Raw genomic sequence first — 41,662 nt, 5'->3', positions numbered from 1 at the left:
CCGAGTCCTTCCGGGAGATCGACCGGCACCGTGCCGCGGTCGCCATCTACCAGAAGGAGTCCAAGCACCTCCAGACCCAGCCGCGCTTCGGCCATCTCGCCGACTCGCAGCAGAAGTTCGAGAAGGCGTGGCTGCGAACGCTGGAGCGCGGAGTGGCCGCCGAGGTCTTCCGCGCCGACCTCGACGTCCGGCTCACCTACCGCTTCGTCCGCGACACCGTGTGGGTCGCCGCGTCCTGGTACCGGCCGGGTGGACGGCACGGCCCGGAGGAGATCGCCCGCCAGTACCTGTCGATGGTGCTGGAAGGCATCGCTCTGCGCGCATCACCCCGCGAATGACAATGGAGACAGAGAGAAGGAGCGGCCATGGCCGACGCATACATCGTCGAAGCGGTACGCACCCCGGTCGGCAGGCGGAACGGCGGACTCTGCGCCGTCCACCCGGCCGACCTCGGCGCGCACGTGCTGAAGGCGCTGATGGAGCGCTCGGGCGCCGACCCGGCGGCCGTCGAGGACGTCGTCTTCGGCTGCCTGGACACCGTCGGGCCGCAGGCCGGCGACATAGCCCGTACCTCCTGGCTGGCCGCGGGTCTGCCGGAGGAGGTGCCGGGAGTGACGGTGGACCGCCAGTGCGGTTCCTCCCAGCAGGCCGTGCACTTCGCCGCCCAGGCGGTGCTGTCCGGGACCAGCGACCTCGTGGTCGCGGGCGGCACCCAGAACATGTCGCAGGTGCCGATCGCCTTCGCAAGCCGTCAGGCGGCCGAGCCGCTCGGGCTCACCGAGGGCCCGTACGCCGGGTCCGAGGGCTGGCGGGCCCGCTACGGCGACCAGCCCGTCAACCAGTTCCACGGCGCCGAGCTCATCGCCGAGAAGTGGGACATCTCCCGCCGCGACATGGAGGAGTTCGCGCTGCGCTCGCACCAGCGGGCGATCCGCGCCATCGACGAGGGCCGCTTCGACCGCGAACTCGTCGCCTACGGGGACGTGACCGCCGACGAGGGTCCGCGGCGGGACACCAGCCTGGAGAAGATGGCGGGCCTGCGGCCGCTGGTCGAGGGCGGCCGGCTGACGGCCGCCGTCTCCTCGCAGGTGTCCGACGGCGCCTCCGCCGTGCTGCTCGCGAGCGAACGCGCCGTACGGGAGCACGGGCTGACCCCGCGGGCCCGCATCCACCACCTGTCCGTCCGGGGCGAGGACCCGATCCGGATGCTGTCCGCGCCGATCCCGGCGACGGCGTACGCGCTGAAGAAGTCCGGGATGACGCTCGACGACATCGACCTGGTCGAGATCAACGAGGCCTTCGCCCCCGTGGTGCTGGCGTGGCTGAAGGAGACCGGCGCCGATCCGGAGAAGGTCAACGTCAACGGCGGCGCGATCGCTCTTGGGCACCCGCTGGGCGCCACCGGCACCAAGCTCATGACCACCCTGCTGCACGAACTGGAGCGCACGGGCGGGCGTTACGGCCTGCAGACCATGTGCGAGGGCGGGGGCCAGGCCAACGTCACCATCATCGAACGCCTCTGACGCGCACGGAGCCGGAGCCCCACGACCTGTCGTGGGGCTCCGGCTCCATGGGGCGCCCTTGGCGAACGCGACTGCCGGCGGGACCGCACCTGCGTGCCAGGTCGTGTGGTCCGTGCCTCAGCGCGAGTCCAGCACCGGTTCCGCGCTCCAGCGGTAGACGTGGGCGAGCCCCGGCTCCACGATCCCGGCGCCCGGCACCTCGCCGTCGAACCACCGGTCCACGCACGTCCAGTGGTAGGGATGGCTCAGATACTCCCCCGTCAGTCCCTCGACGTCCGCGTACTCCTGCTCCCATACGTGCGTCCACCGGGAGGGCGTGAGGGACTGGTCCACACGGCTCAGTGCCCAGGACCGGATGGTGGAGATGTGCTCCGGCATGGCGAGGAGATCCGCCTCCAGCCGGGCGACGAGACCGTCCGGCGTCCCGGGCCGGACCGCGAGCAGCAGCGTCCGCTTCACCCGCGGCCCGGACAACGGCACGGCCCCGCTCCGCACGGGGACGAGCGCCACCGTGTCGAGCGGTTCCGGCACGCCCAGCCCCGCAGCGATGACGGCGGGCGACTGATCCGCCGTCACGTCCCAGGTGGCGCCCGTACCTCCGAAACTGCCGGGCAGATCGGGCGCCGCCGAGGACGCCGACACGCCGGGGACCCCGCCCGCCGCGTCGTACGGCGCGGTCTCGCCGGCCGGGAGCAGCGCCACCCAGCGGGTCATGCCGCCCCGCCTTCCCCGTCGAAGCCGACCGGCTCCAGCACCTGGCGGTCACGGCTCAGCGCCATCTCGTCCGTGCGCGCCCAGAACTCGGCGACCCGCGGATCGCGGCCCGACGCGGCGCGCGCGGCGAAGAACGAGCCGCTGTCCGGCAGCGCCCACAGGATCCGGACGGCCGCCGTGTCCGGGCCGGTCCAGCCGCGCCAGACGCGCTCCGCGACCATGCCGCGGTCGCGGGCGCCGGGCAGGTAGTCGGCGCGCCAGCGCCGCAGCCAGCCCGCGACCTGGTCGCCCGGGAGGACGACGGTGTCGATGATCTGGACGCCGCTCATGACAGCTTCTCCAGGACCTCGCAGCGGTAGCGGTCGATCCGGTCGCGCAGTGCGCCCAGGCCGCGCGGGCCCAGGAGCCCGTCCGCGCCCCGGATGCGGGGCGCGATGACGAGGCGGGTCGCGCCCGCGTCGGTGAAGCCGCGCACCCATGACGGATCGGACTCGCGGTCGCGGTCGCGGGAGCCGGGCCACACCGTGATCTCCACGGCGTCCTCGTCCCGTCCCGCCTCGCGCGCCGCCCGGCGCATCAGCCCGGCCTGGCGGGCGAAGTCCTCCGGGCCGATCGTGTACGGGAACCAGCCGTCGCCGATGCGGCCCGCACGGCGGACCGCCGGGTCGCTGTTCCCGCCGAGGACGACGGGCACCGACCCGCTCCCGGGTCGCGGCAGGGAGTGCAGGCCGTCGAAGGAGACGTGGCGCCCCTGGTACGAGGCGGGGCCGTCGGCCCACAGTGCGCGCATCGCGCCCACGCACTCCTCCAGCCGCCGTCCCCGGTCCCGGTAGGGCACGCCGACGGCGGCGTACTCCTCCTTCTGCCAGCCGATGCCGAGGCCCAGCACCAGCCGGCCGCCGGAGTGCCGGTCGATCGTCGCGGCGCGCTTGGCCAGGACCACCGGGCTGTGCAGCGGGGCGACGATCATCGCGGTGCCGAAGCGCAGCGTGTTCGACGCCCCGGCGAGGAAAGCGATGGTCTCCAGCGGGTCGGGCATCGGAACGGACCCGGAACTCCCCGGGATCCGGCCGTCGGAGGAGTACGGATAGCGTGGTTCGTACCGGTCGGCGACGGCTACGTGCTCGACCGTCCACAGCGATTCGACGCCGGACTCCTCCAGCGTGCCCGCGAGGTCGCGGAGGAAGCCGCCCGAAGTGATCAGGCCGTCGCTGAACGGCGCCATCATTCCCAGTCGGAGCATGTCAGGCCCTCCCTCCCCGCAGCAGCCGGGCGCGGAGCTTCGCCAGCGTCGCGGTGTCCAGGCCGAGGCCCTCGCGGAGGTAGCCGTCGAGGCCGCCGTAGTCGTCGTCCATCTGGTCGAGAGCCGCGCCGAGGTAGTCCTCGCGGACCTCCTGGAGGGGGACGAGCAGGTCCGGGTTGTCCATCAGACCGGCCCGCCGCAGCCCTTCGCGGGTCCTGCGGTCCGCCTCGCGGCGGAAGTCGTTGGAGAGCAGGAAGTCGCGGGTCGCGGTGCCGGAGGGGACACCGACGGCGCGCAGCAGGAGAAAACTCATCCAGCCCGTACGGTCCTTGCCCGATGTGCAGTGGTAGAGCAGCGGGGCGGACTGCTTGCGGTGCGCGATGTCCCGCAGGACGGCGGCGAACCGGCTCCGGTTTCCGGGGCTGGTGACGAAGCTGCGGTAGATCGAGCGCATCAGCTCCTCCGCGTTTCCGTCGCCGAGCATCTCCTGCTGCCTGACGGGGTCCTTGGAGCCGATGGCCTCGATGGTCCGTGCGTACAGCCCGAGGTCGTTCACGGACCGGGAGATGAGGGTGACACCGTCCGGGAGGCGGTCCGCGCCGTCGTGTTCGACCTCCAGCGGGACCCGGAAGTCCACCACCGTGCGCAGGCCGAGTGCGGCGAGCGCCGAGACGTCCGAGTCGGTGAGCTCGCTGAGCGAGTCGCCCCGGTACACCTGGCCGTAGCGCACCTGACGGCCCTGCTCGGTGCGGTAGCCGCCCAGGTCGCGGACGTTCACCGCGCCCTGGAGCGCGATGTGGCGGGCGGCGCCGGTGCCGGGACGGAGGTCGGCGGCGGGGGCGGCGTCGGGCCGGGCCGTGGCGGCGGTCTGCGCCGTGGCGTCGGTCACGGCGAGGGAGGGGAGAGTGCCGAGGGCGACGGCGGAGATCACCGCGCCGGCCGTACGGCGGATGTGGGTGGCACGCATGAGATCAACTCCAAGTGGTGGGAGGTGACTTTCCCTGGCTGGAGCGGAGCGCGGCCCTTCAGCCCGCGACGGGCAGGGCGCGGAGGGTGGCGTGGGCCTCGGCCATGACGCGGTCGACGAGTTCGGCGCAGGACGGCAGATCGTCGATCAGCCCCGCGACCTGGCCGGAGGCCATCACCCCGAGGTCGGCGCGTCCCTCGACCATCGAGGCCTTGAGCAGCATGGGGGTGTTGGCCGCCAGCAGTACCTGACTCCAGGTCAGTTCCTTGCCGTGCTTCATCGCCAGACCGTCGCGGATCATCCGCGCCCAGCTCATGCCGGAGTCGCGCCGGAAGGCCGCGGCGTGGCGGACCGCCCGCAGCAGCGAGGCGGCCCTGCCCGAGCGCTCCAGCGCGTCGACCAGTTCGGTGCGCAGCATCCGGTGCGGGAGGCCGTCCACCTTCGTGGTGAGGGTGATGTCCTTGACGGTCGCGGCCAGGTACTCGGCCTTTACCTGGTCGGGGACGGTGCTGTCGGAGGTGAGCAGGAAGCGGGTGCCCATGGCGATGCCGGCGGCGCCGTAGGCCAGCGCGGCGACCAGGCCGCGGCCGTCGTGGAAGCCGCCGGCCGCGACGACCGGGATGTCGACGGCGTCCACGACCTGGGGGAGCAGGACGGTGGTGGCGACGTTCCCGGTGTGTCCGCCGCCCTCGCCGCCCTGCACCACCACCGCGTCGGCGCCCCACGCGGCGACCTTCTCCGCGTGCCGCTTGGCGCCGATGGACGGGATGACGACGACGCCCGCGTCCTTGAGCCGCGCGATCAGCTCCCGGGACGGGGCCAGCGCGAACGAGGCGACCTTCACGCCCTCGTCGATGATGATCCGTACGCGCTCGGCCGCGTCGCCCGCGTCCGCCCGCAGGTTGACCCCGAAGGGCGCGTCCGTACGGGACTTGACGTCGCGGACGGCGGAGCGGAGCCGGTCCACGGTCATGGTGGCCGAGGCGAGGATCCCGAGCGCGCCCGCCTCGGCGGCGGCCGAGACCAGGCGGGGGCCCGCCACCCAGCCCATACCGGTCTGGACGACGGGGTGCCGCACCCCCACGAGCTTCGTCAGCGGAGTCTCGATCCTGACGTCCGTCATGCCGTCGGCACCTCGCGCTCGCGCAGCCCCTCCGGGTCGATGACCTCACGGATGAGCCGCAGCTCCTCGGCGCTGGGCTCGCGGGTGTACGGGACCTCGTCGGGGACGGTGAGCGCGAAGCCGGTGGCCTCCGTCACCTGCTCGACCGTGACGCCGGGGTGCAGCGAACGCAGCCGCATCGTGCGGTCCGGGGTCTCGAAGTCGAAGACGCCCAGGTCGCTGATGACGTCCGGGATGCGGTGGAAGCGGGTCGCGGACGGGCCGGCCGCGGCGGCGCGGTCGTAGCCGACCCCGCAGACCATGTCGACCCGCTCGACGAACACCCGCGTCGAGTGCCGTGGCACCCAGTAACTCGTCGGGTTGTTCAGGGTGTTGACCGGCGCGCCGCGCACCCCCAGCAGCTGCCGCCGGGGCCGGGCCCAGTCGCCGATGCAGGAGATGTTCTGGTTGCCGTGCCGGTCGAGCTGGGCGGCGCCCATCATCACGTGCCGCCGCCCGGTGGCGACCAGGGCCAGGTGCCGGCGGTAGGGCAGCCAGCCCTCCACCACCCGGGCCTGGGCGCCGACCGCCGGCACGTCACCGATGAGCAGCGCCTCGCCGTCGGTCAGCAGCAGGTCGGGGGAGAAGGTCAGCTTCGCCAGCCGGGCTCCGATCGTCGGGACGGTGCCCATCGGGGTGGCCAGCACCTCTCCCGCGCCCCGCCAGGCCTCGGCGCAGGCCACCACGCAGTACTCGGCCCGCGTCGCCGTCGTCGTACCGGTGCCGCTCATGCTTCCTCCTTGTGGAACGCCGCCACCGCGGCCTGGTACGCGTCCTCGTCCCCGGACAGGAACCGCTCGGCGAAGGCCCGCCAGGCCTCGGGGTCGCGGGCGGCCCGGGCGTAGGCGCGCTGGAACGTCTCGTCGCGGTCGTGGTCCGGGGCGCAGGAGGTGAAGTGGGCGCCGTTCGGGGTCTCGACGACGCCGTTCACGAAAGCGCGCTTGACCAGCAGGGACTGCGGGCCGGAGTCCTTGAGCAGATCCGCGGTGTCCACGATCCGCTCGCAGGAGACGTACGCCTGGTCGGCGGCCTCGCAGAACAGGTCGTCGAAGTACGGGTCGGGGCCCAGGTACTGGGCGTTGCCGTGCGCGTCGGCGCGGTTGAGGTGGACGAGTGCGGCGTCCAGGCGCAGGGCGGGGACGGCGACGAGCTCCTCGCCGTCCTCGTACGGGGAGGTGACCGTCCGCAGCGACGGGTTGACGCTCATCACGTCCGAGGCGAGACCGGCCCGGACCGGCATGAACGGCAGCCGGTGCGCGGCCGCGGTCAGGCCCCACATGAACATGGCCTCGTCCAGCTCCACCATCTCGAACGCGCCGCGCTGCCTGGCCGCCCCGAAGTGGGGTTCCAGGGGCATGGAGTCGAGGGTCGCGAACGCCGCCACCAGCTTGCGGATCTTCCCCGCGGCGGCGAGCAGCCCGACGTCCGGGCCGCCGTAACTCACCACGGTCAGGTCGGTGACGTCCGAGCGCAGCAGCGCGCGCACCAGCGCCATCGGCTTGCGCCGCGAACCCCAGCCGCCGATGCCGATCGTCATCCCGCTCCGGAGGCGGCCGACCACCTCCTCGGCGGTCATCGTCTTGTCCCTGCTCATGACTGCTCCTCCTGCCCGGTGGTGGCGGAGGTGCCGAAGGTGTCGCGGACGCGGTCGGCGACGCCGCTGAGGCCCGCCTCGAAGGTGAACCCCTGCTCGAAGCGGTAGCTGCGGCGGACGTCCACCGGGTCGATGCCGTTGATCGCGGCCTTGGCGAGTCGGACCAGGTAACCGTCCTTGGCGGCGATCTCCCGGGCCAGCTCCAGCGCGGCGTCCATCAGCCGCTCGCGCGGGACGACCCGCCACACGGAGCCGTACTGCCGCAGCTCCTGCGCGGTGACGGTGCGCGAGGTGTAGTACAGCGCCCGCATCAGGTGCTGGGGGACCAGCCGGGCGAGGTGGGTGGCCGCGCCGAGCGCGCCCCGGTCCAGCTCGGGCAGGCCGAAGGTCGCGTCATGGGCGGCGACGACGGCGTCGGCGTTGCCGGCCAGGCCGACGCCGCCGCCCAGGCAGAAGCCGTGCACGGCCGCGACCACCGGGACCTCGCAGTCGTAGACCGCACCGAACGCCTCGTAGCAGCCGCGGTTGGCGCCGATCAGGGCGTCGTGCCCGGTCGCGCGCTGCATCTCCTTGATGTCGACGCCGGCGTTGAAACCGCGGCCCGCCGCGGTGAGCACCACGCAGCGCACCTTCGGGTCGGCCCCGGCGGAGCGCACCGCGGCGGCCAGCTCGTACCACCCCTGCACGGGGAGGGCGTTGACCGGCGGGAAGTCCACGGTGACGACGGCGATGCCCTCTTCCGGGGCGGAGGTGGAGACACCCATGAGCAGATCAGCTACCTTTCGACCAAACATTTGTTAGGCGGAAGATAGCAGCGGTCCGCGCACTGCGGGAGGTGTCCATTGGCAGCGATCATCGATCTGTCCGGGAAAGTCGCCGTCGTCACCGGAGGAACCCGGGGCGTCGGAGCGGGGATCACCCGCGCCCTGCTGGAAGCCGGTGCGCAGGTCGTGACCTGTGCGCGACGGACCCCGGACAAGCCGGTCGAGGCGGCCGGGCGCACGGCCCGCTTCCTCCCCCTCGACGTGCGCGATCCCAAGGCGGTCGGCGGGTTCTTCGAACAGGTGCGGAGCGAGTACGGGCGGCTGGACACCCTGGTCAACAACGCCGGGGGGACGCCCTTCCGGATGCTCGGCGAGGGCGGAGCGGAACAGCACGCCCGGATTGTCGAGCTGAACCTCGTCGCGCCGCTGACCGCCTCGCTCGCCGCCTACGAGGTGATGCGCCGGCAGAGCGGGGGCGGGTCGATCGTCATGATCGGCAGCGTCAGCGGGACCCGGCCGTCACCGGGCACCGCGGCGTACGGAGCCGCCAAGGCGGGCCTGGAGAACGCAGCCCGGTCCATGGCCGTGGAATGGGCGCCGCAGGTGCGCGTCAACACGCTCGTCCTCGGCATGGTCCGCACCGAGCTGTCCCATCTGCACTACGGGGACGAGGACGGCATCGCCGCCGTCGGCCGCACCGTGCCGCTCGGCCGGCTCGCCGAGCCCGCCGACATCGGCGACGCCTGTGTCTTCCTCGCCTCCGACCGGGCCGCGTACATCAGCGGCGCCGCGCTGCACGTCCACGGCGGAGGGGAGCGCCCCGCCTTCCTCGACGCCGCCACCGTCAACAACTGAGTTGGATTCGCTCACCTCGCTCACCGAAGGGACTCACCACCATGACCGGACTGTGCACCGGACGCGTCGCCGTCGTCACCGGGGCGGGCCGCGGGCTCGGCCGCGCGCACGCCCTCGCCTTCGCCGCCGAGGGCGCGAAGGTCGTCGTCAACGACCTCGGCGTCGGCCTCGACGGCACGGGAGGCGCCGACGGGCCGGCACAGCAGGTCGTCGACGAGATCCGCGCGCTCGGCGGGGAAGCGGTCGCCCACGGCGGCGACGTCGCCACCGCCGACGGCGCGGCCTCGCTCGTCGCCACCGCCCTGGAGGCGTTCGGCCGCCTCGACACCCTCGTCAACAACGCCGGATTCCTGCGCGACCGCATGCTCGTCAATCTTGACGAGGACGGCTGGGACGCCGTCATGCGCGTCCACCTCAAGGGCCACTTCCTGCCGCTCAAGCACGCCGCGGCGCACTGGCGCGCCGAGGCCAAGTCCGGCCGTACGCCCGAGGCCCGCGTGGTCAACACCAGTTCCGGGGCCGGCCTGCTCGGCAGTGTCGGCCAGGGCAACTACTCCGCCGCCAAGGCCGGGATCGTCGGCCTGACGCTCGTCGCCTCGGCGGAGATGGCGCGCTACGGCGTCCAGGTCAACGCCATCGCCCCGGCCGCCCGCACCCGGATGACCGAGCAGACCTTCGCCGACACCATGGCGGCCCCCGAGGACGGCGCGTTCGACGCCATGGCCCCGGAGAACGTCTCCCCGCTCGTCGTCTGGCTGGGCTCCTCCGCCGCCGCGGGGGTGACGGGCCGTGTCTTCGAGGCCGAGGCCGGACGGATCACCGTCATGGAGGGCTGGCGGCCGGGCCCCTCCGCGGACAAGGGCGCCCGCTGGACCCCGGCGGAGGCGGGCGAGACCGCCCTGAAGCTGCTGGCCACGGCGGAGCCGCCCCAGCCGGTGTACGGGGCGCGGTAGGAGGCGGCGGGGCTGCGGGGCCTGCGAGGCCTGCCGGGTCTGCGGGGTTTGCCGGGCAGGCCGGCCTGCCGGGCCGCCGGGCCTGTCGGGCCTGCCGGGGCCGCCCGACCCGTCAGCCGCTGGGCCTGTCGGGCCGCCGGGCCTGTCGGGCCTGCCGGGGCCGCCCGACCCGCCAGCCGCTGGGCCTGTCGGCCTGTCGGGCCGCCCGATCCGCCGGGGCCTCCGATCCCCCGAGCCGCCCGATCACCCGAGCCGCCCGATCCGCCGGGCCGACCGACCCGCTGGGGCGCTGGGCCTGTTGGGCCGACCGATCCGCCGGTTCGCTGGGCCTGCCGTTCCGCCGGGCCGACCGACCCGCCGGTCCGCTGGGCCTGACGGTCCGCTGGGCCTGACGGTCCGCTGGGCCAGCCGGGTTCGCCGGTGCCGGCGCCGGGGCGGAGGCTTCTGCGGCCCGGCCTGCCGTCATGGCGGTGCCCTCGTCGACGGGCCCGGGAGTCGCGGCCGCGGCTCCCGGGCCCGTTCCGCGTCTTCGCGTCGCCCCTTTCCCGGTCAGCGGGAATTCACGCTCCCGGCCCGGAGGGCACCCCGCTTAGCCTCCCGGCACAGCCCAACGCCCCGCAGAGGACCCCCATGCTCACCGACCCCCAGAGGCAGCGCGCGGCACAGATCCTGCGCTCCGCCGAGCACAGCCGTACGCCGGTCGCCCCGCTGACCGAGGCCTTCCCGGAGATCGGCACCGAGGACGCGTACGAGATCCAGCTCATCAACATCCGGCGCCGCGTCGGAGCCGGGGCCCAGGTGCGCGGTCACAAGGTCGGCCTGTCGTCCCCCGTCATGCAGCAGATGATGGGCGTGGACGAGCCGGACTACGGCCACCTGCTCGACGACATGGAGCTGAGCCAGGACCGCCCCGTGCCCGTCTCCCGTTACTGCTACCCGCGCATCGAGGTCGAGGTCGGCTTCGTCCTCGGCGACGACCTGCCGGGCGCGAACTGCACCCCGGCGGACGTGCTCGCCGCCACCGAACGCGTCGTGCCGGCACTGGAGTTGATCGACAGCCGGATCCGCGACTGGCGGATCACCATCGCCGACACCATCGCGGACAACGCCTCCTCGGCGGGATACGTCATCGGCGAGGGCCGCGACCCCCGCGGGCTCGACCTCAAGGCGATCGACGCGCGGCTCACCCACGGCGGTGAGCTGCTGGCCGAGGGCCGCAGCGACGCCGTACTCGGCGACCCGGCCGTCTCCGTCGCCTGGCTCGCCCGCACCGTGGCCCGCTTCGGCGTGCCCCTGCGGAAGGGGCACGTGGTGCTGCCCGGCTCGTGCACCCGGGCCGTCGACGTGACGGCCGGCCAGACCTTCACCGCCGAGTTCACCGGGCTGGGCCCGGTGTCCCTCTCGTTCACCTGAGGTGATGATGACCACCAAGACCAAGGCGAGCGCCGCGATCGTCGGATCGGGCAACATCGGTACCGATCTGCTCCACAAGCTGCAGCGCTCCCCGCTCGTCGAGCCCCGCTGGATGATCGGTGTCGACCCCGCCAGCGAGGGCCTCGCCCGCGCCCGCGACGCCGGTCTGGAGGCCAGCCCCGACGGCGTCGACTGGCTGCTCGCCCGGGACGAACTTCCCGACATCGTCTTCGAGGCCACCTCCGCCTACGTCCACCGGGCCAACGCCCCGCGCTACGCCGAGCTCGGCATCAAGGCGGTCGACCTGACGCCGGCGGCCGTCGGCCCCGCCGTCGTACCGCCCGCCAACCTGCGCGAGCACCTCGACGAGCCCAACGTCAACATGATCACCTGCGGCGGGCAGGCCACCATCCCCATGGTGTACGCGGTCTCCCGGGTGGTCCCCGTGCCGTACGCGGAGATCGTCGCATCCGTCGCTTCGGTCTCCGCCGGACCCGGAACCCGCGCCAACATCGACGAGTTCACCCGCACCACCTCCCGCGGCATCGAGACCATCGGCGGCGCCGAGCGCGGCAAGGCGATCATCATCCTCAACCCCGCCGAGCCACCCGTCATCATGCGCGACACCGTCTTCTGCGCGATCCCCGAGGACGCCGACCGGGCCGCGATCACCCAGTCCGTCAAGGAGGTCGCCGAGCAGGTCGCCGCCTACGTCCCCGGCTACCGGCTGCGCAGCGAGCCGCAGTTCGACGACCCGCGCCCCGAGAACGGCGGCATGGCACGCGTCGCGATCTTCCTGGAGGTGGAGGGCGCGGGCGACTACCTGCCGCCCTACGCCGGAAACCTCGACATCATGACCGCCGCCGCCACCAAGGTCGGTGAGGAGTTCGCCAGGGCGCTCCTCGCCCCGGGCGCGTAAGGAGCTCCCCGCATGCCCTACTCGCAAACCCTTGACATCCGCATCACCGACTCCTCTCTGCGCGACGGCTCGCACGCCAAGCGGCACCAGTTCACGGGCGAGGACGTACGGTCCGTCGTCGCCGCCCTCGACGACGCCGGTGTTCCGGTGATCGAGGTGACGCACGGCGACGGCCTCGGCGGCTCGTCCTTCAACTACGGCTTCTCCAGGACCCCCGAGCAGGAGCTCATCAAGATCGCGGTGGACACCGCGCGGCAGGCGAGGATCGCCTTCCTGATGCTCCCCGGACTCGGCGTCAAGGACGACATCCGCGCCGCCCACGGCAACGGCGCGAGCATCTGCCGCATCGCCACCCACTGCACCGAGGCCGACATCGCCGTCCAGCACTTCGGACTCGCCCGTGAGATGGGCCTGGAGACCGTCGGCTTCCTGATGATGGCCCACTCGACCACGCCCGAGAACCTGGCGCGCCAGGGCCGCATCATGGCCGACGCGGGCTGCCAGTGCGTGTACGTCGTCGACTCGGCCGGCGCCATGGTCATGGACGACGTCACCGCCCGGGTCGATGCCCTGGTCGCGGAACTCGGCGACGACGCCCAGGTCGGCTTCCACGGACACGAGAACCTCGCCCTCGGCACCGGCAACTCCATCGCGGCCATCAAGGCCGGCGCCCTGCAGATCGACGGCTCCACCCGCCGCCTCGGCGCGGGCGCCGGCAACACCGCCGTCGAGGCGCTGGTCGCGGTCTGCGCCAAGATGGGCATCCGCACCGGCGTCGACGTACTGAAGATCATCGACGCGGCCGAGGACGTCGTCCGGCCGGTGATGGACGACGAGTGCCGGCTCGACCGGCTCGCCCTGCTGATGGGCCACGCCGGGGTCTACTCCAGCTTCCTCAAGCACGCCTACCGGCAGGCCGAGCGCTACGGCGTCTCGGGCGCCGAAATCCTGCTGCGCGCGGGCGAGCGCCGCCTCGTCGGCGGCCAGGAGGACCAGCTCATCGACATCGCAGTGGAACTCGCCGCCCAGAACTGAGGCCGCCTGTCGCAGGCAGCCGACACCGGAGGGACAAGATGACTGCTCTCAACGACGAGGTCCGGGTCATCGACGCGGGCAGGCCGCCCGCCCGCTTCGCCCGGGGCTGGCACTGCCTCGGCCTCGCCGACGGCTTCAAGGACGGCAAGCCGCACGAGATCGAGGCCTTCGGCACCAAACTCGTGGTCTTCCAGGGCCAGGACGACGGCGAGCTGCACGTCCTGAACGCCTACTGCCCGCACATGGGCGGCAACCTCGCCCACGGCAGCATCAAGGGCGACGCGGTGGCCTGTCCGTTCCACGACTGGCGCTGGGCGGGCAACGGCCGCTGCGCCGGCATCCCCTACGCGCGCCGGGTGCCGCCGCGCGCCCGCACCCGCGCGTGGACCACCCTGGAGCGCAACAAGCAGCTGTTCGTCTGGCACGACCCCGAGGGCAACCCCCCGCCGCCCGAGGTCACCATCCCCGAGATCGCCGGCATCCACGGCCCGGACGCGGGCGAGTGGAGCGACTGGACCTGGAACACCCTCCGGGTCGAGGGCTCCAACTGCCGCGAGATCGTGGACAACATCGTGGACATGGCGCACTTCTACTACGTCCACTACGCCTTCCCGGAGTACTTCAAGAACGTCTTCGAGGGGCACGTGGCCACCCAGTACATGGAGTCCAGCCCGCGCGGCGACATGGAACTGGGCACGCTGAGCGCCGGCCGCCTGCGGTCCGACGCCTCGTACTACGGCCCCTCGTACATGATCGACTACCTCTACAGCGACGTCGGCGGCGGCCTGGAGATGGAGATCGTCCTGATCAACTGCCACTACCCGATCGACGAGAACAGCTTCATGCTCCAGTACGGCGCGATCGTCAGGCGACTCCCCGGGATGACGGACGAGCAGGCCGCCGAGGCCGCACGGGCCACCGCTCAGGGCGCGACCGTCGGCTTCGAACAGGACGTGGAGATCTGGAAGAACAAGACCCGGATCGACAACCCGCTGCTGACCGAGGAGGACGGTCCCGTCTACCAGATGCGGCGTTGGTACGAGCAGTTCTACGTCGACGTCGCCGACGTCAAGGACGAGATGGTGCGCCGGTTCGAGTTCGAGGTGGACACCGAGCGGGCCAACAAGGCCTGGCGCGCCGAGGTCGCCGACAACCTCGCCCGCCGTGGGACGGAGAAGAAGACGGAGCCCGGAGCCTGACATGCAGCCGGTGGAGTGCGTGACCTGCGGCAACCAGGTCCTCTGCGAGAAGTTCAGCCCGGCCCACACCTCGGTGCAGTGGACCGCCGACGCGGCCGTCGTCTGCACGGAGTTCCGCGGCCGGGTGCCCGAGGGCGGGACCACCGCCCGGATCCGGACGTGCCGGGCGCTGCGCAGGAGCATCGACCGCGCGGTCGAGGACGGCACCCTGGAGGTCGCCGATGTCTGAGCCGGCGACCGGACCGACGAGCGGGTCGCGCACGCACCGGCTGCGTGTCACAGAGGTGATCGCCGAGACGGCCGACGCGCACTCCCTGGTGCTCCAGGCGCCGCCGGAGAGCGCGGACCGCTTCGCCTACCGCCCCGGGCAGTTCCTCACCCTGAAGCTGCCCGGCGCGGACGGTCGGGCGGCCGCCCGCTGCTACTCCCTGGCCAGCTCACCGCACACCGGTGAGCCCATGAAGGTCACCGTCAAGCGGGTGGCAGGCGGGTACGGCTCCAACTGGGTCTGCGACCACGTGGCGGTGGGGGACGAGCTGGAGGCGCTGCCGCCCGCCGGCACCTTCACGCCGGACTCCCTCGACACGGACCTGCTGCTCGTCGCCGGGGGAAGCGGCATCACCCCGGTGCTGTCGATCGCCAAGTCGGCCCTGGCGAGGGGGCAGGGCCGACTCACGCTCCTGTACGCCAACCGCGACGAGTCCTCCGTAGTCTTCCGCGACGAGCTGCGGAGACTGGCCGAGGACCACCCGGACCGGCTGCTGGTGGTCCACTGGCTGGAGTCGCTCCAGGGGCTCCCCGTCGCGGAACGGCTGGCCGCCGTGCTCGCGCCGTACGCCGACCGCGAGGCGTTCGTCTGCGGTCCGGGGCCGATGATGGACGCCGCCGAGCAGTGCCTGCGCGCGCTCGGCGCGCCGGGCGACCGGATCCACCGGGAGCGGTTCTTCTCCCTCAGCGGCGACGTCTTCGAAGCCCCGGCCGCCGGGGAGTGCGCGCCGGCCGAGGGCGACAGCACGGCGGACGTGGAACTCGACGGCGAGACCCGCACGGTCGCCTGGCCGTCGGGCACACCGCTGCTCGACGTCCTCCTCGCCGCGGGGATGGACGCCCCGTACTCCTGCCGGGAGGGCGCCTGCAGCGCCTGCACCTGCAGGGTCGTGGCCGGCGAGGTGAAGATGCTCCGCAACGACGTCCTGGACGACCAGGACATCGCCGAAGGGTACGTCCTGGCCTGCCAGGCCGTGCCCCTCACCGACCAGGTCGAGATCACCTACTCCTGACACCGCAGGGGGCTCGAGGTCCCCGTCCCCGGAAGGAACAGGCCATGACCCGTACTCATCTGGTCACCGGAGCGGCCTCCGGCATAGGCAGGGCCACCGTGGACCTCCTGCGCGCACAGGGGCACACCGTGATCGGGGCCGACGTCAAGGACAGCGACATCTCCGCCGACCTGTCCACGGCCGAAGGCCGGGCCGAACTCGTCACCCGCGCCCGCGAGCTGACCGGCGGCCGCCTCGACGCCGTCATCTCCTGCGCGGGAACGGCACAGTTCGACCCGCTCACCATCAAGGTCAACCACTTCGGCGCCGTCGCCACCCTGGAGGGGCTGCGCCCGCTGCTGGCCGCCGGCACCGACCCCCGGGCCCTGGTCGTCGGCTCCATCGACTCCGTACACCCGACCGACCCCGCGATCGTGGACGCCGCGCTCGCCGGGGACGAGGAGGCGGCGGTGGCGGCTTCCCGGGCAGCCGTCGACCGCGGGGAAGGGCACCTCGTCTACTCCTCCTCCAAGGCCGCGATCTCCCGCTGGATCCGCCGCTCCGCCGTCACCGACGACTGGGCAGGGGCGGGCATCCCGCTCAACGCCGTCGGCCCCGGCGTGGTCATCACCCCGATGACCCAGCCCCTGCTGGACGACCCCGAGATGCTGAAGCTCGTCGAGCGGAGCGTGCCGATGCCGCTGCACGGCCACGCCCGCCCCGAGCGGATCGCCCCGCTGATCGCCTGGCTGACCTCCCCCGAGAACACCCATGTGACCGGGCAAGTGGTCTTCGCCGACGGCGGCGCCGACGCGGTCCTGCGCGGCGACAGCACCTGGTGACCACACACATCGAGGAGCTGAGCACCTTCGCCGCCTTCTCCAGCAGGGGGAGTCGCGGCCACCCGGCCTCCCCCCACCAGGGTCGGCACGTCGCGCAGCCACCTCCGCTTCACCGGCCTGCCCCGCCCGCGGCCGCCGGCCATGCGGGCGAGCCGCGTCCCGCGACCCGCCCACGACCGCGCTACCGGTTCAGCGCAGCGCTGCGGCCCGCCCTGCGGCCGAAGAAACTGCCGTCGCCGAGCGAGGCGCCACTCGCGTATCCCCAGGCGGCGATGCCGGCCGTGGCCCGGCCCGCCGCATACAGTCCGGGGATCGGCTCCCCGTTCACGTGCAGCACCTCGGAGTCCGTGCCGGTGGTCAGCCCACCGAGGGCGAACCCCGAGGTCATGCCCTCCAGGTCCACGGCGCCCAGCGGGCCGCGCAGCGGCCGCAGCCAGCGCGCGGCCTTGCCCAGCAGCGGGTCCCGGCCGTCCTCGGCGTGCCGGTTGTACACCTCCAGCGTCGCCTCCAGCGCTCCCGGGGGCAGCCCCATCTCCGCGGCGAGCTCGGTCGCGGACTCGCACACCCACGTCGGCGGCAGCTGCAGGACGTCCGGCGCGGCGGAGACCCGGCGGGCTTCCTCGAACCCCTCCTCGTCGAGAACGAGGAACGTCCGGTTGCCCTGCTGGAAGAGGGCGGCCTGGCCGATCCGTCCGGGGTAGGTGTCCTCGTTGATGAACCGCTGGCCCCGGCCGTTGACCACGATCCCGCGGATCAGGTACTGCGGGTCCATGTGGATGGCGACCTCGCAGGCGTCCATGTGCGCGACCCCCGCCCCCAGCGCCTGGGCCAGCTTCACCGCGATGCCGTCGTGCTCTTCGACCGCCGAGCCCGGACGGCCCATCAGCAGCGGGGCGTGTGCCGCCAGCATCTCCTCGTTGTAGGTGAAGCCGCCGGTGGCGAGCACCACGCCGCGCCGGGCCCGTACGGTGACCCGCTCCCCGTGGCTGCGCGCGACCACGCCGCACACCCTGCCGTCCCGCTCGACCACCAGCCGCTCGATCCGCACGCCGTAGTGGGCCTTGACGCCGAGCCGTTCGGCGGTCTTCACCAGGGGCTTCATGAGCATGTATCCGCCGCCGCGCTCGCCGGTGCGCTTGTCGTCCATCTGCGGCAGGTGGCCGCGCGGCGCGGGCTCGGCGATCTCGTCGAACGGGTGGGCGTTCTCGCCGCCGGAGTACATCAGGCCTTCGTCACCGGCGGGTTCCCAGGCGGGCTCACCGTAGAAGACCGGCTTGAACGGTACGCCGCAGCCGACGAGCCAGTCGAAGTGCGCGACGCTGCCCTCGCAGTAGGCGGAGATCTTCGCCGCGTCGGCTCCCGGCCCCATCGCGGCCATCAGGAACGTGGCCATCGCCTCCGGCGAGTCGTCGAAGCCGCAGGCGCGCTGCAGGGCAGTGCCCCCGCCCAGGTAGACGAATCCGCCGGCCAGGGCGGCGGCCCCGCCCCAGCCGCCGGCCCGTTCCAGCACCAGCACCTCGGCTCCGGCGTGCGCGGCCTCCACGGCGGCCGCGGCTCCGGCCACTCCGTATCCGGCGACCACCACGTCCGCGGTGAGGTCCCAGGTGCCGATGTCCGCTGCTGCGTACGGTCTCATGTCGTCGTCCCCTCGCCTCGGGAATGAGGGAAGGAGCGTAGGGCGGCCGTGTCGCGCGACACACGCCGAAGCTCCCGGTGGCCGGGAAAAGCCACGCGGGCCTGTCCCGCTGCTGACCCGCACATCGGATCACTGTCAGCCGGACATGGCGACCAGCACCCGCCGGCGGCCTGTGAAGGGGCGGCGGCCGTGTGCCACGAGCACGTTGTCGATCAACAGCAGATCCCCGGCCGCCCAGTCCACGTCGACCGCCAGCTTCAGGCCGGTCTCCTGGATGTGCGCGATGTACTCGGCCGGCACGGCACGGCCGTCGGCGAAGGTCACCGACTGCGGCAGCTCCTCCTCCGGCAGGACCTCCCGGACCTGGGCGCCGTGCTCGCCCAGGCCCGCGAAGTGGAACTGGTCGGCCTGGTTGAACCACACCTCCGCGCCCGTGACCGGGTGCCGTACGGTCGCCGGCCTGAGGTGGGTGATGCGCAGCGTCCCGTCCCGGGTCCACGTCCACTCCGCGCCCGTACCGGCCAGGTGGGCGTCCACCGCCGACCGGTCGTCCGTCTCGAACGTGTCCTGCCAGCTCTTGCCGAACCCGTAGCCGTCGTGCAGGTTCTGCACATAGCGCACGCCCGCCGTGAACGCCTCCCGCACCTCGGCGTCGAGCGACCGCAGCCACAGCGCCCCGTCCACCACGGGCGTCGCCCCACCGGTGTGCGGGGCCTGCTCGCAGTAGAAGAGCAGGCGGGTCGGCCAGGAGGAGGCGTACGACAGCTCGTTGTGCATCGAGATGACGAACTCCGCCGGATACTCCGTCGACGTGTAGACGTTGTCCCCCACCTTGGTGCGCGGCGAGTTGCCGTGCACGTACGCCAGCCGCCGGGGCAGCAGCGCGTCGACGACGCTGCCGTGCGTGCCGGGTGTGACGCCGAACCCCCGGAAGACCAGCGCCTTCTCCGCCGTCAGCAGCTCGGCGAGGTCGAGTCGCCCCAGCAGGTCCAGCAGGCCCGCCGGGCTCGCCTCGGCACCCGCGCCCTGAGGGGTCACCTCGCGGGGCCGCCACGTCGTGTCCGTCACCATGGTCTCCTCCTCACCGTCGGTTGTCGCGGGGTACGGCCGCGCTCATGCTGTCCGGTGCCTGGTGGGCGAACTGCGTGCGGTAGAGATCGGCGTAGAGGCCGCCCGCTTCCAGCAGCTCCTCGTGCGTGCCGCGCTCGGTGATCCGGCCGGCCTCGACCACCAGGATCTGGTCGGCGTCCCGGATGGTCGACAGCCGGTGGGCGATCACCACCGAGGTCCGCCCGGCCAGCGCGGTCTTCAGCGCCCGCTGGATCAGCGCCTCCGACTCGGAGTCCAGGTGGGCCGTCGCCTCGTCCAGGACGACGACCGGCGGGGCCTTCAGCAGCAGCCGGGCCAGCGCGATGCGCTGCTTCTCGCCGCCGGAGAGGCGGTAGCCGCGGTCACCGACCACCGTGTCGAGCCCGTCCGGAAACTCCGCCACGGTGTCCCAGATCAGCGCGGCCCGGCAGGCGTCGATCAGGTCCTGCTCGCGGGCGTCGGGCCGGGCGAAGAGGAGGTTGGCGCGCAGCGTGTCGTGGAAGAGGTGGGCCTCCTGGGTGACGACGCCGACCGTGTCGCGCAGCGACTGCAGGGTCACCTCGCGGATGTCCTGGCCGCCGATGCGCACGGTGCCCGAGAGCGGGTCGTACAGGCGCGGCACCAGATGGGTGATCGTGGTCTTGCCGGCGCCCGAGGGGCCGACCAGAGCGGTGAGCCGGCCCGCCTGTGCGTGGAACGACACCCCGTCCAGCGTCAGCGCGCTGCTGGTGCGTTCCGGCCCGCGGGTCGCGACCGACTCCAGCGAGGCGAGCGACACCTCCTCGGCGGCGGGATAGCGGAAGGACACCTGGTCGAACTCGATGTCCTGGGCGAGGGCCCCGGCCGGTTCCGCAGACCCTTGTGGCGCCTGCCGCTCGGTGACCGCGAGGGCCCGGGCGTCCGGGCGTTCCGCGACGAGCGGTTTGAGATCCAGCACCTCGAAGACCCGGTCGAAGCTGACCAGGGCCACCATGACCGTGGACTGCAGACTGGAGAGCTGGTTCACCGGACCGTACAGCCGCATCAGCAGCGTCACCATCGCCACCAGCGTGCCGAACTGCAGGGTGCCGTCGATGGTGAGGCTGCCCCCGAGGCCGTAGACGAGGGCCGTCGTGAACGAGGTCAGCACCGAGACGATGATCGGCAGCAGTCGACCCCACGCCACCGCCTGCGCGGCCACGTCCCGTACCCGGCCGGCCCGCCGGGCGAACAGGGCGGACTCGTCCTCACTGCGGCCGTAGAGCTTGGTGAGCATCGCGCCCGCGACGTTGAAGCGCTCGTTCATCATCGAGCTCATCTCGGCGTCCAGCTGCATCGTCTCCCGGGTGAGCCGCTGCAGCCGGCGCCCGATCAGCCGGGCGGGGATCAGGAACACGGGGATCATGGCGAGCGCGGCCAGCGTGATCTGCCAGGACAGGTACAGCATCGCGCCGAGCACCAGGATCAGGGTGAGGATCGTGGAGACCGCCTGCGACAGCAGGGTGGTCATCGCTTGCCGGGCCCCGATGACGTCGGAGTTGAGCCTGCTGACCAGCGCGCCCGTCTGAGCCCGGGTGAAGAACGCCAGTGGCTGCCGCTGCACGTGGGCGAAGACCTGGGTGCGCAGCTCGTACACCAGCCCCTCGCCGACCCGGCCCGAGCAGCGGTTCTGCACGAAGACGGCCACGGCGTCGACCAGGGCGAGACCGGCCAGTGCCAGGCAGAGCCAGATCACGACCGCGCGGTCCCGGGGAAGGATCCCGTCGTCGATGATCTTCTTCAGGACCAGCGGCCCCGCCGCCACGTTGGCCGCGCTCACACTGGTCGCCAGTACCAGCAGGGCGATCTGCCAGCGGTACGGCCGCGCGTACGGCAGGATGCGGCGCACCGTCCCCGGTCTGATCCGCTGGCGTGCCTTCGGGTCCTCTCCCGGCCGCACCCGCACGGGTACGCTCATGCCCGGACCGCCACCCATCATGGCCACGGAGAATCCGCCTCGCTTCCTCGCTCGTTCGCGTCACACGGTGACCGACGGCCGGTGGGCGCTCCTCGCCGGACGGGAATGTCCCGGCTGCGGCCGTTCGTCGATGGTCGGTCGGGCAGGTACCTCAGTACTTTCCGAGAAACTCGATGACGGCCGCATTGACCTCGTCCGGGCGCTCCAGGAAACCGAGATGACCGCAGTCGGGTATCTCGACGACATCGCAGCCGGGAATGGCGTCGGCGACCTCCGCGACCAGATGCGGAGGGCAGATCAGATCGTCCGCGAACGCGATGGCCCGGCACGGCACCGAGACACCCCGCAGCGCGTCGCGCCGGTCCCCGTGCCGGAGCAGCGCGGCGCTGTGCCCGTCGACGCCGCTGCCGCCGGCCAGTTCGAAGAGCTCCAGCCAGGTCCGGACGGCGGCCTCGTCGTTCAGGGTCTTCGGCGAGAGCATCTCGGTCACGGACCTGACGGCTTCGTACCGCGGCGGCAGCCGGACGCCGCTGTCCCGCAGCGCCCGATCGGCCGCCGACTGCGCCTCCCGCATGGCGTCGGTCCGGGCACGGCCGGCCATCAGCACGGCGCACCTCACCAGGTGGGGCCAGCCGAGGGCCAGTTCCTGCACGATCGTGGCGCCGAGCGAGGTGCCCACCAGCCGGCACGGCGCGAGATCCAGCGCCTCCACCAGGCCGCGGGTGTCGGCGACCATGTCCGCGATCGTGTACTCGCCCTCGGGCACGTCGGACGGCGGCACACCCCGGTTGTCGAAGACGATCGTCTCGAAGCCGGCACGGTTCAGCGCGGGGGTCTGGTGCATGGTCCACACCCGGCCGGCCGCCGAGGACCCCATGACGAGGAGGACGGGCTCGCCGCTGCCGGAGCGCTCGTAGGAGAGCCGGACGCCGTTGGTGCGGACATAGGGCATGGCGGTCCTCTCCTCGGGACGGGGCAGGGACGCGGCAGGGTGCCCGGCCGGGCGTCGGCGCACCACGATGGCACCGCCGGACCGGAGCCATCAACGACGACACGTCCGGCGCCCGTTCAACCGGCGCAGGAGCCGCAGTTGAACAGCCGCAGCACCGACGAGGGCCGCCCGAGGGGTGGTTGAGCGGCGGCCGAGTTGATGCCGTGAGCGCCCCCGGGTCATCCTGCTGGCGACGAAACACGCTCATGGTGCGGCGGGCCCGCTTCCGGGGAATCGCCCCTGCCGTGTCTTTCTTCGTCCTTCTTCACGCCGATCCGTCGTTCTTCTTCACGCCGATCCGTCGTTCCACGCCGTGAGGGAACGCACGCCCGCAGAACCACCGGGTGCGCGGACATTCCCCCGTGAGCCGTCGTTCTCCGTATCCACTCCTCGGAAGGAGGGGCGCAGATGGCCGACCAGCAGCTGTTTCTGCGGTCGAAGGTCATTGTCGAGCCGCTGATAGACCGATTCTTCGCCTGGCCGTACACCCTGGCACCGGTGCAGTCGGCGATGAACCTGGCGTTCCTGCAGGTGCCGCTGCTGGAGTCCTATCTGCAGTCCCCGCAGGTGCACGTCGCCGCCAGCAACAATCCCGACCTGCGCGGCGGTTACTTCATCAACATCGCCGAGGAGCGCGCCGACGAGGTCCGCGACCTGCTGGCGGCGATCAAACGCGACAGGGCGGAGATCCTGCGGTTCGCCGAGGCGATCACCGCCGGCCAGGAACTGCTGCGGGCCAACGCCACCGGGTTCGACCTCACCCCGCTGTACCCGAAGCTGCCGCCGGAACTCGGCGGGCTGGTCGAGCTGGCCTACGACACCGACAACCAGGCTCAGATGCGGTTCCTGGAGCCGCTCGCCTACACCAGCGGCCTCTACCAGGAGTCGCGGCAGTCGGTGCAGCTGTCGTTCGAGACCGGCATCGAGCGGCCCTTCATCCTGAGCACCCCGCGCCTGCCCTCCCCGGACGTTCTCGAGCTGGAGGTGCCCTTCCGGCACCCGGGCCTGGAGGAGCTGTTCCGCACCCGGGTGCGCCCCACCACCCTCAGCCATCTCGCCGACGCCCTCGGACTCGACGGCGCGCAGGCCGGGCGGCTGTCCGGCATGCTCAGCGAGGAGCCGGGCCTCGCCGCGGACCGGCACATCGAGGAAGGCGGCCGCATCCGCTACTTCGGGCACGCATGCCTGGTCCTGCAGACACCGCAGGCGGCCCTCGTGACCGACCCGTTCATCTCCGCCGACAGCACCGCCGGCGACCGCTACACCCTCGACGACCTGCCCGACTTCATCGACCTCGTGCTGATCACCCACGGTCACCAGGACCACATCGTCCTGGAGACCCTGCTCCAGCTGCGCGGCAGGATCGGCACGATCGTCGTTCCGCGCTCCTCCCGGGGCAACCTCGCCGACCCGTCCATGGCGCTCATGCTGCGCAACCAGGGCTTCCCGGTCACCGAGGTCGACGACTTCGACGAGGTCGAGTTCCCCGGCGGCAAGGTGACCTCGACCCCCTTCCTCGGCGAGCACTGCGACCTCGACATCCGCGCCAAGTCCACCTACTGGGCGGAACTGGCCGGCAAGAAGGTGTTCATCGGCGCCGACTCCTCCGGCATCCAGCCCGCCCTGTACCGCCACATCCGGCAGCACCTGGGTACCGCCGACTACGCCTTCCTCGGCATGGAGTGCGACGGCGCCCCGCTGACCTGGCTCTACCAGGCGCTGCTGACGATCGCCATCCCGAAGAAGATGAGCAACTCCCGCAAGCTGTCGGGCTCCAACGCCGAACAGGCCGCGGCGATCATGACCGAGCTGGGTGCCAAGGAGGCGTACGTGTACGCCATGGGCGAAGAGCCCTGGCTCGGCCACGTCATGGCCACCACGTACAACGAGGACACCTACCAGATCAAGCAGATCGAGGAATTCCTGACCTGGTGCAAGGACCGCGGGATCCAGGCCGGACACCTCTACGGCCAGCAGGAATGGCGCTGGTAGAGCCGCTCCCGGCGTGAGCCGGGGCGACTCGCCCACCACCCGGACCCGCACCCCGGTACCCAGGAGGCACCTCCATGTCAGTGCACGACATAGCGCACGTCGAGTTGTACACGCGGGAAAAAGTGTCCACGGTCGACTACTTCGTCTCGGCCATGGGCTTCACCTGTATCGCGGACTGCGTGGAGGTCGACCGGAGCTCCGCGCTCTTGCAGCAGGGCGACGTCCAACTGGTCGTCACCTCCGGGCGAGGCATCTGGAAGTTCCTCGACCGGCACGGCGACGGCATCGCCGACATCGCCCTGACCTGCGACGACGTCCAGGCCGCCCGGGACGCCGCGGTCGCGGCCGGCGCCCGGGAGGCGGGCACCCCCTACGGCGCCCCGGCGGTGTCGGCCTTCGGCGACGTCGTGCACACCCTGCTGCCCGCCGCCGGCCGCACGCCCGGGGACCTGCCACCGGGCCGCCGCTGGGTGCGGGCCCCGCAGGCCGCCCAGGCACCCGACCCGGCGATCCGGCTCCTGGATCACGTCGCCGTCTGCCTCGACGGCGGCACCCTGGAGGAGCAGGCCGACTTCTACCGGGACGCCTTCGGGTTCGCCCGTTATTCCTCCGAGTACGTGGCGGTCGGCGGGCAGGCCATGGACTCGCTCGTCGTGCGCAGCGCGTCCGAGCGGGTCATCCTCACCCTGGTCGCTCCCGACCCCGGCAAGGACCCCGGGCAGCTGGACGCGTTCCTGGAGCGCAACGCGGGGCCCGGTGTGCAGCACCTCGCCTTCCGGGTCGACGACGTCATCGGCGCCGTCCGCGCGTTCCGCGACCAGGGCGTGGAGTTCCTGCGCACCCCGGAGACCTACTACGACATGCTGGCCGACCGGCTGCCGGAGCTGGCCGCCGGGATCGCCGGCCTGCGCGACGCCCAGGTCCTCGTGGACAGCGACGAATGGGGCCACCTCCTGCAGCTGTTCACCCGCTCCCCGCACGAACGCAACACCCTCTTCTACGAACTGATCCAGCGCCAGGGATCGCGTGGCTTCGGCAGCGCCAACATCCGAGCCCTGTACGAAGCGGTGGAGCGCGATCGGCTCACCGCCCCGTGACCGGCCCCGGCCCGGCGGACCTGCTCGGCCTCGCCGACTACGCGGCCCGCGCCGCCGACCGGCTCCGGCCCGCTGTCCGGGACTTCATCGACGGCGGTGCCGGCGAGGAACGCACCCTGGCCGCCAACCTGGCCGCCTTCGACCGGGTGCGGCTGCAGCCACGCGTCCTCAGCGGCGCCGGCCGGCCCGATACCACCGTCCACCTGCTGGGAGGCACGTGGAGCCTGCCGCTCGGCGTCGCCCCGACGGCCTACCACACCTTGGCCCACCCCGACGGCGAGGTCGCCACCGCCCGGGCCTGCGCCGCGGCCGACGTACCCTTCGTCGTCAGCACGTTCGCCGGCCGCACCCTGGAGGACATCGCCGCCGCGGCCGACGCCCCGCTGTGGCTGCAGGTGTACTGCTTCCGCGACCGCACCACGACCCGACGGCTCGTCGAGCGCGCGCAGCGGGCGGGATACGAGGCGCTCGTCCTCACCGCCGACGCTCCGCGCCTCGGCCGCAGGCACCGGGACCTGCGCAACGGCTTCCGGCTCCCGGCGGGAGTGGCACCGGCCAATCTGCCCGCCGACGCCTACGACGCGCCCGGCGAGCACGCGCTGGCCGCGTTCGACCCCGCCCTCGACTGGTCGGTCGTCGAGTGGCTGCGCTCCGTCAGCAATCTGCCCGTCCTCGTCAAGGGCGTCCTCACCGCCGCCGACGCCCGCCGCGCCACCGAGGCGGGCGCCCACGGGATCGTCGTCTCCAACCACGGCGGACGGCAACTGGACGGCGTACCCGCCACGCTGGAGGTGCTGCCCGAGATCGCCGCCGCCGTACCAGGCACCTGCCCGGTGCTCCTGGACGGCGGTGTCCGCCGCGGCACCGACGTGCTCGCGGCCCTCGCGCTCGGCGCCGACGCCGTCCTCCTCGGCCGCCCCGTCCTGCACGGTCTCGCGGTTGGCGCCGAGTCCGGCGTACGGCATGTCCTCGGACTGCTCGGCGAGGAGCTGCGCGAGGCGATGACCCTGACCGGGACACCGACCGTCGCGGACGCCGGACCCGACCTCGTACGGCCCACCACCACGCCCCCCGGGCCCACCACCGCGCCCCTCGGGCCCACAGCCGCGCCCCTCGGGCCGACCCCGCACCCCCCGGCCCGCACCACCGCCCCGGCACCCGGCACCGGACTGCGCCTGCACGACCTGCACGGCAGTCTCGCCGACCCGGTGCTCGACACCATGAACTTCCTCAACGAGATCACCCACCGCTACCCCGACGCGATCTCCTTCGCCCCCGGCCGCCCCTACGACGGCTTCTTCGACACCGAGCAGATCTTCGCCCACCTGCGCCGCTACCTGGACCACCTGGAGGAACAGGGCGCCTCACCGCAGCGTCTGCGGTCCGCGCTCTACCAGTACGGGCCGGCCGCAGGCCAGATCCGCGACGTGATCGCCGACCACCTGCGCCGGGACGAGGGCATCGACGTCCCGGCGGAGTCGATCGTGGTCACCGTCGGCTGCCAGGAGGCGATGCTGCTCGCCGTCCGCGCTCTCGTGTCCGGCCCGGACGACGTGCTGCTCGTCTCCAGCCCCTGCTACGTCGGCATCACCGGTGCCGCGCGCCTCCTCGACGCCGAGGTGCGCGCGGTCCCCGAGGATCCGGACGGGTTCCGCTGCGCGGACCTGGAGGCCGCGCTGCGTGCCGAACGCGCCCGCGGCCGGCGCCCCCGGGCCTTCTACCTGATCCCCGACCACGCCAACCCGTCGGGCACCACCCTCCCGCTGAGCACCCGCAGGGACCTGCTGGACCTCGCGGCCCGCGAGGACATCCTGCTGCTCGAGGACAGCCCCTACCGGCTGGTCAGCCCCGGACCCCGGCTGCCCACGCTCAAGGCCCTCGACCGCGACCGGCGCGTGCTCCACCTCGGGTCCTTCTCCAAGACCCTCTTCCCCGGCGCCCGTGTCGGCTTCGTCGTCGCCGACCAGACCGTCACCGGCCCGGCCGGCGACACCGGGCTGCTGGCGGACGCCCTCACCAAGATCAAGAGCATGGTGACGGTGAACACCTCACCCCTCGCCCAGGCCGTCGTGGCCGGAATGCTGCTCTCCGCCGACGGCCGCGCCTCGGACCTCAACGCCAAGACGGCCGCCTACTACGGCGACGCCCTGCGGGTCACGCTCCAGGAGCTCGACCAGGCGTTCCCCGCGGACCGCCGATCCGCCCTCGGCGTCCGCTGGAACCAGCCCACCGGAGGGTTCTTCCTCGCCCTCACCGTCCCCTTCCGCGCGGACAACGCGGCCCTGGCCCGGTGCGCCGAGGAGTACGGCGTCATCTGGACGCCCATGTCCTACTTCCACCCCCAGGGCGGCGGAGACCACGGCATGCGCCTGTCCGTCAGCTACCTGACCCACGCGCAGATCGCCGAGGGCATCGGACGGCTGGCCCGCTTCATCGAGGACCGGACCCTGACCACCAGCTCACCGGAAGGATGACTGTCGTGACCGCAGCACTGCGCACCGTCCGCAGCAGGACCCGAATGTGGGGGTGGACCTACCGATGACCATCGGCACGGTCCTCACGGACTCCCGACCCGCCGACCCCGCCCTCGCCGAGACCAAGCAGCCGCCCGTCGCCGCAATCGCCGGTGTCGGCACCGCGTCCGCCGGGCGCTCCTACACCCAGCGCGAGGTGCTCGACGCGTTCGCCATCACCGACCCGCGGGTCCGCTCGGTCTTCCTCAACAGCGCGATCGAGCGCCGCCATCTCACCCTCCCGCCCTCGGACCCCGACGGCGGCCGGCTCACCGAGGCCCAGGGCGAACTCCTCGCCAAGCACAAGCGCCTCGCCCTCGACATGGGCGCACGGGCCGTACGGGCGTGCCTGGACGACGCGGGCCTGGACCTGCCGGACATCGGCTACCTGTGCTGCGTGACCACCACCGGCTACCTGACACCCGGGCTGAGTGCCCTGCTCATCCGCGAGATGGGCATCCTCCCCACCACCAGCCGCGTCGATGTCGTCGGCATGGGGTGCAACGCAGGACTCAACGCCCTGAACGCGGTGGCCGCCTGGGCCGTCGCCAACCCCGGCAAGGTCGCCGTCCTGCTGTGCGTGGAGGCCTGTTCCGCGGCCTACGTCATCGACTCCACGATGCGCACCGCCGTCGTCAACAGCCTCTTCGGTGACGGCGCCGCCGCCGTCGCCCTGGTCGCCGACAGCCCCGACAGCGCATACGGTCCGCCCGGCCTGCCACCGGCGCCCGGCCGTCCCCGTATCAAGGCCTTCGCCAGCCATCTGATCACCGACGCCGTCGGCGCGATGCGGTACGACTGGGACGACTCCCAGGGCAAGTTCAGCTTCTACCTCGACCCCGACATCCCCTACGTGGTCGGCGCACACGCCGAACAGGTCGTCGACCGGCTGCTGTCCGGCGCCGGACAGCGCCGCAGCGACATCCGCCACTGGCTGGTGCACTCCGGCGGCAAGAAGGTCATCGACGCCGTACGGGTCAACCTCGGCCTGACCCGCCACGACGTCCGGCACACCACCGGCGTCCTGCGCGACCACGGCAACCTCTCCAGCGGATCCTTCCTCTTCTCGTACCAGCGGCTGCTGCGGGAGCGGGTGGCCGAGGCGGGTGACCACGGCGTCCTGATGACCATGGGACCCGGCTCCACCATCGAGACCGCCCTGGTGCAGTGGTGAGGAGGACCGGATGAGCGAACGTACGGGCACGGCCGCCGTGCAGGACCTTCAGCTGCGCATCGACGGGCGCGAGGCCCTGTCGGCGGACTGGGTCGCAGCGGTGCACGCCGTCTGTGACGGTGCGGAGGACCACGCAGGCCGCGCCCGGATCACGGTCCGGGTCTCGGGCACCCCCGACGCAGCCTGGACGGACGGGCTGACGGTGTCCCTGGTGAACAAGTGGGAGCGGGCGCTGCGCCGCCTGGAGCGGGTACCGTCCGCCGTCGTCGCGGTGGCCGAGGGCACGGTCGGCGGAATGGCCCTGGACGTCCTGCTGGCCACCGACTACCGCATCGCGGCCGGCTCCCTGCGCCTGGTGCTGCCCGTCCACGACGGCGCCACCTGGCCGGGGATGGCCCTCTACCGGCTGGCCCGGCACGGCGCGGGCGTCGCCGCGATCCGTCGCGCGGTGCTCTTCGGCACCCCCGTCGAGGCGGCCGAGGCCCTCGCCCTGCGCCTCGTCGACGAGGTGGCCGACGACCCCGACCACGCCCTGAGCCGGCTCGGTGCACGCCTGTCCGGGCTCTCGGGCCGGGAACTGGCGGTCCGCCGCCAGCTCATGTCCGAAGCCCCCTCGACCTCCTTCGAGGAAGCCCTCGGCGCCCATCTCGCCGCCTGCGACCGCAGCCTGCGCCGCACCGACGCGGGAGCCGCGCCGTGAGCGGGCCGGGGGCGGCCGAGGCCGTGCTCCGTGAGGCGCTGACCGGCGTACGCGCCGACGACCCGGAACGGGCACGGGCCGTGCTCGAGGCGGCGGCCCGCCGCACGGACGAGGTGCTCGCCGCACTGCCCCGGCCGCGGGAGCGCTCCACCGGGGAGCGGGAGCACGCCGCCCGGGTGCTCGACGCCGCCCGTGCGGTGCGGGCCGCCTTCCTCGACGTCCACGCCGACGCCGTCTACGACGAGCTCACCGATGCCCGTACCCGGCACCTCGGGCTGGACCAACTCGTCGAGGCGGCCGCCAAGGCGTTCCCGGGACTGGTACCGGACGCCGCGCGCATGGCGGACGAACGGGCCCGCGCGCAGGCGGACAAGGAAGGGCACGAGATCGACCAGGGCATCCTCCTCAGCCGCGTTCGGTGGCCCTGGGCGTGGGAGGGAGCCCCGGCCGTCCGGGGCGTGGAGCGAGGTCGGGTGCGTCTGGTTCGTGAGAGCGAGCTCGTGCCCTCCTGGGCGGGCGCGTGCGCTTCCGCCGTCGTCAGGCCGACACCGACCAGCCGCCCGCGCCGAGCAGCCGGGCCAGTTCCGGTGCACCGCCGCGGTGCACCAGCAGTTCGACCAGGCCCTGCCCCTGGCCCGGGGCGTGCTCGATGCGTACGTCCTCGATGTTGACCCCGGTCTCGCCCACCGCCGCGAACACCTCCGCGAGCGCATTGGGCCGGTCCGGGATCGCCACGGTCACCGCTGCGAGGTCGGCCAGCGAGGTGCCCGGCTTCGGCGTGACCCGGGCATGCCCCCGTAACCCCTGGACGAGCAGCCGCCGCAGGTCCTGCTCCGCCTGTCCGCGCACGCCCGGATCGGCGCTGCCCAGGGTCCGCAGCGCACCGACGACGACGGCGAGGTCGGCCGCGTAGGCCTCCAGCACGTCGGCCACGGCCTCGGCGTTGGAGTGGAGGATGTCCTGCCACAGCGCGGGATCGCCGCCCGCGATCCGGGTCATGGACCTCAGCCCCTGCCCGCAGACGCGCACGCTGGCCTCCGTGGCGTCGCTCAGCCGGGCCGCCATCAGCGAGGAGATGAGGTGCGGCGCGTGCGAGGTGAGGGCGACGGCGCGGTCGTGCGCGGCGACGTCCATGATCACGGGTGTGCCGGCGCACAGCGCGACCAGCTCCAGCGCGCGGTTGAGGACGGCCTCGTCGGTGTGGGCCGACGGGGTGAGGACCCAGGGCCTGCCCTCGAACAGGTCGGCCCGTGCGGCCAGCGGACCCGAGCGTTCGGTGCCCGCGAGGGGATGACCGCCGATGTAGCCGGCCGGATCCGCGCTGTGCGCCGCGAGCAGATCCTGCTGCGGCCGCGCCTTCACGCTGGCGACGTCCGTGTAGGCGCGGGCGAGGCCCTCGCGCTGGACGCGGGCGAGTTCCGCCGCCACGTGCGCGGGCGGTACGGCGAGCACCGCGACGTCGACCGGCTCCTTCGGGGGGCTGAGCGAGCCGGCACCCATGGCCTCGGCCGTCTGCGCCGCCGTGCGGTTCACATCCACCAGGTGAACGGTGACGCCGCTGCGAGTCAGGGCGAGGGCGACGGAGGTGCCGATAGCACCGGTTCCGATGACCGCGGCGCTCCTCATCGCCGGCCGCTCTGGCAGCGGGCGGTTCGGGCGCGAGTCCGCGGTTTCCCGGGACCACCGGCAAAATGACGGGAACGGTGTGGGGACATGTGAAGGTCCCTTCGGAAATCTCACGGTCGGAGAAAAGACCGGGTAAGAAAAGGGAAGGGCTGAATCCGAGTCAATGCAGGAGCGAAGACACCCTTTCCCGGAAGATTATGGCGGCCGCCCCTCCCGTGCGCAGTCCACCTCCGCCGGGAGTTACGGCACCCCGGTGCAAGGTGTCCGGAAAAAGGTCTTGACTTGGCCCGCGCGGTGGTGGGGTGCATACCCGCCGTGCCCGAAGAAGCCGCTGGCAGCGGCACCTCCGCGCGCACGCCGCGCGTTCAACCGAGGAGCCGCCGCAGTTGAACAGGGTCTCCTTACCGAAACGTAAGGTGTTCCAGTTCTGTACGGAACCGTCACCAGACGGGTATGTTCAAACCGGTTTTCCGGGGGGCCGGAGACGAGTAGTGAGCCACTAGATCTTGGTCGACCGCTCACGCGCGGCCGAGGGTACAGGATACGCACGGCGATGGTTCAGGGCTCACCGATCTTCCGCGCTCCTCCAGGGCTCGACAAGCGGAGTCGATCTCGTCCGCGGTCGTCGTAAAGAGCCTGAAAGTCGGAGTTCCGGCCATGCGTAATGGGGGAGATGAGTTTGAAACAACGCGTCGCCAACTTAAGACAGCCGGTCCCGGTCGATCACCCGAGCGAGGCGGCCCGACTCGCCGGATATGCACAGCACCCCGAGAGAACAGTCGTGTCCGTCCCGCTTGCCGCGCTCCTTCCCGCGGACTCGCCGCGCCTGGAGGGCAGGGACGAGGCGCACGTCGCCCGGCTGATGGAACTCGACGTACCGCTTCCGCCGATCCTCGTGGACCGTCGCTCCATGCGGGTCATCGATGGAATGCACCGGCTCGCCGCCGCATTCCGCACAGGTGCGGAAACGATTTTCGTCGAGTTCTTCGACGGCAACGCGGAAGAGGCGTTCCTGCGGGCCGTGGAGGCGAACGTCACTCATGGCCTGCCCCTTTCCCGGGAGGACCGGCGGGCCGCCGCGGAGCGCATCATCGCCTCGCACCCGGCGATGTCGGACCGGGCCATCGCACGGGCGACCGGCCTGGGCGCCAAGACGGTCGCGTCGATCCGGCGCCAGACGAGCGTGTCCGGACCGCGGCTGAACTCGCGCATCGGCCGCGACGGCAAGGTGCGACCGCTGAACGGCGCCGAGGGCCGCCGGCGGGCCGCGGAACTGCTCGTCCGCTACCCCCAGGCCTCCCTGCGTGAACTGGCCCGGCTCGCCGGTATCTCGCCCGCGACCGTCAGCGACGTCCGCAGACGCCTCGCCGCAGGCGAGCCGCCGGTCGCGGAGCCGCACGTCGTGGCCGGCCGGGAGGCCCACGACCAAGAGGCGCGGGACGGCGCCGGGGCAGCGCGCGTCGACGCCGGCCGGGAGACCTACGACCCCGAGGCGCAGGACGGCGCCCAGGCAGCCGAGCACGGTCATGCGCGGGACCTCTCCTCCGCCGCGCGGACGGCAGAGCGGCGGGAGGCGGGCCGGGGCCGGCCGACGGCCCCCGACCCCGCGCCGCTGCTGGAGAAGCTCCTGCGTGATCCCTCCCTGCGGCACAAGGAGGAGGGCCGGCACCTGCTGAGGGTGCTCCGGCAGAACGCCCTTGGGGAGCAGGGGTGGTCGAAACTGGCCGCCGCCGTCCCCTCGCACTGCGAGGACCTGGTCGTGGACCTGGCCCGGCGCTACGCGGAGACGTGGATGGAATTCGCCAGGGAGCTGGACAAGCGCATGCGCTGACGGATTCCGGCGCACGACAGCACGAACCGAACCCCCGCCGCACGGTGACGCGGCGGGGGCAGTCCGTCAGGGGCACGGGGCCGGGCGCGTGGGCAACTCGGTGATGGCGAAGCCTCGTAGGCGGAGGCTCAAGCGGCGGAGGCGTCCGACCGCAGTGCGTCCTTGACCTCGGCGAGCCAGGGCAGCGCGGCGAGCACCTCGCTGCCGTCGACCCCGAAGTCGACCAGCGCGGCAATCTCGTCCACCCCGGCCTCACCCAACCGGCGCGCGAGCCGGGTGCACTTGTCGACCGACCCGAACAACGCGGCCGCGTGGAAGTATCGCTGGAACGCCAGACCCGCCAACTGCCGGGGGTCACGCTCCTGCAGCCCGGGCCACTGCCCCTTCCACAGATCGATCGAGGACAGCAGGTACGCCATGAACGGATCCCGTACCACGGCGCGCACCTCCGCGTCGGTGCCGCCCACGAAGGTGTGCAGCATCAGCGTCACCGTGCCGGCCGCCGGATCGTGCCCGTGCCGCTCCCGCGCGGCGCGGTAGAGACCTATCTTCTCGGCCAGTTCCTCGGCCGACTGGAACAGCAGTGCTGTCAGCACGTTCAGGCCGCGTTCCCCGGCCGCCACGAACGACTCCGGCCGGGACGTGCACGTGAACCACAGCCGCGGCTCCTCCTGAACCGGGCGGGGATAGGTGTGCGTCTCCACCGACTCTCCCGTGCCGTTGCGCCGGGGCAGCCCCTTTCCGGCCCACAGACTCTTGACCACGTCGATGGTCTCCAGCGTGTACTCCCGGCGCCGGTTGAACCGCTCCGGCGCCAGCACGAAGTCGTTCGGGTTCCACCCGGTGGCGAACGCGAGGTCCACCCGCCCGTAGGACAGGTTGTCCACGAACGCCCAGTCCTCGACCACGGTCAGCGGATCCCGCAGCGGCAGCACCACACTGCCGGCCCGTAGCCGGATCCGCCGCGTCCGGGTGGCCAGCGCCGCAGCGGCGAGTGCCGGGTTCGGATAGGCGCCGCCGAAGGGATGGAAGTGCCGCTCCGGAATCCACAGCGCCGTGAAACCGTTGTCGTCGGCGAACTGTGCGGTGCGCAGCAGGAGTTCGTACTCCTGAGGCGGGTCGAGCACCTCGCGGTTGGCGAAATACAGCAGACTGAAATCCACGGTGCACCTCCGGTGCGGTCAGGGACGGCCGAGCACGACGACCGCGTTGTGGCCGCCGAAACCGAAGGAATTGCTCACGGCGTACGGCAGATCCGCCCGCCGTGGCCCGCCATGAACGACGTCGATCTCCGGGACGCCGGCACCGGCCTCCTCGAAGTTCGCGGTGGGCGGCACGACGCCTCGATCGATCGACAGCGCCGTGAACGCGGCCTCGGCGGCTCCCGCCGCCCCCATCATGTGGCCGGTCACACCCTTGACGGAGGTGACCGGCGTGTCCGGCCCGAACAGGTCCGCGACGAGCGCCGCCTCGACCGCGTCGCCCTGCGGCGTGCTCGTCGCATGCGCGTTGACGAACGCGACGTCGGACGCTGCCAGCCCGGCGTCGTCCAGCGCCCGCCGCAGCGCGAGCCGGGCGCCCGCGCCCTCGGGATGCGGCGCGGTGAGGTGGTACGCGTCCGACGACTCGCCGTACCCCAGCAGCGCGGCGTAGGGCCGGCGCCCACGGGCCCGGGCGGCGGCGGTCCGCTCCAGGACCAGCACGGCGGCGCCCTCACCCAGCACGAACCCATCGCGCCGCCGGTCGAACGGCCGGGACGCTCCCGCCGGGTCGTCGCGGCGGCGCGACAGAGCCTGCAACCGGTCGAACGCGGCCGACACCAGCGGGGAGACCACCGCCTCGGTGCCGCCGGCCAGCACCACGTCGCAGCGGTCCGCCCGCAGCAGATCCAGCGCCAGACCCAGTGCCGTCGTACCCGACGCACACGCCGTGGCCACGCCCAACGCAGGGCCGCGCAGCCCGACTTCGAGCGCCACCGTGGCCGGAGCGATGTTGCCGATGGCCTTCGGCACAGTCAGCGGGTTGACGCCCCGGGCCCCCCGCTGCGCGAACCGCCGCGCCTGCTCCTGCCACGTCCCCAGCCCCGCGACCGCGGTGCCGATCAGCACCCCGACCCGGTCCGGATCCCAGTCCCCGTCGGCCGGAGCCGCGTCCGCCACCGCCTCGCGGGCCGCGGCGAGCGCGTACTGCGTGAACGGATCCATCCGCCGCGCCTCGACACCCAGCGACGCCTCCGCGTCGAACGCGGTCACCGCGCAACTGAAGTCCACGGGTGCGCCCGCGAGCCGCGGATCGGCGGCGGCCGCGGGCAGGCCCGCACAGACCGCCTTCCACGACGTGGCCGTGTCGGCACCCGCCGGCGTGACCATCCCGATACCGGTCACCACCACCTCAGGACGCCCGTTCCCCGGCCCGCTCATGCCGGGATGACCGCCCCGCGGGCCTCCAGCAGCTCGGCCAGCTCCGCCACGGTCGTGACGGCACTGAGTTCCTCCTCCTCGACGCTGACGCCGAGCTCGTCCTCCAGATGGGCCCCGAGCTCGGCCAGCGACAGCGAGTCCACGTCCAACTCCATGAACGACTTCTGCGGGTCGATCTCACCCGGCACCTTGTACGCGGTGCTCAGCAGGGTCGTGAGGTACGCGATGAACATCGGCGGGTTCCTTCCCACGTCAGACCTCCGTGCACACGGGGGTCAGCTGCGGCCAGATCAGTGCGGACGACGCCCAGGTCAGCCCACCGCCGAAAGCGGAAAGAACGGTCCGGGCGCCAGGCTTCAACACCCGGGCGGCCAGCGCGTCGACGAGCGCCAGCGGGATCGAGGCGGCCGCCGTGTTGCCGACGTCGGCGAGCGCGCCCACGGCCCGCCCGGCGGGCAGCCCCAGCCGCCCGGCCACCGCCTCCACGATGCGGAGGTTGGCCTGATGGGGCACGAACGCGTCGACCGTCTCCGGGGTCCAGGAACAGTCCTTCATCACTCGCAGCGCGGAGGCCGCCATCCGGTCCACGGCCTGCAGATACACCTTCCGCCCGGCCATCGCGAACCAGCGCTCCCCGTCCGGCCGCTCCCGCACCCCCGGCACCCGGATCAGCTCCGCGCCCGAGCCGTCACTGCCGAGGTCGAACGCCAGCAGCGCCCCCGGCTCCTCCGGTGTGCCGCGGCGCACCACCACAGCCCCCGCACCGTCACCGAACAGTACGGCCGTGGCACGGTCCGCGGGATCGACGATGCGGGAATACGTCTCCGCCGCGACCACCAGCACACTGTCCGCGATCCCGGCCGCGAGCCAGCCCCACGCCGTCGCCAGCCCATAGACGAAACCGCTGCACACCGCCGACACGTCGAAAGCGGGAACGCACCCGAGTCCGAGCCGGTGCGCGACCTCCGGAGCGGCCGGCGGACACGGGCGGTCCGGAGTCGAGGTCGCGAGCACCACACCGCCCACCGTGCCGGCACCCGCCGAATCCAACGCGTTGACCGCGGCCGCACACGCCAGATCGGTCACGGAGACATCGTCGGACACACGACGCCGGGAGGAGATTCCGGTACGGGAACGAATCCAGGCGTCACTGGTGTCCAGGATCCCCACCAGGTCGGCATTGTCCACCTTCCCGGCCGGAAGACACGTCCCCAGCCCCGCGACGACCGCCGCGACAGGCGCACCGACCGTACGCCGGGCCATGGGAGGGAGATCCGAACCTCGCAAGTCGCCGCCCCCCTTTGTCGGCTACCAGGTATCGGCACGGCGAGCGAACGCCGCCGCATTCCACGGGACTGTGCCGCTGCGCGACCGTACCCCCTCGTCCACTGACGTCACCAGGAACGGCGGGCCCCGACGGTGTTCAACCGCAGTCCCGACGCAGTTGAACGACGCGGCGATCACCGCCGATTGATTTTCCTCGGGAAGCCGGACCACTCTGATCGGGGTCAGCGCCCGGCTGCCCGATTCCCATCACCGAAGAAGGGACGGCCCGATGACGAATCCGTTCGACGATCCGGACGGCAGGTTCCTGGTCCTGGTCAACGACGAAGGGCAGCACTCGCTCTGGCCCGTATTCGCCGACGTTCCCGACGGCTGGAAGAGCGTTTTCGGGGAGGCCGGCCGCCAGGAATGCCTGGACTACATCGAGAAGTCCTGGACCGACATGCGGCCCAAGAGCCTCATCGAGGCCATGGGCCAGTGACCAGCACCCCCCGGCGCGCCGAACACGCCCGCCGGGCGGCCAGGAACAGCACGAAGAACCACCGCCCGGCTTCGCACACGAAGCCGGGCGCATTTCAGCATGCCCGCAGGGCCGCTGCACTTTTCGCTGCACACGTCCGAGCCCGTTCAGCACAGAAGTGGCGCCGGAATACCAGGGGTTGGTGGAAATGGCTGCATTCGACGGAGAGTTCCAGCAACTGACGGCCGGCCAGCTGGAGATCTGGCAGGCGCAGCAACTCGCGCCGGACAACCCGATCTACAACATCGCCGAATACCTGGAACTACGCGGCCCGCTCGACCCCGACCTGCTCGCCCAGGCCCTGCGGCACACCGTCGCCGAGGCCGACAGCCTCCGGCTGCGCTTCCACCTCCAGGACGGCACCCCCACCCAGCGCATCCTCGCCCCCGGCGACGACGAACCCGTCCACCTCGTCGACGTGAGCACCGCACCCGACCCGCACACCGCCGCCGAAGAGTGGATGCGCAGCGACCTCGCCCGGCCCGCCGACCTCACCGGCGGCCCGCTGTACTGCTTCGCCGTCCTGCGCCTCGCCCCCGGCCACCACTACTGGTACCAGCGCCACCACCACCTCATCACCGACGGCCCCGCCGGCGCCCCGCTCGCCACCCGCGCCGCGCAGATCTACGACGCCCTCCGCACCGGCCGCGACCACCGCGAGGGCGCACTCGAACCCCTGTCGGTGCTCCTGGACGCCGAACGCGCCTACCGCGACTCGGCCGACGCCGCCCGGGACCGCCAGTACTGGCTCGACACCCTCGCCGGCCTCCCCGACACGGCCGGCGGACCCGGCGGCACCCGGCTCCCCGACCACCTCGTACGGCACGCCGGCAGCCTCACCGGCGAGCACCTCACCGGCCTCGAGGCCGCCGCCCGCCGGCTGCGCACGGGCCTCGCCGGACTGCTCATCACCGCCGCCGCCCTCCACCAGCACCGCGTCACCGGCGAACGCGACATCACCGTCGGCCTGCCGGTCGCCGGCCGCCTCGGCCGACGCGTCCTCGGCATCCCCGGCATGACCGCCAACAACCTGCCCCTCCGCGTCCGCCTCACCCCCGCAAGCACCCTCGCCGACGCCGTCCGCAGCACCACCGCCGCCGTCCGCGAGGGCTGGCGCCACCAGCGCCACCGCTACGAACACACCCTGCGCGACCTCAAGCGCGGCAACGGCGACACGCTGTGCGGCCTGCACATCAACGTCATGGACTTCGCCTACCCCGAGCGCATCGGCGACTGCCGCGTCACCACCCACAACCTGTCCACGGGCCCCATCGGCACCGCACGCGTCGACATCTACCGGCGCCCCGGCGAACCCGGCATCGGCCTCGACGTCGACGTCAACCCCGACGTCCACCCCCCGGCGGACGCCGAGCACATCGCCCGCCGCTACCTGCGGATCCTCGACTGGATCGCCCGCGCCCACCCCACCGACCCGATCGGCCGCATCGGGCTCCTCGACGCGGACGACCGGCGCCGCGTCACCCACGACTGGAACGACACCGCCACCCCCGTCCCCGACACCACCGTCCCGGACCTCTTCGCCACCCACGTCGCCCGCACCCCCGACGCGGTCGCCCTCGCCTCCGACGACACCGAACTCACCTACGCCCAGCTCGACGAGCGCGCCAACCGGCTCGCCCACCACCTGCTGAGCCACGGCGTGGGACCCGAGTCCGTCGTCGCCGTCGCCCTCGACCGCGGCATCGACCTCGTCACCGCCCTCGTCGCCGTCTGGAAGACGGGCGCCGCCTACCTCCCCGTCGACACCGCCCTGCCCACGGACCGCATCGCGTTCATGCTCACCGACAGCCGGGCCACGGTCCTCCTCGCCACCGACGACCTCCTCGACGACCTCCCGGTCCGCCGCGTCCTCACCGTCGCCGTCGACGCCCCCCGCACCCGCGCCGCCCTCGCCGCCGCCCCCGCCACCCCGCCCGACACCACCATCGCACCCGACGGCCTGGCCTACGTCATCTACACCTCCGGCTCCACCGGCACCCCCAAGGCCGTCCTGCTCACCCAGGCCGGCGCCGCCAACCTCGCCGCCATCCAGGCCGCCCGCTGCGGCGTCGCCCCGACCAGCAGGGTGCTGCAGTTCGCCTCACCCGGCTTCGACGCGGCCACCTGGGAACTGCTGATGGCCCTGTGCACCGGCGCCCGCCTCGTCGTGGCCCCCGCCACGGCCCTGCTCCCCGGCCCCGGCCTCACCGACGTCCTCACCCGGCACCGCGTCACCCACGCCACCCTGCCGCCCGCCGTCCTCGCCGTCCTCGACCCCGCGGACCTCCCCACGGTCACCACCCTCTTCTCCGCGGGCGAGGCCCTCGGCGCCGACCTCGTCACCCGCTGGGCCCCCGGCCGCCGCCTCATCAACGCCTACGGCCCCACCGAAACCACGGTCTGCGCCACCATGACCGGGCCCCTGGCCCCCGACGACGAGCCCCTCATCGGCACCCCCAACCCCAACACCCGCCTCCACGTCCTCGACGAGGCGCTCCAGCCGGTCGCCCCCGGAGTCACCGCAGACCTCTACGTCGCCGGCACCGGCGTCGCCCGCGGCTACCTCGGACGACCCGCCCTGAGCGCCGAACGCTTCGTCGCCGACCCCTTCGCCGCCGACGGCACACGCATGTACCGCACCGGCGACCGCGTCGCCCTGACCCCCGACGGCCGCCTCCGCTTCGCCGGCCGCTCCGACGACCAGATCAAGATCCGCGGCCATCGCGTCGAACCCGGAGAGATCCAGGCCGTCCTCACCGCACACCCTGCCGTCGACCAGGCCGTGGTCGTCGCCCACGACGACGCCACCGGCGGCGCGCGCCTCGTCGCCTACGTCGCCGCCGACACCGCCCGCGCCGCAGAACTCGCCACCACCCTGCGCGCGTTCGCCGCCGGCCGCCTGCCCGACTACATGATCCCCAGCAGCGTCGTCGTCCTCCACGCCCTTCCGCTCACCCCCAACGGCAAGGTGGACCGGGCCGCCCTGCCCGCCCCCGCCGCCACCGGCGGCGCCCGCCGCGCCCCCGCGACGGAGCACGAGGAGATCCTCTGCTCCGCCTTCGCCGAGACCCTCGGGGTGCCCCGCCTCGGCCCCGACGACAACTTCTTCGACCTCGGCGGCCACTCCCTCCTCGCCACCCGCCTCGTCAGCCGGATCCAGACCCTGCTCGGCGCCGAGATCCAGATCGCCGACGTCTTCGAGGCCCCCACCCCGGCCGGCCTTGCCGCCCTGCTGGCCGCCGGCGCCCGCTCCTCGCGCCCCGCCCTCACGGCCGGACCCCGGACCGCACGGATCCCGCTGTCCTTCGCCCAGCGCCGACTGTGGTTCCTCGGCCAGCTGGAGGGCCCCAGCGCCACCTACAACGCCCCCCTCGTCCTCGGCCTCACCGGCCCCCTGGACCGGGACGCGCTCACCGCCGCCCTCCGCGACGTCCTCGAACGCCACGAGGCCCTGCGCACCGTCTTCCCCGCCGAGGAGGGCGAGCCCTACCAGCGTGTCCTCGCCATGGACGAACTGGACTGGGAACCCACGGTGACCGGGGTGGTACGGGCGGACGGCACCTACGCCCGTCTCCGGGACCTCGAGGACCTGCCGACGACGATGCCCGGCAGCACGGACGCCGACGACGACACCGACGAGGACGCCGCCGGCCCGGCGGACCTGGCGGCCGAGGTCGTACGAGCGGCCCGCCATCCCTTCGACCTGGCGGTCGAGGTGCCGGTGCGGGCGTGGTTGTTCGCGGTGTCGCCGGAGGAGCACGTGCTGGTGCTGGTGGTGCACCACATCGCGGCCGACGGCTGGTCCATGACGCCCCTGCTCCGAGACGTGTCGGTTGCCTATGGGGCGCGGGTGGGGGGTGTTGTGCCGGGGTGGGCGGCGTTGCCGGTGCAGTACGCGGATTATGCGGTGTGGCAGCGGGAGTTCCTGGGGTCGCCGGACGATCCGGGCAGTGTGATGTCGCGTCAGGTGGAGTACTGGCGTGGTGTGTTGGCGGGGGCGCCGGAGGAGTTGGGGTTGCCGTTCGATCGGGTGCGGCCGGTGGTGGCGTCGCATCGGGGGCATTCGGCGGGGTTCGTGGTGGCGGGGGATGTGCACGGCCGGTTGGTGGAGGTGGCGCGTGCTGAGGGTGTGACGGTGTTCATGGTGTTGCACGCGGCGTTGGCGGTGGTGTTGTCGCGGTTGGGTGCGGGGTCGGACATCGTGGTGGGTTCGGCGGTGGCGGGCCGTACGGATGAGGCGCTGGATGATCTGGTCGGGTGTTTTGTCAATACGTTGGTGATGCGTACGAATGTGTCGGGTGATCCGTCGTTCCGTGAGGTGCTGGGGCGGGTGCGGGAGGCGGGGCTTGGTGCGTATGCGCATCAGGACGTGCCGTTCGAGCGGCTGGTGGAGGAGCTGGCGCCGGCACGC

Annotated in this window: 36 protein-coding genes and 1 pseudogene; 20 read left to right on the top strand and 17 right to left on the bottom strand. The window is 72.6% G+C overall.

All coding sequences use genetic code 11. The features are described 5' to 3' along the window. Together H0H10_RS33190 and H0H10_RS33185 are read left to right on the top strand one after the other, a co-directional pair. Window positions 1-338 (top strand): TetR-type transcription factor C-terminal domain-containing protein (locus H0H10_RS33190; protein WP_507227374.1); only part of this gene is annotated, 338 nt, incomplete at its 5' end. A 27-nt stretch (window positions 339-365) separates the two neighbouring features. Next, window positions 366-1,523: an acetyl-CoA C-acetyltransferase gene (locus H0H10_RS33185; RefSeq protein ID WP_188184885.1), complete on the top strand. Its 1,158-nt coding sequence runs from the start codon at window positions 366-368 to the stop codon at window positions 1,521-1,523. Window positions 1,524-1,640: 117 nt separating this feature from the next. Here H0H10_RS33185 and H0H10_RS33180 read toward each other — a convergent pair whose 3' ends face one another. The 8 genes from H0H10_RS33180 to H0H10_RS33145 are packed head-to-tail and all read right to left on the bottom strand — an operon-like array spanning window position 1,641 to window position 7,967. Further along, window positions 1,641-2,237, bottom strand: a complete 597-nt coding sequence (locus H0H10_RS33180; protein WP_223180820.1) for a Dabb family protein — start codon at window positions 2,235-2,237, stop codon at window positions 1,641-1,643. Continuing rightward, complete coding sequence (locus tag H0H10_RS33175) at window positions 2,234-2,566, bottom strand: hypothetical protein (RefSeq protein ID WP_188184884.1); 333 nt, start codon at window positions 2,564-2,566, stop codon at window positions 2,234-2,236. Before H0H10_RS33175 ends, H0H10_RS33180 begins: the two co-directional genes overlap by 4 nt. Further along, window positions 2,563-3,480 carry an LLM class F420-dependent oxidoreductase gene (locus H0H10_RS33170; RefSeq protein ID WP_188184883.1) on the bottom strand — a complete coding sequence of 306 codons (918 nt, stop codon included), beginning with the start codon at window positions 3,478-3,480 and terminating at the stop codon, window positions 2,563-2,565. The genes H0H10_RS33175 and H0H10_RS33170 overlap by 4 nt, the downstream gene beginning before the upstream one ends. 1 nt (window position 3,481) lies before the next feature. Then, window positions 3,482-4,447, bottom strand: a complete 966-nt coding sequence (locus tag H0H10_RS33165) for a tyrosine-protein phosphatase (RefSeq protein ID WP_188184882.1) — start codon at window positions 4,445-4,447, stop codon at window positions 3,482-3,484. A 58-nt stretch (window positions 4,448-4,505) separates the two neighbouring features. Beyond that, window positions 4,506-5,570, bottom strand: coding sequence for an NAD(P)H-dependent flavin oxidoreductase (locus H0H10_RS33160; RefSeq protein WP_188184881.1), 1,065 nt, complete (start codon window positions 5,568-5,570; stop codon window positions 4,506-4,508). Beyond that, window positions 5,567-6,340 (bottom strand): CoA-transferase subunit beta, encoded by a 774-nt coding sequence (locus tag H0H10_RS33155; RefSeq protein WP_188184880.1) that lies wholly within the window; start codon window positions 6,338-6,340, stop codon window positions 5,567-5,569. Before H0H10_RS33155 ends, H0H10_RS33160 begins: the two co-directional genes overlap by 4 nt. Beyond that, window positions 6,337-7,203, bottom strand: coding sequence for a CoA transferase subunit A (locus tag H0H10_RS33150; protein WP_188184879.1), 867 nt, complete (start codon window positions 7,201-7,203; stop codon window positions 6,337-6,339). Before H0H10_RS33150 ends, H0H10_RS33155 begins: the two co-directional genes overlap by 4 nt. Beyond that, entirely contained in the window at window positions 7,200-7,967 is a 768-nt protein-coding gene (locus H0H10_RS33145; protein ID WP_188184878.1) for an enoyl-CoA hydratase family protein, read from the bottom strand. The genes H0H10_RS33150 and H0H10_RS33145 overlap by 4 nt, the downstream gene beginning before the upstream one ends. A gap of 78 nt (window positions 7,968-8,045) precedes the next feature. Here H0H10_RS33145 and H0H10_RS33140 point away from each other — a divergent pair, with 78 nt between their 5' ends. The 9 genes from H0H10_RS33140 (at window position 8,046) to H0H10_RS33100 (ending at window position 16,442) form a co-directional block, all read left to right on the top strand. Then, the gene (locus tag H0H10_RS33140; RefSeq protein ID WP_188184877.1) at window positions 8,046-8,822 is read left to right on the top strand and encodes an SDR family oxidoreductase; all 777 of its coding nucleotides are present in this window, start codon (window positions 8,046-8,048) and stop codon (window positions 8,820-8,822) included. 41 nt (window positions 8,823-8,863) lie between these two features. Next, a complete protein-coding gene (locus H0H10_RS33135) occupies window positions 8,864-9,775 on the top strand; it encodes an SDR family oxidoreductase (protein ID WP_188184876.1) in 912 nt (303 codons plus the stop codon). A 630-nt stretch (window positions 9,776-10,405) separates the two neighbouring features. Next, entirely contained in the window at window positions 10,406-11,188 is a 783-nt protein-coding gene (locus H0H10_RS33130) for a 2-keto-4-pentenoate hydratase (RefSeq protein WP_188184875.1), read from the top strand. A gap of 7 nt (window positions 11,189-11,195) precedes the next feature. Further along, entirely contained in the window at window positions 11,196-12,107 is a 912-nt protein-coding gene (locus H0H10_RS33125) for an acetaldehyde dehydrogenase (acetylating) (RefSeq protein WP_188184887.1), read from the top strand. A gap of 12 nt (window positions 12,108-12,119) precedes the next feature. Continuing rightward, complete coding sequence (dmpG, locus tag H0H10_RS33120) at window positions 12,120-13,142, top strand: 4-hydroxy-2-oxovalerate aldolase (RefSeq protein ID WP_188184874.1); 1,023 nt, start codon at window positions 12,120-12,122, stop codon at window positions 13,140-13,142. Between the two features lie 38 nt (window positions 13,143-13,180). After that, window positions 13,181-14,341, top strand: a complete 1,161-nt coding sequence (locus H0H10_RS33115) for a 3-ketosteroid-9-alpha-monooxygenase, oxygenase component (protein WP_188184873.1) — start codon at window positions 13,181-13,183, stop codon at window positions 14,339-14,341. Window position 14,342: 1 nt separating this feature from the next. Beyond that, the gene (locus H0H10_RS33110) at window positions 14,343-14,570 is read left to right on the top strand and encodes a hypothetical protein (RefSeq protein WP_188184872.1); all 228 of its coding nucleotides are present in this window, start codon (window positions 14,343-14,345) and stop codon (window positions 14,568-14,570) included. Continuing rightward, window positions 14,563-15,621 (top strand): ferredoxin--NADP reductase, encoded by a 1,059-nt coding sequence (locus tag H0H10_RS33105; RefSeq protein ID WP_188184871.1) that lies wholly within the window; start codon window positions 14,563-14,565, stop codon window positions 15,619-15,621. Before H0H10_RS33110 ends, H0H10_RS33105 begins: the two co-directional genes overlap by 8 nt. Before the next feature lie 44 nt (window positions 15,622-15,665). Further along, window positions 15,666-16,442 carry an SDR family oxidoreductase gene (locus H0H10_RS33100; protein ID WP_188184870.1) on the top strand — a complete coding sequence of 259 codons (777 nt, stop codon included), beginning with the start codon at window positions 15,666-15,668 and terminating at the stop codon, window positions 16,440-16,442. A gap of 181 nt (window positions 16,443-16,623) precedes the next feature. On the opposite strand, the gene H0H10_RS33095 is transcribed toward H0H10_RS33100, so the two are convergent. The 4 genes from H0H10_RS33095 to H0H10_RS33080 form a co-directional block, all read right to left on the bottom strand. Then, window positions 16,624-18,078 carry an FAD-dependent oxidoreductase gene (locus H0H10_RS33095; protein ID WP_188184869.1) on the bottom strand — a complete coding sequence of 485 codons (1,455 nt, stop codon included), beginning with the start codon at window positions 18,076-18,078 and terminating at the stop codon, window positions 16,624-16,626. A 135-nt stretch (window positions 18,079-18,213) separates the two neighbouring features. Further along, the gene (locus tag H0H10_RS33090; RefSeq protein ID WP_188184868.1) at window positions 18,214-19,149 is read right to left on the bottom strand and encodes a TauD/TfdA family dioxygenase; all 936 of its coding nucleotides are present in this window, start codon (window positions 19,147-19,149) and stop codon (window positions 18,214-18,216) included. Window positions 19,150-19,159: 10 nt separating this feature from the next. Continuing rightward, a complete protein-coding gene (locus H0H10_RS33085) occupies window positions 19,160-21,103 on the bottom strand; it encodes an ABC transporter ATP-binding protein (protein ID WP_223180819.1) in 1,944 nt (647 codons plus the stop codon). A gap of 151 nt (window positions 21,104-21,254) precedes the next feature. Further along, entirely contained in the window at window positions 21,255-22,055 is an 801-nt protein-coding gene (locus tag H0H10_RS33080) for an alpha/beta fold hydrolase (protein WP_188184867.1), read from the bottom strand. A gap of 447 nt (window positions 22,056-22,502) precedes the next feature. Here H0H10_RS33080 and H0H10_RS33075 point away from each other — a divergent pair, with 447 nt between their 5' ends. The 6 genes and pseudogenes from H0H10_RS33075 (at window position 22,503) to dpgB (ending at window position 29,570) form a co-directional block, all read left to right on the top strand. Next, window positions 22,503-24,086, top strand: a complete 1,584-nt coding sequence (locus H0H10_RS33075) for an MBL fold metallo-hydrolase (protein ID WP_188184866.1) — start codon at window positions 22,503-22,505, stop codon at window positions 24,084-24,086. 74 nt (window positions 24,087-24,160) lie between these two features. Further along, a complete protein-coding gene (gene hppD, locus H0H10_RS33070; protein ID WP_188184865.1) occupies window positions 24,161-25,183 on the top strand; it encodes a 4-hydroxyphenylpyruvate dioxygenase in 1,023 nt (340 codons plus the stop codon). Beyond that, window positions 25,180-26,178, top strand: a pseudogene (locus H0H10_RS41340) (alpha-hydroxy acid oxidase); the annotation flags it as partial. The gene hppD and the pseudogene H0H10_RS41340, both read left to right, overlap by 4 nt. A gap of 225 nt (window positions 26,179-26,403) precedes the next feature. Continuing rightward, window positions 26,404-27,657, top strand: a complete 1,254-nt coding sequence (locus H0H10_RS41335; RefSeq protein ID WP_223180823.1) for an aminotransferase-like domain-containing protein — start codon at window positions 26,404-26,406, stop codon at window positions 27,655-27,657. A gap of 64 nt (window positions 27,658-27,721) precedes the next feature. Further along, entirely contained in the window at window positions 27,722-28,870 is a 1,149-nt protein-coding gene (gene dpgA, locus H0H10_RS33060) for a 3,5-dihydroxyphenylacetyl-CoA synthase DpgA (RefSeq protein WP_188184863.1), read from the top strand. Window positions 28,871-28,880: 10 nt separating this feature from the next. Further along, window positions 28,881-29,570, top strand: a complete 690-nt coding sequence (gene dpgB, locus H0H10_RS33055) for an enoyl-CoA-hydratase DpgB (protein ID WP_188184862.1) — start codon at window positions 28,881-28,883, stop codon at window positions 29,568-29,570. Window positions 29,571-30,107: 537 nt separating this feature from the next. On the opposite strand, the gene H0H10_RS33050 is transcribed toward dpgB, so the two are convergent. Continuing rightward, a complete protein-coding gene (locus H0H10_RS33050) occupies window positions 30,108-31,196 on the bottom strand; it encodes a prephenate dehydrogenase (RefSeq protein WP_188184861.1) in 1,089 nt (362 codons plus the stop codon). A 781-nt stretch (window positions 31,197-31,977) separates the two neighbouring features. Here H0H10_RS33050 and H0H10_RS33045 point away from each other — a divergent pair. Continuing rightward, on the top strand, window positions 31,978-33,027 hold the full coding sequence (locus H0H10_RS33045; RefSeq protein WP_309141945.1) for a transcriptional regulator: 1,050 nt from the start codon (window positions 31,978-31,980) through the stop codon (window positions 33,025-33,027). Window positions 33,028-33,155: 128 nt separating this feature from the next. On the opposite strand, the gene H0H10_RS33040 is transcribed toward H0H10_RS33045, so the two are convergent. The 4 genes from H0H10_RS33040 to H0H10_RS33025 are packed head-to-tail and all read right to left on the bottom strand — an operon-like array spanning window position 33,156 to window position 36,710. Then, entirely contained in the window at window positions 33,156-34,190 is a 1,035-nt protein-coding gene (locus tag H0H10_RS33040; RefSeq protein WP_188184859.1) for a MupA/Atu3671 family FMN-dependent luciferase-like monooxygenase, read from the bottom strand. An 18-nt stretch (window positions 34,191-34,208) separates the two neighbouring features. Beyond that, a complete protein-coding gene (locus tag H0H10_RS33035; protein WP_309141944.1) occupies window positions 34,209-35,411 on the bottom strand; it encodes a beta-ketoacyl-[acyl-carrier-protein] synthase family protein in 1,203 nt (400 codons plus the stop codon). A gap of 32 nt (window positions 35,412-35,443) precedes the next feature. After that, window positions 35,444-35,680, bottom strand: a complete 237-nt coding sequence (locus tag H0H10_RS33030) for an acyl carrier protein (protein ID WP_188184857.1) — start codon at window positions 35,678-35,680, stop codon at window positions 35,444-35,446. Window positions 35,681-35,699: 19 nt separating this feature from the next. After that, the gene (locus H0H10_RS33025; protein ID WP_188184856.1) at window positions 35,700-36,710 is read right to left on the bottom strand and encodes a beta-ketoacyl-ACP synthase III; all 1,011 of its coding nucleotides are present in this window, start codon (window positions 36,708-36,710) and stop codon (window positions 35,700-35,702) included. Window positions 36,711-37,002: 292 nt separating this feature from the next. Here H0H10_RS33025 and H0H10_RS33020 point away from each other — a divergent pair, with 292 nt between their 5' ends. After that, entirely contained in the window at window positions 37,003-37,212 is a 210-nt protein-coding gene (locus tag H0H10_RS33020) for an MbtH family protein (RefSeq protein WP_188184855.1), read from the top strand. Between the two features lie 187 nt (window positions 37,213-37,399). Continuing rightward, window positions 37,400-41,662, top strand: a 4,263-nt coding sequence (locus H0H10_RS33015; protein ID WP_188184854.1) for a non-ribosomal peptide synthetase, incomplete at its 3' end; no start/stop codon positions are given.

This window comes from Streptomyces griseicoloratus (assembly GCF_014534645.1).
Taxonomy (GTDB): Bacteria; Actinomycetota; Actinomycetes; order Streptomycetales; family Streptomycetaceae; genus Streptomyces; species Streptomyces griseicoloratus.
The sequence above is the reverse complement of the archived record's forward strand: the minus strand, read 5'-3'. Positions and strand labels throughout refer to the sequence as shown.

Bases quoted from the DNA above. Each gene is read 5' to 3' on its own strand.
- H0H10_RS33085 (WP_223180819.1), bottom strand. From the start codon at position 21,103: ATGAGCGTACCCGTGCGGGTGCGGCCGGGAGAGGACCCGAAGGCACGC.
- H0H10_RS33050 (WP_188184861.1), bottom strand. From the start codon at position 31,196: ATGAGGAGCGCCGCGGTCATCGGAACCGGTGCTATCGGCACCTCCGTC.
- H0H10_RS33125 (WP_188184887.1), top strand. From the start codon at position 11,196: ATGACCACCAAGACCAAGGCGAGCGCCGCGATCGTCGGATCGGGCAAC.
- H0H10_RS33080 (WP_188184867.1), bottom strand. From the start codon at position 22,055: ATGCCCTATGTCCGCACCAACGGCGTCCGGCTCTCCTACGAGCGCTCC.
- H0H10_RS33030 (WP_188184857.1), bottom strand. From the start codon at position 35,680: ATGTTCATCGCGTACCTCACGACCCTGCTGAGCACCGCGTACAAGGTG.
- H0H10_RS33180 (WP_223180820.1), bottom strand. From the start codon at position 2,237: ATGACCCGCTGGGTGGCGCTGCTCCCGGCCGGCGAGACCGCGCCGTAC.
- H0H10_RS33105 (WP_188184871.1), top strand. From the start codon at position 14,563: ATGTCTGAGCCGGCGACCGGACCGACGAGCGGGTCGCGCACGCACCGG.
- dpgB (WP_188184862.1), top strand. From the start codon at position 28,881: ATGAGCGAACGTACGGGCACGGCCGCCGTGCAGGACCTTCAGCTGCGC.
- H0H10_RS33150 (WP_188184879.1), bottom strand. From the start codon at position 7,203: ATGAGCAGGGACAAGACGATGACCGCCGAGGAGGTGGTCGGCCGCCTC.
- H0H10_RS41335 (WP_223180823.1), top strand. From the start codon at position 26,404: ATGAACTTCCTCAACGAGATCACCCACCGCTACCCCGACGCGATCTCC.
- H0H10_RS33075 (WP_188184866.1), top strand. From the start codon at position 22,503: ATGGCCGACCAGCAGCTGTTTCTGCGGTCGAAGGTCATTGTCGAGCCG.
- H0H10_RS33135 (WP_188184876.1), top strand. From the start codon at position 8,864: ATGACCGGACTGTGCACCGGACGCGTCGCCGTCGTCACCGGGGCGGGC.
- H0H10_RS33110 (WP_188184872.1), top strand. From the start codon at position 14,343: ATGCAGCCGGTGGAGTGCGTGACCTGCGGCAACCAGGTCCTCTGCGAG.
- H0H10_RS33095 (WP_188184869.1), bottom strand. From the start codon at position 18,078: ATGAGACCGTACGCAGCAGCGGACATCGGCACCTGGGACCTCACCGCG.
- H0H10_RS33185 (WP_188184885.1), top strand. From the start codon at position 366: ATGGCCGACGCATACATCGTCGAAGCGGTACGCACCCCGGTCGGCAGG.
- H0H10_RS33145 (WP_188184878.1), bottom strand. From the start codon at position 7,967: ATGGGTGTCTCCACCTCCGCCCCGGAAGAGGGCATCGCCGTCGTCACC.
- H0H10_RS33160 (WP_188184881.1), bottom strand. From the start codon at position 5,570: ATGACGGACGTCAGGATCGAGACTCCGCTGACGAAGCTCGTGGGGGTG.
- hppD (WP_188184865.1), top strand. From the start codon at position 24,161: ATGTCAGTGCACGACATAGCGCACGTCGAGTTGTACACGCGGGAAAAA.
- H0H10_RS33175 (WP_188184884.1), bottom strand. From the start codon at position 2,566: ATGAGCGGCGTCCAGATCATCGACACCGTCGTCCTCCCGGGCGACCAG.
- H0H10_RS33020 (WP_188184855.1), top strand. From the start codon at position 37,003: ATGACGAATCCGTTCGACGATCCGGACGGCAGGTTCCTGGTCCTGGTC.
- H0H10_RS33100 (WP_188184870.1), top strand. From the start codon at position 15,666: ATGACCCGTACTCATCTGGTCACCGGAGCGGCCTCCGGCATAGGCAGG.
- H0H10_RS33170 (WP_188184883.1), bottom strand. From the start codon at position 3,480: ATGCTCCGACTGGGAATGATGGCGCCGTTCAGCGACGGCCTGATCACT.
- dpgA (WP_188184863.1), top strand. From the start codon at position 27,722: ATGACCATCGGCACGGTCCTCACGGACTCCCGACCCGCCGACCCCGCC.
- H0H10_RS33165 (WP_188184882.1), bottom strand. From the start codon at position 4,447: ATGCGTGCCACCCACATCCGCCGTACGGCCGGCGCGGTGATCTCCGCC.
- H0H10_RS33155 (WP_188184880.1), bottom strand. From the start codon at position 6,340: ATGAGCGGCACCGGTACGACGACGGCGACGCGGGCCGAGTACTGCGTG.
- dmpG (WP_188184874.1), top strand. From the start codon at position 12,120: ATGCCCTACTCGCAAACCCTTGACATCCGCATCACCGACTCCTCTCTG.
- H0H10_RS33090 (WP_188184868.1), bottom strand. From the start codon at position 19,149: ATGGTGACGGACACGACGTGGCGGCCCCGCGAGGTGACCCCTCAGGGC.
- H0H10_RS33115 (WP_188184873.1), top strand. From the start codon at position 13,181: ATGACTGCTCTCAACGACGAGGTCCGGGTCATCGACGCGGGCAGGCCG.
- H0H10_RS33025 (WP_188184856.1), bottom strand. From the start codon at position 36,710: ATGGCCCGGCGTACGGTCGGTGCGCCTGTCGCGGCGGTCGTCGCGGGG.
- H0H10_RS33130 (WP_188184875.1), top strand. From the start codon at position 10,406: ATGCTCACCGACCCCCAGAGGCAGCGCGCGGCACAGATCCTGCGCTCC.